Genomic DNA, 57,671 nt, shown 5'->3' on the forward strand with positions numbered 1-57,671 from the left:
ATCTTTTACCGATCCAGGCGCCGTGTTCATTTCTTCGCCCAGGGTTACTCAAGAAAGTGGTGGGAATCCAGGCCCTGAAAAACTGAAGCCGGAAGAGTCAATAATCGGCATAGACGTATGGTCGCCCACTCTCATTGCGGGCGGGATAATTACGCTGCACAGGAGTGATGGTACAGACGGACAGAATTTTACTATCGACGGCAATGTGCAACAGGCCCTCCCGGCGCCGGTTTTTATCAACGACCCGGAGGGGGGCAAGTACCACTATTACGTTTACTGGAGCATTATCAAATATGGAGCTCCGCCCCCGACCGCGACCGAGCTATTCCGCGTCGACGTTGTTGATGAATTCTCGTCGCACATCTATGGGCCTGGCCCGAACGAAACCGACTGGTACACGTTACAAATAGACAATAGAGCCTCGCTAAGTCAAAGCGCGCTGGATTTCTTGGACAGCTGGCCCGATGCGATCAGTCTGCCAGTCGGGTCGACGTTCAAGGTGCGGGCTCTCTACCGGGAATCAAGCGCCAACGCAATGACTCAGCTGGCGGCGCAGAGTTTCTATAACGGAGCCGTCCTGGAACTGGAAAATATTACTCAATATTGGTTTGACAACCCGGGAGCCGTGCCTGTGATTACAGGGCCAACGGTTACCGGCGCTGTCGCCCCGACGGTTTTTGACAATCACCCTTGGTTTAGCGAAGCGGAGGTCACTAGCCTGCTGCCGACTTATGACGGCAACGATTATTGGGTGGCCGAGTATGAGTTCAAGGTTACTAGCGTGGGAGCGTTTACAATTACCCCATATGTCCAGACAATGCGCGGCGGGTCATGGAAACTAGACAGTGGCTACACTTCATCAGGAGCAGTACCGGGAACAATAAGCGGTAAGAAATTCCTAGATGTTGACGGTGATGGCGTCAAGGATCCCGAGGACACGACAGGCCTAGCCGGCTGGAAGATTTATCTCGACATGGACAACAACGGCGCGTTTAACACGGGAGACATTGAGACAACAACAGTCGCCGACAATCCGGCGACAACAACTGTCAATGAAGCCGGCAACTATTATTTCAGTAACGTTATGCCAAATATTGACGGCACGGCAAGAACGTATAAAATCCGAGAGATTCTTGATGACCACCCGGGATGGGCGCAGACATATCCTGCATCACCAGGCACGCAAACTGTCTCAATGACCCCGGGGGCCAACATAACCACTGGCACAGACTTCGGCAACTATGAGCTGCCGAAGGTTGGCAGCATTAGCGGCCTTAAGTGGGACGACAAGAACGGAAACGGAACACGGGACAACTATGACACCAACGGCGACGGCACGCCGGACACATTAGAGCCGATACTTGGCAATTGGACTATATATATAGACACAAACAGCAGCGGGGCCTTTGAAGAAGCGTCTGATAAGCACGGACACACAGACCCAACCACAGGGCTGTATACAATCGATGGTCTTACAGCCGGCGACTATACCGTCAAAGAAGTCTTGCAGTCTGGGTGGACGCCGACAAGCCCGGCCACCGGCTCGCAGACAGCGGGTGTAATCGCCGGAGCGAATACCCCTGGCGTCAACTTCGGCAACTTCAAGAACGTAAGCATCTCGGGGATGAAGTTCAACGACTTGAACGGGGACGGGAGCAAGACCGGAGACCCGGGCTTAAATGGCTGGGAGATCCACATCAAGAAGGGCGGCGTGGACATCGCCGGATCACCGTTTACGACGAGCGGCGGCGGCCTCTACTCGGCCACCAACCTAGGGCCGGGGACCTACGTCATCTCCGAGACCAACCAAGCCGGTTGGACCCAGACCGCGCCGGCAGGCACGACCTACACGGTCAACGCCGCGAGCGGCACGAACGTGACCGACCGTGACTTCGGCAACCAGGGACGCGGTTCCATCTCCGGGTTCAAGTTCGTCGACATCGACGGCAACGGGGTCAAGGACGGCGCCGACTACAACTATCTCGGCGGCTGGGACATCACGGTCACTGGACCGGTCACGCAGACCCAGACGACGTCTTTAGTAGACGGGACCTACTCTTTCACGAACCTCCCGGCCGGCAACTATACGGTCAGCGAGGCCGCGAACAGCGCCTGGACCCAGACCGTACCGACAGCCCCCGCGACCCATTCGGTCACCTTGGGCGCCGGTACCGACGCGACGAACAAGTTCTTCGGTAACTTCCAGAACATCACCATCTCCGGGATGAAGTTCAACGACTTGAACGGAGACGGCAGCAAGACCGGAGACCCGGGCTTAAATGGCTGGGAGATCCACATCAAGAAGGGCGGCGTGGACATCGCCGGATCACCGTTTACGACGAGCGGCGGCGGCCTCTACTCGGCCACCAACCTAGGGCCGGGGACCTACGTCATCTCCGAGACCAACCAAGCCGGTTGGACCCAGACCGCGCCGGCAGGCACGACCTACACGGTCAACGCCGCGAGCGGCACGAACGTGACCGACCGTGACTTCGGCAACTTCGAGAACTTCACCAAGACCTTCGCGCTCACGGTCAACGAACCGATTTTGGGCGCCACATATTATGTCGACTACGTCTCGACGGCCGGCAACGGAACGCTCACGCTGGTGCGCGACGGATCCACCAACACCTACAAGGCCGACACGACCGCCTTCACCGGTCCGGTCACGATTTCCTCCTGGACCTGGAGGATCACGAACAGCTACGGCACGATCTGGAGCAAGACGATTCCGTTTGCCGAGACGCTGACCGCGCACAAGGACAACACCTACACCATGAGCTATGAGCTCGTGCTGACGCCTCCGACGGCCTTGAACCAGGTCGAAGAGGCGCACGACTTCACCGCGACGGTGACGGCCGACGACGGCCAGGTTCTGACGAACCTGCCCGTCTACTACTCGGTCACGTCTCCGGCGACGGCGACACCTACTCCGCCGCAGACGACCAACGGCAGCGGACAGATCACCTTCAGCGTGAACTCAACTACGCCTACGCTCGCCACCGTATCCTCCTGGGTGAACGAGACCGACGGAACCTCTGTCGCGTTCGACGAGGGCGAGGCTAACGACACCTCGACCAAGAGGTGGATCGACTACGAGCTCACAGTCAATCCGCCGATCGACAACAACATCGTCGGCGTCGACCACGTCTTTACGGTCACATTAACTAAAGATATGGGCGATGGGGCGGGTTACGTCCCGGCCGGCGGCGAGACGGTCACCTTGAACCTGATTGGCACGACCGGCTATATCCAGGATGTTGGCGGCGTCGTCTACGGCCCGCCAACGGTAATGGCGACAGGCGCCACCGACGCCGTCACCGGCACCTTGACGGTCACCATCCGGGCGGCTTCGGCCGGCATCTCGTTGCTGATCGCCTCGAGTCAGTACGCTGTCGATTCGGGCACCATGACCGCGACGGGCAATCCGGGCGTCAAGACCTGGGAGTACGGTTCGATTTCAGGATATATCCGTATGGACACCAACACTAACGGCGCGTTTGATGCCGGCGAGCCCGGATTGAACAGCTGGCGGGCGTTCCTGGACATCAACGGAAACGGTTACTTTGATCCCGGCATCGATCCGTTCGATATGACCGATGCCAACGGCTTCTACGAGATCGGCAATCTGGCCGCGGGCACCTACGAGGTCTACCAAGAGCTCCAAGGTGTCTGGGCCCAAACCTACCCGGTAGCCCCCGTTTACTATACGGCGGTGCTCACGGACGCGGACCGGAACTCCACCGGCAACGACTTCGGCAACACGATGGCGGACATGGCCATCGTCAAGACGGATACCGGTTACGATCCGCTCCAGAGCGGGCAGGAGATCGTCTATACCAACGTCATAACCAACAACGGGCCTTGCCTGGCCGAGGACGTCGTCTTTACCGACACGCCGCCTGCTGAGCTGACCGCGCCAATTGAATACCGGATCGGCGCGGGCGCCTGGACGGCCTGGACTGGCTCGGCGGACCTCGGCGACATGGCCGCGGGCGCGAGCGAGACCGTCTACTTCAGAGGCACGGTAATAGCGGCTCCTGGCACCATTACCAACACGGCCAGTGTTTCCTCGGAAACACCCGACCCGAACCTGACCAACAACACGGACAACGAGGACACGTTGGTCGTCAAGTACATACTGGTCGTCGGGCCGCCCGAAGCGGTTAACCGCGTCGGACAGGAGCATGAGTTCTACGTGCACTTGACGAAGGACGACGGAACCTCGGTTACCGATGTCGCCGGCGCGCAGGTCCAGGTCTCCCTGGACAGCACGACCGGGTATCTGACCGGATGGGGTTATGACGGCGCGACGCACGTCAAGACCGGAACCTACGCTCCGGGTACGACCATGTCGGACACTCTGACGACCGACGCGTTCGGTTATATCTACGTCTACGCGGTCAGCATGGACCCGGGCACAGCCGAGTTCTCCGCGAACTACGACTACAACCTGGCCGGCGCCAGCCTGACCGTAATTTCCGATCCGGATGCGGAGAAGGAATGGACGCCGGGTACGATTTCCGGACACATCCGTCAGGATACGAACACAGACGGTACGTATGACGCCGGCGAGCCGGGCTTGGAAAACTGGCGGGCCTTTATCGACCAGAATGACAACGGAACCTATGACGCGGGCGAACCCACGGACCTCGCCGACGCTTCCGGCTACTATGAGATCGGGAACTTAAGCGCCGGTACCTACGAGGTCTACGAGGTACTCGAGGGCGTTTGGGAACAGACGTACCCGACGGCTCCCGAATACTTCACGGCGACAGTCTCCGGCTCGACGCCGGACGTTACCGGACTCGACTTCGGCAACGCGCGGGCCGATCTGACCATCCAGAAGACCGACGTCTTCCACTTCGGCTCAGCGCCATATAACTACAATGAGGTCCAAGCCGGGCAGAAGGCGGTCTATGAGCTCACCGTCAGCAACCTGGGCGAGTGCACAGCCTTGAACGTCTCAGTCACCGATACTGCTCCGGCCGTCCTGACGAATCTCGAGTTCAATCTGGGAGATCCCTCAATCGAAGCGGGCTGGCAGCCATGGGCGACTCTTGCCCCGGTCCCAAGCCTTGCCGCGGGCGGACAGTACACGTTCTATGTCAGGGGCACTGTTGCTCCGACAGCCCCGCTAGGTGTCTTCACGAACCGGGTTGACGTCACCTCGGACACTCCGGACCCGAACTTGGGCAACAACTTCGACCTGGAGGACACGACGGTCGTGGAATACACAATCACCGTGGGCCCGGCCGAAGCCGTTAACCGCGTCGGCCAGGAGCACGAGTTCACCATCTACCTGACTAAGAAAAACGGAACGACTACGGCAGGTGTGGCGGGCGCTTCCGTTAACGTCGCCCTAGACGCCGCTAGCACGGCCGGGTACTTGACCGGTTGGGGTCAGGACGGAGCGGCGAAACTCGTGAGCTATCTACCGGGTACAACGACTTCCGCTACAGTGACGACCAATCCGAGCGGGTATGCATACGTCTACGCGACCAGCCCGACTCCCGGCATGGCCATTCTCTATGCTGACTACAACTACACGCTCGGCCACGCCGACCTGTCCATAACGACGGATCCTGACGCCTACAAGAACTGGATCAACTATCAACTGACAATCGAGCCGGCTTTGGCGACCAACCCGGTCAACGAGCCACACGACTTCCTGGTCAAGCTGATAGTCGACGATGGCGTCAATGACAACGCTGCCGACGGACTGTCGGGTACCTGGGATCCCGCGGCCGGTGAAATAGTCAACATCGCCTATACGTTGCACGGCAGCGTATTCGCCATCGACGACGCTGACGGGTATCGAATTGCCCCACCGCTGAACTCCGGCAAAACGGAGGCAGACGGTACCTTTATAGTCTGGGCGCAAAGCGGCGGAACAGCCGGCACAGGCAAGCTCACGGCAACCTACAACACGACCATCGGCGGCGCGCTGGCTACGTTCAATAGCAACGAGGCCATAAAGATATGGCAAGCGGGCACGATAAATGGCTTCAAATGGGCTGATATCGATGCTGACGGAACGTGGGATACTAGCGAACCTGGTCTATCCGGCTGGACGATTAAACTTGAGCCTATCGACTTATTTGATATCCCCGGACCTTCACAAATACAGGGTGTGGCATATACAGCCACAACAATCACCGGAACCGGTGGCGCGTATACATTCGCCAACGTCCCGCCGGGAACATACAAAGTATTCGAGGAGATTCATCACCCAAGTCAAGACGGTTGGGCGCAGACCTATCCAACGGATCCCAACTATCACGTGGTAACGGTACTGCCTGATCAGACGGTCGCGAACGTTAATTTCGGCAACCACGCGATTGGCGAGATAATCGGTACGGTTTGGTACGACATTAACGCCAACCAGATCATCGATCAAGGCGAACAACGTCTATCCGGGTGGACCGTCACCCTATACGCCTCGGACGGCCTCACCGTTCTGGCGACGCAGCTTTCGGGACCTGATGGTGGGTATCTGTTCGACAACCTGCTGCCCGGCACGTACTACGTGTCTGAAACGATCAACAGTCCGGAATGGAGCAATACGACACCTATCAAGCGCAAGGTGGTATTGACCTACATAAACGGCGATATTATTACGCAGATTGCCGACTTCGGCAACGACAAACCGTTCTTGCCGTTTACTCCGAAAGAGCCTTTGCCATATACCGGCGGTCTATATCACGCCAGAATAGCTAACGCAGCCAGCGCGCATGACGCGCAAAAACCGAGCAACCCGCCTCTGCACGGTAGCGCCGACGGGTTGCTCCTGGCTGCGTTAGCGGTATTGCTTATCGGTTTGGCCGTTCCGGTTACTCGGAGGTTTGCCCGGACTGCCGGTAATTGATAATGTGCATTGCTTCGTGATAAATCAGCGTGCTCAATGAGTACGTGTGCGTGGGGCTGATGACTATGTAGCCGCTCTTGTAGTAGGAGATGGCTTCGTAGCCCTGAGCGTCGCCGAACGCGACACTGGCGCCTTGAAGAATGGGGTACTGGGCGATCAGGTCGCTAAGGATTGCCCAAGCCTCACCCTCGTTGTTAGAGGCCGCCGCGGCATAAGTCGCGCCGCCGCCCGAGGAACTGTTCCCGCCGCCGCCTACGGCCGCTTGACGGTTGGCCGCCTCGGCCGCTGCCTGAACCTCGGCCGCCTTAGCCGCTTCCTCAGCTTGTTTCTTGGCCATATAGTTGGCGACCGCCGTTTCCATCGGGTTGTACCCGTCGATTTTGACCGTTTTGTTTAAGGATGACACAGGGGCTGTCGGGCCGGCGGGGGCTTTTGTTTCGTAGTCAGCCGCCGCGGCTGCGAACGTTATCGTCGCCAAGCCGACGATTATCGCTGTGAACAGTGCTGCTATTCTCGGGAAGGTTGCTTTCTTCATTTTTCTCACTCCTTCAGGTCAAAATAAAAGACCTGCTCTTTTAGGGTTCTCCCTTTAAAGAGCAGGTCCGAGAGTTTCTGGGTTTTTCTTTTCTGACCTGATTCTCACCTTCGGCGGTCCGGCTGCCCTCTCTGGGGAGAGGAGGGCCCGTGACTTTGCGCCGTCTGATTTCTCAGACTTTGCCTTTGTCGGGAGAGACAATAAGATTCTCAAGCTACCGTGTCTTACACTACCTATATCGGTCGCGTTGGCGGAGGGCTTTAGGAATATTTACACAGAGTTCTTACGTAGTTTCTTACAGAGCGGCAAGCTTTTTAAGCTCATCAATCGAAAACGCATCGCCGTGGGCTGGAAATAGTCGTTGAGCTCCTGATTTGATGATCTTTAACCAGCTCAAGCGCACGTCGGCCGTGTTCAGGGCCATGGAGCCGGAGGAGGGCTTTCGGCAGAAAAATGTCTTGCCTAAAACCAGGTCCCCGGTGATAGCCCGGCCGTCTTCTAGAAGAACGGATATATGGCCGGCGGTGTGGCCTGGCGTGTGGATGATTTGCGCCGGTAGGCCGAACTCGGAAAGAGACGCGCCGTCGGTCAAACTAAGGTTCGGCTGGACACCCCTGTTCCAAAAGAATGGCAAAGAGATATCGGAGAGAAACTCAAGGAACTTACCGGGTTTGGTCAAGCCGGGCGACACGGTTTTGCCGCCGCCGGCGACCCCCGGGGCGTCCAGAGGATGACAGCCCACCAGGCAGTTGGTCCGTTCGCGCAAGCCTTTCAAGCCGCCACAATGATCCAGATGCCCGTGCGTGAGGATTACGAGCTCGAGGTCGTCAGGTTTGCGACCGATGTGCCTGATGGTTTTCAGAATGTCCCGATGAAAGCCGAGGAAACCGGTGTCGACGAGGAAAAGCCGCTTGCTTTTTTCTATTAGGTAACTGCTGGCAAATAGTCCAGTGATGCGATAAATAGTCATAATCATGAAGCTTTAAGCTTGTGTTTATTATAGCAGAATCTGGATCGCGCGCATCGCGGCCGCGCTGACCAGGGGAATCACGAAGTTGTCATTTACGCCAAGGGGCAGCAATTCGGCCAGCGCGGCGGCCACGCCGCCGATGACGACAAGGTAGAACGGGACGGGAACGATTAGCGACCAGATATATCCAAACACCAGGGCGGTCGCCACATACGCCAATGTGCCGTCCAGGGTCTTTCCGAAGAGGTGCCAGCGCCCGTGCTCCAGCCCCGTAAACTTAGCTGACAGATCGCCGAAAACCAAAAAAACTATGGACAATGTGGCCAGCGCTTTGTCGAACAGGAGAATGACCAGGAAAGAAGAAGCCAGAAACAAGGTGGCGCTGGAGAAGGTCGCCCGCTCTTTTTCCCGGAAAAACTTATGAAGCCACCTGAAAACGAGCAAGTTCAAGCGGGACGAACTCAACCTGAGAATATCGACAAGAATAAACAAGCACGCCACAGAGCCGATCAGCAGGAGCAGGACTTGTCGGGGATAGACCAAGTAGAGCAGCGGGAACGAGATTGCGGCCGGCCGCAGCAAGACGCGAAGGTGTTTGAGCGACGCCGTTGTCTCCGGTTTCAATTTGACCGTCGGCTTGTCGCGGTAGTCAAGGTAAATGTTGACAACGGTAATGTGGACGACGAGGGCGGCGACGAACCAACTTAAAGGTGTCGAGGGGCAATTCAGGAAGACGAAGAAAGCCAGTAGCGGCAGAACGACCGGTCCGATGACGGAGCCGCGCCGAAAAACGATGGCGAGGGCAAGTGTCAGACCGGTCAAGAAAGCCAGATCGATCAGCGGCAGCCACCCGTTTCTCAGCAGCACGGTCAGGGCGGCCAGAAGCATCCCGACCGACGCCGCGGCGCCTTGCCCGCCCCTGAATCCCAGGTAAAATGGAAACAAGTGTCCGACGACAGCGAATAAGCCGGCGAGGTAGATATAAGGGGTCGGCGCGTGGAGAGCGTAGGCGACGCCCATGGAAGCCAGGCCCTTAAGCGCGTCATAGGAAGCGGTCGCGACCGCGGCGGGCAAACCGAGCTGATGATAAGTGTTCATGGTACCAGGGTTTCCGGAGCCGATTTTCCGAATGTCAACGCCTTTGGCCCGCCCGATAAAATACGCGGGCAAGAACGAACCCAATAAGTACCCGATTACTAACGAGGCTATCCCGGCTATCACCGGACCTCCCTTAGACGGTTATATTCGTTCGTGTCTGGCGTGACGGAGGATTTCCAGCATTTCCATATGGACCAGGCCGTTACTGGCTAAAACCTCGGGTTCGTAGATATCGAAGACGCCACCGGTAAGGTTGGATAGGCGGCCTCCGGCCTCTTCGACGATCAAGGAACCGGCCGCGGTGTCCCAGGGCGCCAGGCCTTCTTCCCAAAAGCCGTCGGCGCGCCCGCAGGCGACCTCGCACATATCCAGTGAGGCCGCGCCGGCCCGGCGGACACCCTGAGCGCGAACCGAGAAAGCCTTGAACTTGGCCATAATGCCCTCCGGTTTCTCGCGAATCCAGTATGGCACGCCGGTAGCTATTAACGCGTCGTTCACCTCGGCGGTTTTTGAGACGTGAATGGACAAGCCGTTCAATGTCGCGCCGTGTCCCTCTTCCGCGGCGAACAATTCCCCTGAATTCGGGTTGAAGACCACGCCAACCGTTATGCGGCCGTTCACGGCCAAAGCGATTGACACGCCGAATACCGGGTACCCGTGTGAGTAGTTGGTCGTGCCGTCCAAAGGGTCGATGATCCACAGGTACTCGTTTGGCTTGGGGTCAGGCTTGGGGTCAGGCCCCTTACCGAAGTCCTGGTTTTGGGGCCTGACCCCATGTCCGGTTTGGGGCCTGACCCCAGCAACATCTTCCTCGGCGAGGACGCCGTGTTCGGGGAACGCGGCTTTCAACCTCGCTATAATCAACTCTTGCGAGGCGATATCGGCCGCCGTCACCAGGTTGACGGCGCCCTTCTTGCGAACGTCCTTTGTTTCCGCCGTATAGGTCATGAGAAGCCCTCCGGCTTCCCTGGCGACCGCCGCGGCGCAATCGACTGGATTCATTGGATTGATCTTAGGATGACCTATTTAAGCTTCTTGAGATAATCTTCGATTATCTCAAGGGCTTTCTCCTCGTCGGCCTCCAACACGTTGATTTCTCCCCAAGTGCCGGCCGCAAACGGCCCGCCGCTAAAGGGGAAGTTATCGTCCTGGTAAGGATGCATCAGGACCTTTATCCCGCTTTCCTCCAAGACGCCCTGAATCATTTGAGCCTCCACGATGTCTTTGGCGGTAAAAACGCTGACGGTATCTTCCGTATCTCTAGCCAAGCTAATCCTTCGTGTTGAGATCGGGACCCATTGTGCCGCCGATGCCCCAGTTGACTTTGGGCTGCTCGTCCAGTATCACCCAAACATGCTTCTCAGAGATGCCGAGTTCCTCGGCGACGGCGGTGGTCACTCTTTTGACGATGGCTTCTTTGGTGGCCGGATCTCGGCCTTCCCACATATCGATTCTGATTAACGGCATATCGGTTTCCTTAGCCTTTCTTCTTGTTCTGGCTCTGCACGACGAGCACGATGACTATGGCCACAACAACGACGGTCAGCACGCTGGGACCACCGCAGCAGCATATGTTGCCGCGCGGGAGGAAAGCCGTCGGGAAATATGAACGGGCCAGCAAGGCCAGGGCGGGGGTTGCGGCAAACACGGGGCCTCCTTTTGCTAAAACGTAAACACGTAAAATACGGGGTCAGGGCTCGTATCTTAACATTTTACAGCAATCTTGTCTACTAATTAATACTGACATTTCTTCTGCCTTTTCATATAAAAAGTTCAACAGAAGCCCCCATATTTGGAAATGAGCCCTGACCCCAAGAGCGGCCGCCAATGAGCGAGACGGTTTTTTGGTCTCTTATTACGGCCCAGGCTTCAATGTTGTCTTGACACTCTCACCTGCTTTAAGTAAGATGAACGGACAACTTTTTTGGCTTAGAATCGGACTCTCAAATGTTTGAAAGGGGAAGGAATGGCTGATGTAAAGACAGACCTGGAAATCGCCCAAGCGGCGAAGATGCTGCCGATTACCGAGATCGCCTCGAAAATGGGCCTCGGGGACGACGACATCGAGATGTACGGCAAGTACAAGGCGAAGATAGCTCTGGGAGTAATGGACCGGTTGAAAGACCGGCCCAACGGCAAATATATTGACGTTACGGCGATTACGCCGACGCCGCTGGGCGAAGGCAAAACGGTTACGACGGTCGGATTAGGCCAGGCTCTTAACCGCATCGGCAAAAAGTGTATTACCGCCATCAGGCAGCCTTCATTGGGACCGGTTTTCGGCATCAAGGGCGGCGCGGCCGGCGGGGGGTACGCTCAGTGTGTTCCGATGGAAGACTTCAACCTTCACTTCACCGGTGACGTTCACGCCGTCGGGCTGGCGCATAATCTCTGCGCCGCGTTTATGGATAACAGCATCGTCAAGGGCAACAAACTCAATATCGATCCTCTGAGCATCCTCTGGCCGCGCGTGGTCGATGTTTCGGACCGTTCGCTTCGCCACATCGTCATCGGTCTCGGCGGCAAAGAGAACGGCCTGCCCCGCGAAGCCGCGTTCGATATAACAGTAGCCTCAGAGGTTATGGCTATTTTGGCCCTGGCCAGTGACTTGAAAGACCTGCGTGCCCGTCTGGGCCGGATCGTCGTCGCCTTCACTTACGACGGCCAGCCGGTGACCGCGGAGGACTTGCAAGTGGCCGGTTCCATGGCTGTTCTTTTACGCGACGCGATCAAACCGAACCTTATCCAGGATTTGGAAGGGAATCCGGTCATGGTCCACGCCGGGCCGTTCGCCAACATCGCCCAGGGCAACAACTCGATCATCGAGGACCGTATCGCCCTTAAGCTGGCCGACTACGTCGTTACCGAAAGCGGTTTCGGAGCGGACATGGGCGCGGAGAAGTTCATGAACATCAAGTGCCGGTATTCCGGCTTGACGCCGGACGCGGTCGTCATCGTGGCGACGGTCAGAGCGCTTAAAATGCACAGCGGCCGTTTCACCGTCGTCGCCGGCCGGCCGTTGGATCCGGAACTGGTCAAGGAAAACCTGGAGGCATTGGCCGAGGGCGGCGCCAACCTGGTCAAACATATTGAAAACATGAAATCTTTCGGCGTTCCGGTCGTGGTCGCGGTCAACCGGTTTACCTATGACTCAGACAAGGAGATCGCGCTGGTCCGCGACATGGCCTTAGCGGCCGGGGCGGACGACGCGGTGCCGAGCGAGGTCTGGGCCAACGGCGGCGCGGGCGGCGAGGAACTCGCCAAGGCTGTTGCTGCCGCGGCCGAGAAACCGTCCGATTTTAAATTTACCTACGCGACGGACGCTCCCATCAAGGATAAAATCGAGGCGGTCGCCATGAAGATCTACGGCGCCGACGGTGTCGATTATTCCCCGGTAGCTGAGAAGAAGATCAAGCTTTATACCGATCTCGGGTATACAAATGTGCCCGTATGTATGGCTAAAACGCATTTGTCGATTTCGCACGACCAGACGGTCAAAGGGCGGCCCAGCAATTTCCGTCTGCCCATCAGGGACGTCCGGGCAGCGATGGGCGCCGGGTTCCTTTATCCGCTTTGCGGCGAGATGAGGACCATGCCCGGCCTTCCATCGGTACCGGCCGGAACAAAGATTGATCTCGACGACGACGGGAAAGTGATCGGTCTCTTTTAACGCCTAAGCGGAGTACCGCGTGAAAAAACATAGGGTAACGTTCTATCCGGATAACCGCATCGCCGAGGTTGCCGCCGGCGAAACCGTTCTTGACGCAGCCATGGCGGCTGACGTGCATATAACGGCGACCTGCGGCGGGGACGGGACGTGCGGGAAATGCCGGATAATCGTCGACGCCGGCGATATAGTCACCAAGCAAACCCCGAAGATAAGCGAGGAAGACGCCGCCAAGGGTTATGTCCTCGCCTGTCTGACGAGCGTTGAATCCGATCTTAAAATCCTGGTGCCCCCGGAAACGCGGTTAGGCATTGTGCCTGAAGAAGCGGAAGAAGGGATTACCTACGGCCGCATGATGAGCGCCGAGGAAGAAGCCGAGAGTCTGGACGACGTCCGGCTTGATCCGCCGGTGGCCAAGGTGTTCGTAGAGATGAATCCGCCGTCGCTGGACGACAACTCGAGCGATCTATCCCGTCTAAGCCGGGCGCTCAACCGCGCCGGAGTCGAGGGGCGCACGATCGCCGAACCGCCCGCCCTGGCTGAATTGGCCGAGGTTATCCGTGCCGGCAAATGGAAGACCACGGCGACCGTCAGGCACGGTTTATGCGAAGCTTTGATTACCGCGGTCGAACCCGGCGATACAAGCGCTTCCAGTCTGGCGCTGGCGATCGATGTGGGTACGACAACGGTCGTGTCAAAACTACTCGATTTGAACACGAAAGAGGCGGTTGCGGAGAGTTCGGCTTACAACCGGCAGATTTCCGCCGGTGAGGACGTCATCTCCCGCATTGTGTTTTCACAGAAGAAGGGCGGCCTGGCCAGATTACAGGAGCTCGTTGCGGATACCATCAACGAAACGATAAAACGCCTTTTGGCCGCGACGGGGCGCAAAGCGTCGGACATAGCCGCCGTTTATACCGCTGGTAACACGATCATGGAACATCTTCTGCTTGGCTTGAATCCAAAATATCTCCGGGAAGAACCGTACATCCCGACGGCGACCGAGTTTTCATGGCTGCCGGCAAGTTCGCTCGGTATCGACCTGGGTCCTCACGCATATCTGCATCCGTTACCCTGCGTCGCCTCCTACCTGGGGGCGGACGTCGTAGCCGGCGTCGTCGCGGCGGGAATCCCGACATCCGACAAGCTATCCTTGTACATCGATGTCGGCACGAACGGAGAGATGGTCCTGGGCAACAGGGAGTTTCTGGCCTCATGCTCATGCTCGGCCGGCCCGGCTTTCGAAGGCGGCGGCGTCAGATTCGGGATGCGGGCGACAACCGGCGCCATCGAGGAGGTGCGCATCGATTCCTCCACCTACGAACCGATGATTAAAACCATTGGCGAGGGGCGTCCGCTTGGCATCTGCGGAAGCGGTTTGATAGACACTATGGCCGAGCTGTTCCTGGCGGGCGTGGTGGACGCCAAGGGAAAAATAAACGTCGACCTGAAGACCGACCGGACGCGCGTCGGGAAGCAAGGGCCGGAATATGTTTTGGCCAAAGCGGCCGGTGACGGCGCCGAACAAGATATCGTCATCACGGAAGGCGATCTGGACAACCTGATGAGGGCCAAAGCGGCCGTCTTCGCCGCCATCGAGATTCTGTTGGACAGCGTGTCCGTCTCGCTAAACGATATCGACGCATTTTTTATCGCCGGCTCGTTCGGCAAACACCTGGACGCCGCCAAAGCCGTCACCATCGGCCTCCTGCCGGACTTGCCCGAAGAGAAGTTTGTCTTTATCGGCAACGGCAGCCTCTGGGGCGCGCACATGTCGGCGGTTTCCCGGGCTAAGCAACAGGAGATCATGGAGACAGCAGCCAGGATGACTTATATCGACCTTTCAACCAACAATAAATTTATGGACGGATATGTCGCCGCCCTGTTTCTGCCGCATACCAACAAGGGGCTCTTCCCGTCGGTCGCGTCTAAGATGGGCGGGTAAAAATGGGAGTTCGCATCGCGGTTAGCGGTAAGGGCGGCACCGGCAAGACGACTCTGGCGGGGCTGATGATTGTCTCGCTGATAAGACAGGGCAAGAAGCCTGTGCTGGCAATCGACGCCGACGCCAACGCGACTTTGCACGAGGCTTTGGGTGTTACGCCGGCCGGCTCGATCGGCGAGCTTCGCGAAGATACGCGGCGAAACATAGCGGCCATCCCGACCGGCATTCCGAAAGAGACGTTTATCGAATATCGCGTACAAGAGGCGGTTACAGAAGGCGAAGGATTTGATTTGCTGGTCATGGGTCGTCCCGAGGGCAGCGGGTGTTACTGCTATGTCAATTCGGTCTTGAGAAAATACGTGGACGTACTCGCCGACAACTATCCATATGTCATAATGGATAATGAAGCTGGTTTAGAGCATTTGTCCCGTCGCACAAGCAAGGGCGCGGACACGCTTTTGGTTTGCTCCGACCCGACCATAAGAGGCATCTTAACCGCTTCCCGCGTGCGCGATCTGGCGCGTGAAGAGGACATGAACGTCGGCAAGATATACCTGGTCATCGGCCGTTTGCCGGCCGGCACCAAACCCGACAGTCTGAACCCTGTCCTTATTGAGGCTATGAAAGAACAGGATTTGGCGCTGATCGGTGTAGTACCGTACGACGAGCAAATCGCGGAACTGGACATCACCGGCGGTTCGTTCTTCGACCTGCCGGCGGATTCGCTCGCTTTAGAAGCGGCTGCAAACATTATCAAGGAGGTTTCATGACCACGGTAATCGACGGCAGAAAGATTTCGGCTGACATCCGGTCGGAAGTGGCGGAAGGTGTCGCCCAACTTAAAAAAGAAACAGGAGTCACCGCGGGGCTGGCGGTCATCATTGTCGGCGAGGACCCGGGCAGCCAGATATATGTCAGAAACAAAGAGAAGGCATGTGAAGAGACGGGCATCTACTCGGAGAAACACGAGCTCCCGGCCGATGTCTCCGAGGAAGAGCTAATCACGCTGGTCAACCGGCTTAACGACGACCCAAACATCCACGGCCTGCTGGTGCAGCTGCCGCTGCCGAAACACATAGACGAGGATCGCGTCATCGACACCATTTCCGTTAAGAAAGACGTAGACGGATTTACGCCGGTCAACGTGGGTAACATGCTTATCGGGAAGGATTGTTTCCTGCCCTGCACTCCGCACGGCATCATCATTCTTCTGCAGCGCGTCGGGATTGATATCTCGGGCAAGGACGCGGTCATCGTCGGCCGGAGCAATATAGTCGGCAAACCCGCCGCCATCCTGCTCATGCAGAACAACGCGACGGTCACGATTTGCCATAGCCGGACGAAAGACCTGGCCACGCATACCGGCCGGGCGGATATTCTGGTTGTTGGCATCGGTCAACCCAAGATGATAACGGCCGATATGGTCAAGGAAGGAGCCGCGGTAATCGACGCCGGCATAAACCGGGACGCCGAGGGCAAAGTCGTCGGCGATGTCGATTACGACGGAGTCTTTGGCAAGGTAGGCGCCATCACCCCGGTGCCGGGCGGCGTCGGCATGATGACCGTGGCCATGCTGATGTATAACACTCTCGAAGCCGCCCGCAAGGCGGCCGCGAGTAGTTAGTATTTGGCAGTTAGTTGTTGGAATACTAACCGCCAACAACTAATTACTAACCACTGAACGACGAGCACTTTTCTACGTGCGAGGAGGAACTGATGGAAGTGAAAGAAACCTATAACGGAAAAATAAGAGAGGCTGTCATCGGTCCGGACGGCGCCCAGGTAATTGTTGGCGGCGAAACGGGATTGCCGATGTATCTGTTTGAAGGAGAGGCGCCGCACGCCCCGGTTATCGCGCTCGAAGTTTACGACGCCAAGCCGGAAGACTGGCCGGAAGCGGCCATCAAGCCTTACGCCGACGTCATGGACGACCCTGTTAAGTGGGCGGTCAAATGCCAGGACGAATATAAAGCCGACATGATCTGTCTGCAGCTGGCGTCGACCAACCCGTCGGCCGAGAACAAGACCGGCGATGAGATCGCGCCTGTCGTCAAGGCGGTCGCCGACGCGATCAAGATTCCCCTGATCGTCTACGGCACGGCCAACGCTGACAAAGACGCCGAGGTCATGCCGAAAGCAGCCGAGGCCTGCCAGGGCAAGAAGGCCTTAATCGGCCCGATCGAGGAAGAAAATTATAAGACGGTCGCCGCCGCCGCCCTCGGGTTCGACCACCTGGGCGCGCCGCACTCGCCGATTGACGTAAACATGGCCAAGCAGCTGAACATATTATGCACCCAGTTCGGACTGGCGCCGGAGCGGATAATCATCGATCCGACGACCGGCGCGCTGGGCTACGGTCTGGAATATGTCTATTCCATCATGGAACGTTTGCGCATCGCGGCGCTGACGCAGAGCGACTCGATGACGCAGATGCCGATAATCAATCAAATCGGCCGGGAAGTCTGGAAGACGAAAGAAGTCAAAACCCCGGAGGCGGACGAGCCCGCCTGGGGCGACGCCGAAACGCGCGGCATCCTATGGGAAGCGCTGACGGCGGTCGCTCTGATTATGGCCGGCTCGAATATCCTGGTTATGCGTCATCCGCGGGCGGTCGAGCTGACACGGCAGTTCCTGGCAATTATGGCCGGAACCGTCAATTAGGGAGGGAAAAGAATGTCGAAAATTATCGCATCAGCCGCCATTCGGGGCGCGCACGCCCTGGTCGGACGGGCTGAGAAAGCGCTGGACGAGGCGATAAAGGCTAAAGGCGAAGCCGAGCCGTTCTCGCTGCCCGATACCGCTTATTATCTGCCGGTCATCTACGCGATGACAGGCCAGAAATGTAAGACTCTGGGCGATTTGCCACCCATAATCGAGAAGGCCAAAGCGCTCCTGCCCGACGAGCCGACAGCGCGCGTCTGGCTGCCGTATCTGGGCCCGGCGCTGGACGCCGGTATGGCGACGCTATTCGCCGAGGAAATCATCGAGGCGATGAAATACGTTATGGGCCCGAACCCGGTAGACGGCATCTGGTTGGGCGCCACCGACGATGTCATCGTCCGGACGCAGGGAATTAAACTGGTCGACGGCAGCATGCCTGGTTTCGCGGCGGTTGTCGGCGCGGCCCCGACGACGGAACAAGCCGTCCAGCTGGCTACCGACCTGCGCGAGCGCAATATCCTTTTGTTTATGGCCGGCGAAACGGACGGTAAGACTATGGCCGAGCAACTTGAGGAAGCCGGTGTTCAGATGGGGTGGGACGTATATCTGGTTCCGTTCGGCCGGGACATCACGGCGGCTATCTACGCCCTCGGCGTCGCTGCCCGCGCGGCCATGACTTTCGGCGGCATTACGCCGGGAGGAATGAAAGAAGCTCGCGATATCCTGATGTACAACAAGAACCGCGTTTTCGCCTTTGTCATCGCTTTGGGCGAGGTCGACGACGAGAAATACGCGACGGCGGCGGGTGCCATCAACTTCGGCTTCCCGGTCGTTGCCGACACCGACATCCCGCAGATCTTACCGACCGGAATCGCTACTTACGAACACGTCGTTTCCAACGTGCCGCTGGACAAGATCGTCGACACGGCGATAGAAGTCCGGGGATTAAAAATCAAGATTACCAAGATCCCGATCCCCGTTTCGTTCGGCCCGGCTTTCGAGGGTGAGCGAATTCGTAAAGAGCAGATGTTCGCCCAGTTCGGCGGGCAGAAGTCGCCGGCTTTCGAGTATCTGCGCATGCGAGAAATGGACGACGTCGAGAACGGCAAGATCGAAGTAATCGGGCCGGAGATCGACAAGATGGAGGAAGGCGGAGCTTATCCCCTCGGCATTTTGATCGAGGTCGCCGGACGGAAGATGCAGCCCGACTTTGAGCCGGTGTTGGAGAGGCAGCTGCACCACCTCATCAACGGAGCCGAAGGAATCTGGCATATGGGCCAGCGCGATATGAATTGGATCCGCATCAGCAAGGGCGCCAAGGACAAGGGCTTCAAGATAGAGCATTTTGGCGAGATTCTAAAAGCGAAACTTATGGACGACTTCCCGGCCATCGTGGATAAAATTCAGATCAAGATATTCACCGACGAAGCGGCCATGAAGGACGTACTGGAAGAGGCGAGGACCGCCTTTGTCGCCCGCGACGAGCGCGTAGCCGGCTTGACCGATGAAAGCGTCGACCTCTTCTACTCCTGCACGTTATGCCAGAGCTTTGCCCCGAATCACGTCTGCGTTATATCGCCCGAGCGCCTGGGATTATGCGGCGCCTACAACTGGCTGGACGCCAAAGCGGCGTTTGAAATCAGTCCGACCGGTGCCAACCAGCCCATTACCAAGGGCGAGACGCTGGACGCGGAGAAAGGCCAATGGGCCGGCGTTAATGAAGTCGTTTACCAGAAGACAAACAAGAGCGTCGAGCGCATCAACGCTTACTCCATCATGGAAGATCCCGAAACCAGCTGCGGCTGTTTTGAGTGCATCGTGGCCATCCTGCCTCTGGCTAACGGCGTTATGATCGTTAACCGGGAGTTCAGCGGGGAGACGCCGATCGGCATGAAGTTCTCCACACTGGCCGGCAGCGTCGGCGGCGGGGCCCAGACACCGGGCTTTCTAGGAGTAGGACGCCAGTATATTACCAGCGACAAGTTTATCAAGGCGGACGGCGGTTTTCAGCGAATCGTCTGGATGCCCAAGGAATTGAAGGACGCGCTCGCTTCGCAACTGGCGAAAAGGTCGGAGAGTATGGGAGTGCCCGACTTCGCCGAGAAAATCTGTGACGAGACGATCGCCGTGACTGAGGAAGAAGTCATGAACCACATGGCGCAGGTCAGCCATCCGGCGCTCGAGATGAACCCCATTATTGGATAAGGCGAAGCAATTAGCAAAAGAGCCATGAGCTTAGAGCAGATAGAGGATAGTATAGAAAGCAATAAATATTCTTCGACTGAGCTCCGACAGATCGGTCGGAGCGAATGGAGAAGCAACAATAACAGATTGACTCTTGGCTCAAAGCTGACAAGGAGGATTAATGGCGCTTACCGGAATAGATATTTTCAAACAACTTCCTAAGACGAACTGCGGCGACTGCGGCGTGCCGACTTGTTTGGCTTTCGCGATGAAGATCGCGGCCGGACAAGCGGAACTGGCCGGATGTCCTCATCTTTCAGAGGAAGCCGCGGAATCGTTGAGCGAAGCCAGCGCGCCGCCGATCCGCGCCGTCACTATCGGCTCGGGCGACGCCGCCGTTAAAATAGGCGGGGAACTCGTTCTCTACCGCCACGACAAAACATTCTATAATCCGTGCGTTTTCGCGGCCGTCGTAGATGACTCCATGGATGCTGCCGCGGCGGATGCGCTTATCAAGCAAACCAAGGAGAGCCACTTCAACCGGATCGAGCAGGACTTAAAACCTGGTTTGATCGCGGTTAAGTCGGTTTCGGGGAAACCCGACGCCTTCGCGGCTCTGGTCGCCAAGGCCTCATCGGCCGGCGCGGCAATGGTTTTAATGAGCGAGGACCCGGCTGTTATAGAAGCCGGCTTGAAGGCCGCCGGTGACTCGGTTCCTCTCGTCTATGTCGCGACAGAGGATAACGTAGACAAGATGGCGGAGCTGGCGCTGGCCGCCAAGGCTCCGCTGGCCGTTAAATCCGGCAATGGGCTGGATGGCATAATCGAGCTCACCAAGAAGGTTATGGCCAAGGGTATCAAAGACATCGTCATCGATCCCGGCACCAGAAATCCGAAAGACACCCTGGAGAAGCTGGTTTATATCCGCCGGGCGGCGCTTCTTAAGAAGGTTCGCGAACTCGGTTACCCGACTATCGTCTTTCCTAACGAGGAAACGGCCGACAAGATGATGGAAGCCTTAATCGCCGGGCTCTATGTTCTGAAATACGGCAGCGTAATCGTAATGTCGGACTTGGACGCGGCCCGGGCTCTGCCTCTGTACGTTTTAAGGCAGAACATCTATACCGACCCGCAGCGGCCGATGCAGGTTAAACAAGGCATCTACCCGATTGGCAATCCGACCGACGCTTCTCCGGTCATGATAACCTCCAACTTCTCCCTGACCTATTTCATCGTGTCGGGTGAGGTGGAAGGCAGCCGGATTCCTTCCTGGTTGTGTGTTATGGACACGGAGGGCCTATCGGTTATGACCGCCTGGGCGGCCGGCAAGTTTGTGCCGGAGAAGATTACCCCGTTCATCAAGTCAAGCGGTATTGAGGAAAAGGTCAAACACCGCCGGCTGGTCATCCCCGGTTATCTGGCTTCTATGAGCGGGGAACTGGAAGATGAACTGTCGGATTGGAAGATCGAGGTCGGTCCTCGCGAGGCGGCGGACATTCCGCCGTTCCTGAAGACCTGGAGCTAAACGACTGTTTATGGGAGGTTGCTTCGCTCACTGGTGTTCGCTCGCAATGACAGAATCACTCGACGCGAGACGCAAACATGAATCGTGTCATACCGTCATTGCGAGGAGGAGCGTCAGCGACGACGAAGCAACCCACCAGGAGGCTTAATGCCAGATTCAAATATGGTAGCTCCCTGCTGTGGTGCATGCCCGGCCTTTACAGACGTCCCCGGTTACGTAGGTTTAATAGCGTTAGGGCGGTTTGCCGAGGCGTATGATGTCGCCCGGCTAACCAATCCCTTCGCTGCCTCTTGCGGTTATATCTGTTTCCATCCATGTGAACAGGATTGCCGCCGCGGCAGCGTGGACGCGCCCGTTTCCATTATGGAACTTAAACGCGCCGCGTATACTTACGGCGAAGCCAAGAGCCAAGAGCCAAGAGCCAAGAGCGGCCAGGCAAGCGGCAAGAAGATCGCGGTCATCGGCGCCGGGCCGGCCGGTTTAACGGCTGCGCAGGATCTGGTGTCGCAAGGTCATAACGTGACCGTTTTCGAGCGGGAGCCAAAAGCGGGCGGCATGCTTCGTCTGACCATTCCCCGTTACCGGTTGCCCGATGAGGCTCTGGATCGGGACATCGATCTGATTAAGGGCGCCGGGGTAAAAATCGAGTACGGCCAAGAGCTGGGGAAGAATCTTCAGCTGGTCGACCTCACTAACGCTTATGACTCGGTAATAGTCGCGACGGGTTTACCGATATCGCGTTCGCTGCCTGTTTTCCCGGCCGCCGGCGACGACATCCTGCTTGCCATCCCGTTTCTAAAAGCGGTTAAAGCTGGCAACCCTCCGGGGTTGAAAGACCGCGTAATTGTTGTCGGAGGCGGCAATGTGGCCGTAGACGTGGCTCGTTCGGCCGCCCGGCTGGGCAGCCGGGTCGAACTGGTTTGTTTGGAAGCGCGGGACGAGATGCCGGCGCACGACTGGGAGATCGACGAGGCCGTTGAGGAAGGCGTCGTCATGAACTGTTGTCTAGGACCCGCGGAAGTGGTGGCTGGCGGCGGAACGGTCGGCGGGCTTAAATGCCAGGCGGTTGCCAGCGTGTTCGACGTCGAGGGACGGTTCAACCCGACATTCGTCGAGAACGAGTTTAAGGAAATCGCGGGTGAGACGATTATTATCGCCATCGGCCAATCCAGAGACACTATCGTGCACCAGGGCACGATAGTGGAGGTTTCTGAGCTGGAGAAAGAAGGTGTTTTTACAGCCGGGGAGTTTGCCGAAGGACCGGGCAGCGCAATCAAAGCCGTGCAAAGCGGCCATATCGCCGCGGCCAAAGCGCTGGCCTATCTTTCGGGAGACACAGAGGCGGTCTACGAGCCGGAGAGCCTGTCCGACCTGACCGAGCGGATGACGCCGCTGGTCCCCAAGCGCGACAGGGTGAAGGCGGAGGCCAGGAAAGCAGCCGAGCGGAAGAAAGACTTCGGCCTGTTTGAGCCGGGCTTGAGCGAGACAAGCGCCGTCAGGGAAGCCTTAAGGTGCATGGCTTGTCTATCCGGGGCGGTTGTCGAGAAAGACAAATGCATCGCTTGCTTAACTTGCGTGAGGGTCTGTCCCTTCGAGATTCCGAAAATCGGGGCGGAGAACATCGCCGTCATTGATACGGTGGAATGCCAGGCCTGTGGCCAATGCGTGACCGAATGTCCGGCGTCGGCCATCACCTTAAGCCGCGGTCAGGTGGAGCGGCTGTTGGCAGAAGCCGCGGCCGCAGCGAACAAGACCGTTGAATTCTTCTGCTTAAACAGACTGCAAGACGGCGAAGCCATATCGGCGCCCGGGCGGATTCCGGTAACCTGCGCCGCGCAGGTAAGCGAACTTGCCATATATAAAGCCCTGGAAAACGGGGCAGAGAAAGTCGTCATCGCGATATGTCCCGAAGGCGGATGCTTCTTCGGTTTATCGACCGCGGCCGGCGACGTCCGCGAGCGATTGAAAGCCCGGGTGGATTCGGTGAAAGCCACCCTATCCGGTTTGGGATTTGACCCGGACTCTGTAGAGATAAAAGAAGACTAAATAAAACGACTTTAGTGATTTAGAGTACTAAAGTCTGGCAGTTCAGATAAGATATATTTGAAGGAGAGGTATTTATGATCGTCGGCCAGCGCAAACCGATCGATGAGATCGCGGAAATGGTAAAGGACATTAAGAAACTGTTGATCGGCGGCTGCGGCACCTGTGTCACGATTTCTTTCGCCGGCGGCAGCAAGGAGGTCGCGGAACTGGCCGCGGCACTCAAGCTTAAAGCCAAAAAAGACGGCCGGGATATGGAAATCAGAGAGTTAACGCCTCTTCGCCAGTGCGAGGGCGAGTACACGGAGCCGATGAAGGAAGATGTCGACTGGGCGGACGCGGTGCTGTCTCTCTCTTGCGGGGTCGGTGTGCAAACGCTGGCCGACACATTCCCGAACGCCAGGGTCTTGCCGGGCGTAAATACGATGATGCTGGGCAGCCATTCGCCGGACCGTGTTTTTCTGGAATATTGCGGCGCCTGCGGGGATTGCATTCTGGACGAGACCGGCGGTATCTGTCCCATCGTCAGGTGCTCCAAATCCATGCTGAACGGACCCTGCGGCGGTTCGGCCGGCGGCAAATGTGAGGTTTCCAAGGACATTGACTGTGGTTGGGACTTGATCTTTAAGAAGCTAACGGCTTTGGAGCGCGGGGAAGACTGGGATGCCATCAAGCCCGCCCGCGACTGGCGGCCGAGCTGGCACGGTGGTCCACGCCAGGTAAAGGCATAAGGTGAGGTGGATATGGCGCTAAGCAATCTACAGAAGGTTCTGGAATCGGGAACATTCGCGGCGACGGCCGAGCTGGGTCCGCCCCGCAATGCCGACGCTTCGGTCGTTAAGGAAAAAGCGGACATCCTGAAAGGTTACGCCGACGCGGTCAATATCACCGACAATCAAACCGCGATCGTCCGGATGTCCAGCATCTCGGCGGCGGTTATGCTAATAGAAAAAGGTCTGGAACCGGTCGTCCAAATGACGTGCCGCGACCGCAACCGCTTGGCTATTCAAAGCGACATCCTGGGTGCGGCGGCGCTGGGAGTCAAGAACGTCCTCTGCCTGACCGGCGACCATCAGATATTTGGCGACCACCCGCAGGCCAAGGGCGTCTGGGACATGGATTCGATTTCGCTTATTAAGATCCTAAAGGACATGCGGGACGATAAGAAACTGGCCAACGGCGACGAGATGGAGGTGCCCCCGATGATTTTCATCGGCGCGGCCGAGAATCCATTTGCCGATCCGTTTGAAACAAGGGCCAGACGGTTAAAAAAGAAGATTGACGCCGGGGCGCAGTTCATCCAGACGCAAATCGTTTACAATGTTGAGAAATTCGCCATGTGGATGGACGAGGTCAGGTCGCTCGGCCTGGACAAACGGGCATATATCATGGCCGGCATCTCGCCTTTGAAATCAGCTGGGATGGCCAAATACATGAAGAGCAACGTACCGGGGATGGACGTCCCCGACGAATATATCGAGCGTATGACGGCGGCCAAGGAAGCCGGCCGGGATCCGAAAGCGGAGGGTATCCAGATCGCCGTCGAGCTTATCGAGAAGATGAAGGGGATTCCCGGCATCGCCGGGGTCCACGTAATGGCTATCGAGTGGGAAGAGGCTGTTCCCGGCATAATGGAAGGCGCCGGCCTGTTGCCCAGACCCAATTAGCTAAGAGCGTATAGCTGAGAGCAAAGAGCAAAGACAAAGAACCGACTCTAGGCCCTAAGCTATGAGCTCTATGCTACCAAGGAGGATTTATGATAGTTATCGGTGAAAAAGTTAACGTCATCAATACGAAAATCGGCCAGGCGATGAAGGACCGGGATCCCGGACCGATTCTGGAGATGGCCAGGAAGCAGGTCGACGCCGGCGCCAATATGCTGGACATCAATATCGGCCAAGCCAAGGACGGCCCGGAGCGGATGGCGTGGTTAGTCCAAACCATCCAAGCGGAAATCGACATTCCCTGCTGTCTGGATTCCATGAATCCAGCGGCTATCGAAGAGGGTTTAAAGGTCCACAAGGGACAAGCCCTGATTAATTCGGTCAACGGTCTGCCCGAAACAATAGAAGCCTATTTCCCGCTGGCCGCCCAGTATGATTCCAAGATTATCGGTTTAACGATGATGAATGGAATACCTCGCGACGCCAACGAACGCGCGGCCATCGCTGTCGATATTATGACGGGCGCGATGACGCACGGCGTCCCGGTGGAGAATATCTACTTTGACCCGCTGATTCTGCCGGTTAAGGTGGCGCAGGAGCAGGCCGTCCAGGTTTTCGAGGCCATCAAATTGTTTAGGCAGCTGAACGATCCGCCGCTTAAAACGGTTGTTGGCTTGTCGAATATTTCCAACGGGATTTTTGGTGAAGTTAAGTCGCTTATCGATTGCACGATGCTGTGTACGCTGTTGACTCTAGGCCTCGATGCCGCAATCATGGATCCAAATGATAAAATGTTGATAGACACTTTAAAGACGGTCGAGGTCTTCCAAGGCAATATCCTATACGCCCCATCGTATCTCGACTAAACCGGAGGCGCCAATGGCGAAGCTCGCGGCTATACTCGAGAAATACGAGGGAAAATCCGGGGCTCTTATACAGATTCTGCAGGAATTGCAGGCTGATAAAGGCTACCTGCCGGCTGATGATTTAAAGAAAGTCAGCCGGGGGACCGGTATACCTCTCTCGGAAATCTATAGTGTAGCGACTTTTTATTCACAATTTGCCTTAGCCAGGCAGGGACGGCATGCCATCCGTATCTGCAAGGGAACCGCTTGTCATGTCAAGGGCGCCCAGCAGGTTCTGGCGGCGATTCGTGAAGAACTGGGGGTCAAGGAGGACGGGCCCACAGAAGACTACCGGTTTACGGTGGAAACAGTTGCCTGCCTGGGCTCGTGCTTTCTGGCGCCCGTTATAACCATTGACGAGGAGTATTTCGGCAAGTTGACGCCGGAAAAAGCGGTCGAAATCATTAAGGGATTCAAGGGATGAAACGTCTCGAGAAGAAAATCGATTTAGAGATTCTGCGCCGGCAATTACAAGAGCAACATAAGCCGGACCAAATCCGCGTCCGTGTCTGTATGACGGGCTGCCGGGCGCGCGGTGCCGACCGCGTAGCGGAGGCTTTCCGTAAACTGATGAATAAACCAGGGATTAGGGACCGCGCGGTTCTGGTTGAAACCGGCTGCCACGGATTCTGCGCCCAGGCGCCCGTGGTCGTCATCGATCCGGTAGGGATTTTTTATATCGAAGTCAGGCCTGAAGACGTCCCGGAGATTATTAAAAAGACCGTCGCCAAAGGCGAGATTATAGACCGTCTTGTTTATAAAGATCCGCAAACCGGTGAGGCAATCCCGCTGGCCAAAGATGTTCCGTTTTACCGGGAACAGGAACGAGTCGTCTTAAGGAACCTGGGCAAAATCGACCCCAGGCGTATCGAAGATTATATCGAGAAAGGCGGCTATTTAGGGATGGCCAGGGCCCTGACCAGCTTGTCGCCGAACGGCGTTATCAACGAGCTGGAAGCGTCCGGCCTTCGGGGGCGCGGCGGAGCCGGATTCCCGACCTTCTTGAAGTGGCGGCTGACGCGTAAGGAGAAATCTAAGCAGAAATATGTGATCTGCAACGGCGACGAAGGGGATCCGGGCGCTTTCATGGACAGAGGTGTCATGGAAGGCAATCCGCATTGCGTCATCGAGGGTATGGTCATCGGCGGGTACGCGATCGGCGCGTCCCAGGGTTTTATTTACGTCAGGGCCGAGTATCCGATCGCCGTCGAGCACTTATCGATTGCCATAGACAGCGCACGCTCAATGGGACTCTTGGGCAAGAATATTTTGGGAAGCGGTTTTGATTTTGATCTTTTTATCCGGGAAGGCGCCGGCGCGTTCGTTTGCGGAGAAGAAACGGCCTTAATTGCCAGCATTGAAGGAAAAAGAGGAACACCCAGGTCGCGACCGCCTTATCCATCGGTAGCTGGCTTATGGGGCAAGCCGACTTCGATTAACAACGCCGAGACCTTTGCCAATGTACCGATTATTATCGGTCAGGGACCGCATGTTTACGCCGGCCACGGACATGGCACCAGCCGTGGCACAAAGGTGTTCAGCCTGGCCGGAAAGCTTAACAACACGGGTTTGGTCGAAGTGCCAATGGGCATTACTCTCCGGGAGTTGATTTTCGGCCTCGGCGGGGGCATGGCGTCCGGCAAAGCGTTTAAGGCGGTTCAGATGGGCGGGCCGTCCGGCGCGTGTATACCGGAGAAGTATCTTGACCGCCCCGTAACTTACGACTCGCTGGCCGAGATCGGGGCCATTATGGGCAGCGGTGGCGTCATTGTGCTTGACGAAGACGCCTGTATGGTCGATATCGCCCGATATTTCCTGGAGTTCAGCGCCGCCGAATCCTGCGGCAAATGTACGCCGTGCCGCGTCGGGACAACGCGGATGCTGGAGATTCTCGAGGGCATCGCCGCGGGGCGCGGCCACATGGACGATATTGAGAAGCTGGAAGCGATGGCCAAGACGATCAAGGACGCCTCCCTGTGCGGCCTCGGGCAAAACGCGCCGAACCCCGTCCTCTCGACTATTAAATATTTCCGTCAGGAATATATTGAGCATATTGAAACCAAACGATGTCCGGTCGGAGTCTGCAAACGCAAGCCGGCTGTAAAGGCGGTGCAGCGTGCCTAAACGGATAAGGAAAATCACGATCGCCATAGACGGCGTTGAATTCAAGGCCAACAAGGGATCGACTATTCTTGAAGCGGCCGGCAAGGCCGGGGTTGAAATCCCGCATTTGTGCGCCCACCCCCACCTTAAACCGACCGGTGCCTGCCGGTTATGTTTAATCGAGCTGGAGGGCGAAGGCAGCCGTCCGCTTATTGCCGCCTGTACCAGGCCCGTTGAACAGGGTATGAAAATAATCACAGGTTCAGAGCGGGTAATGAACGCGCGCCGGACTGTCTTGAGATTGCTTGTTTCTGACCACCCGCTCGATTGTCTGACATGCGAGCAATCAGGGTCATGCGCGCTTCAGAACTATGCCTACGAATACGGTATTACCGGTTCTGAATACGGCGGCCGGCGACAGAGACACGAGGTTGATGACGATAATCCCTTCATCACCCGGGATTTTGAGAAGTGCATAAAATGTTACCGCTGCGCTCAAGCGTGCCAAGAAATTCAGTACTGCTATGTAATTGATTACATGAAACGCGGTTTCGACACCATGGTTACCTCGACTAACAATCAGCCGCTGCCGCAGACGGAATGCGTATATTGCGGGCGCTGCGTGTCAGTATGCCCGGTCGGCGCGCTGACGGAAAAGGCGAGTGTAGGGCGGGGCCGCAGTAAAGATCTAAAAAGGACCATGACAACCTGCCCTTATTGCGGGGTCGGTTGCGAGCTTGCCCTTGAGGTCAAGGACGGAAAAATCGTCCGTGTCGTGTCCGATGAGCGCACGCTGGTCAATAAGGGCTCTCTATGCGTCAAAGGCCGGTTCGGATTGGGCTTTGTCAATCATCCGGACCGTTTAACATACCCCCTGATCAGGAAGGGCGGTAAGCTTATTCCGGCAACATGGGACGAAGCTGTCGACACGATCGTAAAGAGGCTAAGAAAAACCAAGAATGAACATAAAGCCGACTCGATTGCCTTTCTCTCGTCTTCAAAGTGCAGCAACGAAGAAAATTACCTTATGCAAAAGTTCGCCCGCGCGGGAGTTGGTACAAACAACATAGATAACTGCGCCCGGTTGTGACACGCTCCTACGGTGGCCGGTCTGGCCGCGGCGTTCGGAAGCGGAGCGATGACGAATTCCATGGAGGATATCGGTGAGGCCGAGGTAATCCTGGTCATCGGGTCCAACACGACTGAAGCCCATCCCGTTCTCGCCCTTAACATCATTTCCGCGGTGAAGAAGAGTGGCGCTAGGCTTTTGGTCCTGGAACCCAGGCGGACTCCTTTGGTTAAGCACGCCGAAGTCTGGCTGTCGCAAAAGCCGGGAACCGATGTTGCCCTGATCAACGGAATTATGAACGTGATTATGAGTGAGGGTCTGGCCGACGAGGCTTATATAGCCGAAAGAACGGAAGGCATTGCCGCCGTCAGGCAGGCGGTTAAGAAATACACGCCGGAATACGTCGAGGAGATCACCGGCGTACCGGCCGGCGACATCAGGCGGGCGGCGCTGATCTATGGGGGCGCTGACCGGGCGGCCATCATCTACGCGATGGGTATAACCCAACATACGACCGGTGTCGACAACGTTATGTCCCTAGCCAATCTGGCTATGATGACGGGCAACGTAGGCAAGGAAGGTAGCGGGGTAAATCCGCTCCGCGGCCAGAACAATGTCCAAGGCGCCTGCGACGTCGGCGCCTTGCCGGGTTCGTACCCCGGCTATCAAGCAGTCTCCGACCCCGCCAAACGGAAGTCCTTCGAGGGCTTCTGGGGACGTAAACTGCCCTCCAAACCAGGCCTGACAGCTGTTGAGATGTTTGACGCGGCGCTAAAAGGCGACGTTAAAATGATGTACATCATGGGCGAGAATCCGGTTTTAAGCGAGCCGGACCAGAAACACACCCTGGCGGCTATTAAGAAACTTGACTTCCTGGTGGTTCAGGATATTTTTCTGACAGAAACCGCCACGCTGGCCGATGTGGTGTTACCGGCGGCGACCTTCGCCGAGAAAGCCGGCACCTTCACCAACACCGAACGGCGGGTCCAGCCCATCCGCAAAGCGATAAACCCGCCGGGGCAAGCCCTATCCGACTGGAAGATACTCTGCCGGGTGGCTACGAAATACGGATACTCGATGAAATACAAATCCGCTTCGGAAGTGTTCGACGAGATAGCGAAAGTGACCCCGCAGTATGGGGGCATCAACTATCATCGAGTCGAGTCGTGCGGTATTCACTGGCCTTGCCCGACGCCCGAACATCCCGGCACCCCTATCCTGCACATGACTGAGTTCACCCGGGGCAAAGGCAAGTTCCACGCCACAGAATACAAGCCGCCGGCTGAGGCAACCAACAAAAAATATCCGCTTATCCTGACGACCGGCCGGTATCTGGCCCAGTTCCACACCGGCACCATGACTCGTAAGGTCGCGGGCTTAGAGAAAATCTCGCCGGAAGCCATCCTGGAAATCAGCCCGGAAGACGCCAAGAAATACGGCGTGAAAAACAAGGCTAAGGTAGAGGTGGCCACACGACGGGGCAAGATTACCGTCCGCGCCGGCATAACGAAAGAGATACCGCCCGGGATAATCTATCTGCCGTTCCATTATGCCGAAGCGGCGGCCAACGTCCTAACCAACCCGGCCCTTGACCCGGTCGCGAAGATCCCAGAATTCAAAGTCGCAGCCGCTTCCGTCAAACCCGTAAGATAAAAGTGACTCACGGTCTCCTCTGGCCAAAATAGTGCTTGCGGGTCCTGCCGCCGTTAGCTCGCCTCTAGCCTTGTTCTTGATCCACCATGCACGAGAATAGACGGTAAAGTGAGCATCGAGTCAGTTCCTGCGGCGGATTTGCGGGGCGCCCCAGGATGACTCATTCCTGTATGCTCTCCGCTCGAACGCGAATTGTCTGCACGCTCGATCAATATTACTCCCTCTCACCCGCGGGGAGAGGATTGAGGTGAGGGGGCCACAGGGCGCCGCTTGCGTTACGCTCGAGTTGTATCAAGTTTTAGGAGATAATTGTTATGTCAAAAAGGAGCAGAAATGATTATCAGACCTTATCGGGAAAAAGACTATGAAGAGACGAAACGGCTTTGCGTTGAATTCATGGCTCTGATTAAGGACCTGCTTCCGGAAGAGCTATACCGCTTTGAAGCTTTGGCCGACAACGGGCTTGATTATTGGTTGTCCGATGCGGTTAAACCGGCCAAAGGTTTTTTCGTCGCCGAGGCCGACCCGGGCCGACTGGCCGGGTTTGTCCAAGGCTACTTCGAAGACGATAAATCGGCTAAGCTCAGCAGATGGGGTATCATTGACGCTCTTTTCGTCGCCGCATCGTTCCGAGGCCATGGCGTCGGCCGCGACCTGTACAAAGCACTCGAAGAATGGTTTGCCGCGCAAGGCTGTGTCGCCGCGCGAGTTGAGACTTGGCTGACCAACACCCCCGCTATTGAAGCCTACCAAGCGATGGGCTTCAAACCTTTCTACACCGGCTTCGTCAAGGAAATCTAACCAATACTTCAGTGCTCTAGTGCACTAGAGTGTTAGCCTCTGACCTCAGCTTATTCGCTAGTATATGGGCCTGGCGCGTCGGCTCCGGCAATCGGTATCTTGGTGAGCAGGCCAGAGTCAACTCAACGGCCGAATCTAAATCGATCAAATGACCGACCGAAACAAAAACCGGTTTTACTTTGTCCTTCGTCCTGACAACCTGGCCTATCTCATGCCCTTCCTTGTCGACCAGCGCCGTAACCGAACCCCGGCGCCGCCCCGGCTCCTCATATGCTCCCGTCAACAAGGTTTTCGCGCAGCCGATCGTCGGAATATTCAGCCACAGTCCTAAGTGCGAGGCGATACCAATACCCCGGGGATGCGCCAAGCCATGACCGTCCACCAAAACCGCGGAAGGCACGCGCCGCAGCGTTTTGAAACACTCCAGCAGCGGTGGGATTTCCCGGAATGCCAGCAATCCAGGCACATATGGAAAAGCGACCTCAGCGACGTGTGTCGCTTCCTCAACGAGTTCAAGACCAGGCCAGGACAGAACGACAACCGCCGCGAAAACCGTCGAACCGTGCTTCTCCATTGAAATATCCGCCCCCGCGACCAGCCTAACTTCATCAAGCGGGAGCGGCGGCCACGCCTTAACAGACGCCGCCAACTCCCGCTGCAGTATAATCGCTTCTTTCGGCTTTACGTCCCATTGATGAAGGCTACATACTTTCATAAACCGATATTAGCACTTCAAAGCCACTACAGCGCTACGTAGCGCTGTAGTGGTCGCCAACTGGAAAGACAGCGCAAGAAAATCACTATGATATAATAATCGCCTGGACGTTGACCTTGTCGTATTAGGCAAAGGCGGCTTCAAATGCGAGATCGTCCGATTGCCATTATCGGAGCCGGAATCGTTGGAACGGCAGTCGGCGCGACTCTACAATCCCGCGGCTACAGAGTCGCGGCGGTTGCGGCCAAAACGCAGGCCAGTCTGGAGAGGGCCGCGTCTTATCTTGAGGCACGCGCGACTAACGACATCGCCGAAGCCGCACGCCTAGGCGATCTGATCTTTATAACCACCTCGGATGATTCAATTAAGGAAGTCTGCGACGACATCGGTGCCTGCGGCGCCTTTAACGCCGACGATATCGTTTTCCATATGAGCGGAGCGCTGCCGCTAAGTGTCCTGGCCGCAGCCCAACGTTACGGAGCGAGAATCGGTAGCGTTCATCCCATGCAGACCTTCGCTACTATAGAAAGCGCGATTGAACGGCTGCCGGGCAGCGTCTTCGGCGTAACGGCCGAGGGTGAAGCGTTGACGGAAGCGGACAAAATGATTAACGCTTTGGGCGGCGAGAAGGTTATGGTAAAGGACGAGGACAAAGCCGTCTATCACGCGGCTGCCTGCGTCGTGTCGAACTACCTGGTCAGCCTGGTTCATCTTGGTCAAGGCCTATATGGCGAGATCGGGATAGAGGCGGACATGGCGCGCAAAGCGTTCGCGCCTTTGCTGGAAGGCACGGTCGCCAACATCGAATGCTACGGGCCGGCGGCGGCGCTTACCGGGCCGATAGCCAGGGGCGACATTGGGACGGTCGCCAGACATATTGAGGCTTTGCGGCGGACGGCGGAATGGGCGTTGCCGGCCTACCGGGAAATGGGCGTCTATACGGTTCGCGTCGCCGTGGAAAAAGGAACGGTTGACGAGAACACGGCCATGGAGTTGAACAGATTGCTGGAAACCCCCGACGCCGCCGTCGAATAGGCTAGAATTATGAGTGATTGTTGTGAGGTGAAATCTGTGGCCAACAAAGTCACCGTAAATTATCTTAAGGAAGCCAAGAACACGGGCGAGAAGCTGACCATGCTGACCGCCTACGACTTTCCGACGGCCGCGGCTTTAGACGCCGCGGGTATCGACATGATTCTGGTCGGGGACTCGTTGGGCATGGTCGTGCTCGGTTACGACAGCACTATCCCCGTTACCATGGACGATATGATCCACCACACAAAACCTGTCGTCAGGGCGGCTGAGAGGGCTATGGTCATCGGCGACATGCCGTTTATGAGTTATCAGATCTCCCGCAAAGAAGCGATGCGGAACGCCGGGCGTTTCCTTCAGGAAGCCGGCGCTGACGCGGTCAAGCTGGAAGGCGGCGAGGAGATCGCCAAGACCGTGGCCGGAATTGTCGGAATGGGAGTCCCGGTTATCGGCCACCTCGGCCTCACGCCCCAAATGGTTAACGTTTTCGGCGGATACGGCCTGCAGGCCAAGGGTGTCGAAGCGGCCAAGAAGCTTGTCGCCGACGCGGTTGCGCTCGAAAAAGCCGGTGCTTCGGCCGTTGTCCTGGAAAAAATACCGGCCCCTGTCGCCAAGGCGGTTACCGAAGCCGTCGGCATCCCGACCATCGGCATCGGCGCCGGACCGGATTGTGACGGACAAGTTCTTGTCACCCATGACGTCCTCGGCTTATTCGAGAAATTCACGCCCAAGTTCAGCAAGCGGTACGCTGAATTCGGCGCGGCGATGAGACAGGCGTTTGAAGCTTATGTCAATGATGTAAAGACAGGCGCTTTCCCGGCTGAGGAGCACAGTTTTCCCGCTGACACGGCCGTTGTGGAGGCTTTGGCCAAACCCGCCAAGACAAAAAAAGCCAAGGAGAGCTAATTGGTCCGTCTGGCGATCGTCTGCGTTTTTACCGCTGTCATTCACAGTATTGACGCTCTCTATTACAGCAGCCGCATTTCAGCTGTCCGGGTCAGGAAACTCGGCATCGCGCTGACGCTTTTTAACGTCCTTCTTTTGCTTTCCCGTTTCGCCAATACCATCCAAGCTCCTTTAACGGGCAGTCTGGTTGATCGCGCCGTTCTGGCTATGCAAACAGCGCCCAAAACCGAAGTCCTGACCGGATTGGCGCACGAGTTCCGCTGGATTATTCTGGCCGCCACTGTCGGCAGCTGCATCGGCGCTCTACTCGTGCCGACCTTCGTCGAGATTTTCACCAAAGTCCTAGGTAAATTCGAGAAGGAACCGTCGGTTATGCGGCTTTTCCTGCGGGTATTCAGAATCCGAACCTATCGTGTTGTCGCCGATTCATTGCGCTCGCCGATGATAAAAAGGCCCGAAGCGCACGAGAAGTCAACGATTCCCAAAGGTTTCTTGATCGCCAATGTCATCGTCGTGGCTATTTACACGATCGGGGTGCTGGCGACGATATATTCCGGCGCGCTTATCCCCGACCAGCGGAGTACCGCCAACGCTTTGAGCGGTTTGGTAAACGTCGCCGCGACTTTCTTGTTAATCGTTATGGTCGATCCGATGATCGCCCTGATTACCGACCAGGCAATTTCCAAAGAGAGAAGCGAACACGACGTCCAAGTAATGGTTTGGTATCTGGTCGCCGGGAAGATCATCGGCACGCTGCTAGCTCAGATCATCTTCCTGCCGGCGGCCGGTTTGATCGCCTCTGTCGCCTTTATAATCGCTCAGCCCAGCCAGATTCTAAACTTCAAGCTATATACCCGATACTTCCCCGCCTGGTTCTAAAGGGGTTACAATGATTAACGAGTCCAAGGACAAGGAGCCCGGATGAAGACCATCTACATCATTGACACGAGCGCTTTGTTAAGCGACCCGGATATCGTTTTCAGCGCCCCGAACGCCGAGGTAATCATCCCGCAGACGGTTTTGTCGGAACTCGACCGGCTGAAAGTGTCGCGGGCTGACCGGACGATGATCTTTCGAGGCCGTGAGGTCAGCCGGATGCTATTCGGCCTGGCCAAACGGGGCAAGTTAACGGAAGGCGTCGTCACCAAGGAAAACACGGTGATTAAGGTCATGTCGACGGACCACCTGGGCAACATACCCCAGGGATTGAACTTGAAGAACTCCGACGACGTGATTCTCGCCCTGGCCCATCAGATTACCGAAAACAATCCACTTAGCAAAGTCGTTCTGATTACCAGCGATCTCAATATGATGCTAAAGGCGCAGACGCTGGACGTCGCGGCCGAGCGAATCGAGGAAAAGCCGTTTAAGAAAAGCTTCTGGCGGCGCGTCAAGGAAGAGCGCGATCTGAAAATACTGATTGGCGTCATCGTCCTGCTGATTTTGGCCGGCGTCGGTTCGGTCGGTTATTACTACGTGACCGTATTGCGCGCCACGCCGCAATCCGAGAAGGAGAAGCAGTTCAAAGCGGCCGAAGAGAGTTATTTGGGGATTCTTAAAAACAAACCCGACGATGTGCCGACGATGATCACGCTGGCCAATCTGTATATGGCTAACGAAAAGTATGCCAACGCCGCGGCTTATTATCATAAGGCTCTGCTCATTAACCCGAACGACGTCAAGGTCCGCACCGACATGGCAATCGCCTATATATACCTTGGCAACTATGACATCGCTTTAACAGAACTCTCCAAAGTAATGCAGGACGATTCCGCCTATGCGCCGGCCTATTACTACAGCGGCGTGACGTTTGCCAAGAAAGGCGCTAAACCGGAAGCAATCGAGCAGTACAAAGCCTACCTAGAGTTCGAGCCGAACGGTAGTTTCTCAAAAGAAGCCCGGCAGGGCATAGATCGTTTGTCACAATAGGCAAGTTTCTACCCTGGAGTAAACTCATGTCTGATTTGAAATTCGACGTTGCGATAATAGGCGGAGGCCCCGCCGGTATGGCGGCCGGTCTGTACGCCTCGCGCGGCGGCTTAAAAGCGGTTTTGCTTGAAAAAGGCCTCAAGGGTGGACCCTACTCCATTACCGACGAAATCGAGAACTATCCAGGCTTCCCCGAAGGCATCGCGACGGAGAAACTCATGGATAATTTCCAGCAGCAGGCGGAGAGGTTCGGACTTACGTTCAAGTCTTTCTGTCCGGTTAGTGAAGTGAAATCCGCCGGCAGCGGTAAAATCTTGACGACAGACGACGGAGAGAAGATCGAAGCCAAAGCGGTCATCATCGCGACCGGCGCCGCGCCCAGCAAACTCGGGGTGCCGGGTGAAAAGGAATTTGCGGGACGGGGCGTGTCCTACTGCGCGACCTGCGACGGCCCTCTTTTCAAAGATAAAAAAGTTCTGATTGTCGGGGGCGGTAACGCCGCCGTCGAGGAAGCGATCTTCTTGACCAAGTTCTGCTCGGAGGTCACCATTGTCCATCGCCGCGACCAGCTAAGGGCCGACAAGGTTCTTCAGGAACGCGCCCAAGCCAATCCAAAGATCAAGTTTCTCTGGCACAGCACGCTTCAGGAAATTCACGGTGACGTGCTGGTCAGCTGGGTTATGGTGCGGGACGTTGTGACCGACGTCGACCAGGTCGTCAACACGGACGGAGTTTTTATCTTCGTCGGCACGTCCCCGGTAACCGAATTCCTGCCGGCCGCCGTCAAACGAGACGAGCGCGGGTTCGTGGTTACTGACGACAGCTTGATGACCTCTGAAGACGGCGTCTTCGCCGCCGGAGACTGCCGGGCGAACGGTTTGAAGCAAATCATCTGGGCCGCGGCGGAAGGCGCCAAGGCGGCCATTATGACGGAAAGATATTTAGAACAAGCCGAAAGGAAGGGAAAAGGCAATGGCTAAGATCGTGCACGTGACCGAGGACACCTGGAAGACAGAAGTAATCGACGAGAGCAGCCCTGTTTTGGTCGACTTTTGGGCCGAGTGGTGCGGTCCTTGCCGGATGGTCGCTCCGATTCTGGAAGAAATCGCGGCCGAGTACGGCGACAAGATAAAGATCGCCAAGATGAATGTCGACGAGAATCAAAAGACGCCGCAAAGTTACGGGATAATGAGCATCCCGACTTTGATGGTCTTCGTAAACGGTGAAGAGAAGAAAAAAATCGTCGGCGCGCTGCCGAAGAAAAAGCTCGTCAGCGAACTAGCCGAGTGGTTGGGTGAGGAATAGCCGATGAAAATCGGCGTTTCCGGCAAAGGCGGCGTCGGGAAGACGACGATTTCGTCGCTCCTGGCTACTGTTCTCGCCCGCCAAGGCCAAACGGTACTGGCTGTGGATGCCGACCCGGCCCAGAATTTGGGCATGAGTTTAGGTTTCCCGACGGATGTCTACGAATCCATTACGCCCGTCGCCGAACTCAAGGACCTTATCAGCGACCGGACAGGCACCAACCCCAAGGTTCCCACCGGTTTCTTTACCGTAAACCCAAAGGTTGACGACATCCCGGAGAGGTACTGGCGGGAGCACAACGGCGTCAGGCTTCTGTTAATCGGCACGATCAAAGCAGCCGGGGCCGGCTGCGCCTGCCCCGAAAACACACTTTTGAAAAACCTGATGCATCACCTGATCGTCGAGCGCGGCGAGACGGTCATCCTAGACATGGAAGCCGGCCTGGAACACCTGGGCCGCGGCACGACCGGCGCTATGGACGCCCTGCTGGTCGTGGTCGAGCCAAGCCAAAAAAGCCTGCGGCTGGCCGGGCAGATCGATCGCCTGGCCGCCGAGCTGGGCATCAAGAAAGTTTTGTTCGTCGGCAACAAAATTCGCGACAAATCCGACCAAGCAGCCGTTGCGCAAGCGGTTCCGGCCGATCGAATGATCGGCCTGATCGGTTACGATGAAGGAATCAGACAAAGCGACCTCACCGGGGCGGCGGCCTACGACAGCGCCTCCCCCGCCACCATCCAAACCATCCAAACCATCGCCGCCAAACTGAACGAAAATTAAAACTGCTTTGCTCCAGCACTCCAAAGCACTGGAGTGGTTATCCACATGGTTACTAATCCCCGCCTCAGCTGAAAAAACGTATACCAAGAGCCATTTTCAAAAAGTGCTGCCACTCCAGCAATCCAAAGCGCTGGAGTGGTTTTCCACAGGACGCGGTTGCCTAAATCCAGTCAGCGTGCTACGATTTTAGTTACTGGTAGCACGCTTTAAGCTTGTCTCAAAAAAAAGGGGGGCGGTAATGGCTAAAACGGTCCGGTTCGGCGTGGCGATGGACGATGACTTGTTGTGGAAGTTTGATCGGGTCGTCGACCGGAAAGGCTACGAAAACAGGTCAGAAGCGATACGGGACTTGATCCGAAATCTTCTGGTAGAAGAGGAATGGGCGGCCGGAGACGAAGAGACGGTCGGGACCATCACCCTCGTTTACGACCACCACGTCCATGACCTGCAAGATACCTTAACCGACCTACAACATAATCTGCACGAAGATATTATTTCCTCCGTCCACGTCCATCTGGACGCACATAACTGCCTTGAAGTCTTAATCGTTAAAGGAAAAAGCGGCGACATCAAGGCCGCCGCAGACCGTTTGATCGGCACAAAGGGCGTCAAGCACGGCCGCTTAACGATGACAACCACTGGCAAGGAGCTGGTCTGACGTGCACCTGCCCGACGGCGTTCTCGACACCAAAATATGGGCGACGCTGGACGCGGTTTCGGCCGGTACGGTCGCCTATGCCATCCGGCAGACCACTAAGCACTCGGAAGAAAAGATGATACCCATGATGGGCGTGATGGCCGCTTTCATATTTGCCGCCCAATTGATGAATGTCCCGACTCCCGGCGGCCCGCCGGTGCACCTGGTCGGAGCCGTATTGGCGGCGGTCCTTTTAGGTCCATGGCCGGCCACGGTGGTCATGGCGGCCGTCCTGGCCGTCCAATCGTTTCTTATGCAGGACGGCGGCTTGTTGGCGCTGGGTGCCAATATCTTTAACATAGGCGTAATCGGGACGCTCGGCGGCTATCTCATTTTCCTGGCCGTCCGCAAAATATTCAAGGGCGACCGCGGCATTATCGCCGGAACGTTCGCCGCCGCCTGGTTGTCAACGATTGTTTCGACCGGCGCGGTCGCGCTCCAGATGATCGTCTCAGGCGCGTCGCCGGCTGAACTGGTTCTGCCGGTGCTGGGCGGCCTGAATCTTATAGTCGGAGCGATTGAAGGCTTGATCACGGCAACAATCATCGGATTTGTGCTGAAGGTGCGAAGGGATATGGTGTACGGTGCGGTACACGCGTCTTGAGCAATACGCCAATTTAGACAGCCCTATTCACCATATCGACGCGCGGGTTAAGCTGGTCTGTTTTATCCTTTTCATATTAGCCGTCGTTCTGACTCCTCCGACGCGCGCAGCGGCCTTTTTTCTCTACACCACCCTGGTCATCTCGTTAGTTTTTCTTTCCGACGTGCCGCTCGGTTTTGTTCTCAAGAGGTCGTTGGTAATCCTGCCTTTCGCCGTCATGATCGGGATATTTAATATTTTCTACAAACCGCCGGTCGTTTTCTTCAATGTCCTAATAAAATCATGGTTGTCGGCCCTGGCCCTGATCACACTATCCTCAACGACCGAGTTTCCCACCCTCTTAAAGGCGCTTGAATCATTGCGGACGCCCAAGTTGCTGACGACAATCATATCGTTCATGTACCGGTACATATTCACCCTTGTCGATCAGGTGCAAAAGATGGAAAGGGCGCGGCTCACGCGCAGTTACGGCCGGCGGGGCGTCTATCAGATAAAGGCCATGGGTAATATGCTGGGCTCCCTGTTCGTAAACACCTACGAACGGGGTGAGCGGATCTATAACGCCATGCTGGCGCGCGGCTATCATGGCCACGCCCACACTCCCCACGGGTTTAAGCCAGGCTTGCAAGACGTAGTCTTCACTGTTTTCTTCCTAACGTCGCTATCAATAATTGTCTTGGCGGTGGCCAGATGACCGGACAAACCCAACCTTCATCCTTGGAGCTCAACAACGTCGGCTTTTCCTATCCCGACGGCCGCGTCGCGTTATCCGGCATAAATTTAACAGTCGCGCCCGGGGAGAGACTGGTCATCGTCGGTCCCAATGGGGCCGGTAAATCGACGCTTCTGATGACGCTGAACGGGCTAAACGAGCCGACCGGTTCCTTAACCGTGGCGGGCCTGTCCCTGATAAAAGAAAACCTTCCGGAAATCCGACGTCTGGTAGGCCTTGTTTTTCAGGATCCCGACGACCAGCTGTTTATGCCGACCGTTTTCGAGGACGTCGCTTTCGGACCCATCAACATGGGTCTTGACGAGCATGAGGTTATTCACGCCGTTGAATACGCTTTGGCTATGGTGAGCATGGGAGAATTCACGGACAGGCTGTCCCACCATCTAAGTTTCGGCGAGAAAAAACTTATCAGTATGGCTACGGTACTGGCCATGGACCCTAAGATACTAGTCATGGATGAGCCTTCGGCTAATCTCGATCCGCGGGCCAAGCGTCATCTCGTCGGGATCCTAAAGGAGCTTCCCCAGACTTTGATAATCTCGACGCACGATATGAATGTTGCCTATGAGCTGGCCGATAGCGTAGCTGTCATATATAAGTCCAAGCTTGTCGCCATCGGTCCGGCGGACCGGATTTTAACCGACGAACCGAGCCTGTTAGAATATGGATTGGAACTGCCATCTAAAGTAAGCCGCGAGCCGCGAGCCGCGAGCCGCGAGTAGGACGTTTAGCTTGTACTTTAGTTTTTCGAGAAGTCTGCCTCATGTCTCGTGGCTCATGCCTCATGGCTAACAAGGGGTTTTATGATTTGGGTTAAGAGGGGCAGCGTCGGCCGGGAGGTCGTTGATGTCCAGGCCAGGCTGCTGCGACTCGGGTATGAACTGGGCGTTACGGGCGTCGACGGTATATTCGGGCCGGAAACGGAGCGGGCCGTTATCCTGTTTCAGAGGAAACGCGGCCGCGAGACCGACGGCATCGTCGGCCCGGAAACCTGGCGCGAGATGGTTGACGCGAGCTACCGCCTGGGCGATCGCCAATTATATCTGAAAGAACCGCCGCTCAGAGGCGACGACGTCCGCGAACTTCAAGCGACCCTCAACAACCTCGGATTCAACGCCGGCCGCGTCAGCGGCGTTTTTGCCAATCAGACCGACAAGGCGGTCCGTGAATTCCAAAAAAACGTCGGTTTGGATCCTGACGGCATCGTCGGAGAAACCTCTATCCAAGCCCTCGACAACTATAGGATGCGAGTCAGTTCCGGCGGTATTACAGGCGTCTGGGACCGGGAGATGATGCAGCCGCACGACCCGCTGCGGGAACGCCGGGTAGCCATAGACAGCGGCGACGACGCGGTCAGCCGCGCTATAGCCGCGGTCTTTGCGGAAGCACTGAAAATCGAAGCGGCTGTTCCGTTTGTTTTGTATGATATGAATCCGGAGGCGGACGTGAAAGACCGTGCCATTATGGCGAATGAACTGGAAGCCGATTTGCTGGTGGACTTTGAATCAAACGCTTCGGAACAAGCAGGCCGGCACGGCGCGACATGTGAGTATTTTGACAACCGCGAATTTTTCTCGGCACGTTCCAAACAACTGGCCGGCATGATCCAAGATGAGCTCACAGCGGCCTTGAAGGTTTTCGACAACGGAATCGAGGGCAAGAACCTTACCATCCTGCAGGCCACGCGGATGCCCGCCGTAGTCGTCAAACCTGGGTTCACATCCGACGTCCGAGACCGGGAGATTCTTGAGTCGCAAGAGGCCCCGGGGATGGTTGCCGCGGCCGTGGTCGCCGCCCTAAAGCGCTACTGGCAGGAATAACAAGAAATGAAACCTCGAAAACTCGCGGCCGTTACGGCCGTAATGATAATCATCGCACTGTGGCAGCCGGTGAGCCCCGCGACCGGCTTAGCCGCCAGCAGTTCCGAAGCCCAAAACGTTCAAAATGAGATAAACAATCTTAATGTCCAGCTGGCTGAGGCGGTCGACCGGTATGACAAACAAGCGGCCAGGCTTGACGAGCTGATCGGGGCGATTGAACAAAATCAGAACGAGATGGACGCGGCCGCGAGGGAACTGGGTCGAGCGATAACTATTCTTAACAACCGTGCCGTCGGTATTTATAAACGCGGCAGCGTATCCTCCCTTGAAGTCATCTTCAATAGCAAAAACTTCAATGATTTCGTCACCCAGCTCGATCTATTGACGCGCGTCGGCGACCGCGACGCGGTCATCGTTAAAGAAGTGGCCAAACAGAAGCTACAGATTGAAACGAACGCGAGGGAGCTGGACAAACAAAGGAAAGATCAAGAATCGCTTACCAACGACCTGGCCGACCAGCGCGACGTGATCGACAGCCAGTTAACCAACAAGGAAAACGTGCTGGCCAGCATCCTTGAGGATATTGCGGCCATGGACGCGGCGGAGGCGGAAAGACAGTCCAGACGTTCTCGCGCCAGAGGCGCCCGCCGCAGCGGCGCCAGCCTGACCAATCCCTTGCCGGGCGGGGGATGGGGTTACCTGTCTCCGGGAGAGGAAAGCGACCATTACAAATACGGCGGCTCGGGACACGGCGTCTGGCTATACGAGTATTCTAACGAAGGCATGTCCGACGCGATCGACATCGGCGGTCCGGGAGACATCGTCTACGCCGCCCATTCGGGAACCGTCATCTGGACGAGCTCCGGGAGCGGCGGCGTTACCGTTATCTCCGGCGAAGGCTTCATAACTTGCTACGCTCACTCCACCCCGTTCTTCGGCACAGGGGATTTTGTCTACGCCGGCCAGGCGATTGCCGAAGTCAGCATGCACCTCCATTTCGAGCTTTTAGACGGCGGGGAATTTGTCCCGGCCGGAGATTTCCAAACTTATTTCTAAAACCCGCCCCCCCCCTCTATCGACAGCCAACGCATCCATCTTGAACAGCCAAAAGTCTTAGCTTGCCCGGCGCCTCAAGTTGCGGGAGGCCCCTAATTATGGTATCTTTGACAAGGTAATGCCTATGGAGGTTGATATTATCCGAGGAAAAAGAATACGCGTTAGAAAATTGATGGCCATCCTGGCCATTTCTGTTCTTACGGCCATGTTCACGCCGACCGGGACACCGGTCGGTTTGGCCGACTCCAGAACAGACGCTCAAAATGTTCAAAATGACATAAACAATCTTAACGTCCAGCTGGCCGAGGCGGTCGCCCGGTATGACGATGAATCCGCCAAGCTGGATGAGCTTAACGCCACTATCGACCGGAACCAAGCTGACTTGCAGGCAACAGTTAATGATCTTATTAAGGCTGCCACTATTCTTGACAAGCGGGCGATCGGCATCTATAAACGCGGCGACGTGTCCTCCCTTGAAGTGATCTTTAACAGTAAAAGCTTAGGCGACTTTTTACAACAGCTGGACTTGCTGACGCGAATCGGCGACCGAGACGCGGCCGTTGTGGAACAGGTCGAGGCCCAGAAGAAAGAAGTGGAAACCAAGGCCAGGGCATTGGACGCCCAGCAAAAAGAACAGGAACGACTGACCGAGGACCTGGCCAACCAGCGTGACGCGATCGACTCTCAACTGGTGGATAAGACAAACGTTTTGGCTAGCGTGCTGCAAGACATTGCCGATATGGACGCGGCTGAAGCGGAACGCGCCGCCAAGGCACGCAGCAAACCGTCCAATAAGGGAACGACGCTTTATGATGTTATCCCCGGCTTGGGCGGCTATTGGGGCGATTACGCGCCGGGCGAATGGAGCGATCACGGTCCGGCCGGTCACGGCGTTTGGCTAGGCGGCGACGCCTATGACCTCATGTGCGGTGACGGCGTGACAGTATACGCGGCGCATAGCGGTGTCGTCACTTCTGTCAGTTATGACAGTCGCGGCGGATATCAAGTGATATCCGGCGGAGGATTCGAAACGTGTTACGCTCACGCTTCCCCTTCCACCTATGTTGGCCAGACGGTAAGCGGTGGGGAGAGTATCGGAATCACTGGTTCAGGATTCGGCCATCTCCACTTCGAACTTCTCGACGGCGGCGAAGCTGTGCCGGCCGGCGATTACCCAAGCTACTTCTAAAACGCGGAGGCAAGAAAATCAAACACGGACTTCTATTTAAAAGAATTATTATGATTGCAGCTGCGGGCGCGGTGTTGTTCGCGCAAACCGCCATACCTGTTTCAGCTACCCCGGCCGACGACAAAGCCAACGCGGAGGCGGAGATAAGTTCCATCAACTCGCAGTTAACCGACGTCATCGGTCGATATGACGCGGCCTACTCGGACCTTACCAAAACCGAGGAGGCTATCGCCCAAAAAACAGCCGAACTGGAAACAACCCAGAGGAACCTGAGTGTCGCCCGGTCGACGTATGACGAACGCGTCAAGGGCATCTATAAATACAGCGAGGTCAATATCCTGGAAGTTCTTTTCGGCAGCAAAACCATTAACGATTTTACGGAACGGTTCGACCTCTTAAACAAGGTCGGCAATTCAGACGCCGAACTGGTCAAGGACATAACCGTAAGCGAACAGAATATTGCCAAGACCAGAGCCGAACTGGAAGCGGCCCGCATCAAGCAGGCCGGCCTATTAAGCCACGTCGAGGCGGATAGATCGGCGATTGAAAGCCGCGTCGCCGAAAAAAGGTCTTACCTTGATAATCTGGCTCAGCAAATCGCCCTGGAGGAAGCCGGCCGCCAAGCGGCCGACGATGAGCCGTCGCTCTGGCACGGCACGCTGCCGCCTCCTTCATCGGGTGTTGTCTCTATCGCCTATGCGTTGATCGGCGTGCCTTACGTATACGGCGGCGCTTCTCCCGATGAGGGTTTTGACTGCTCCGGATTCGTCAGCTATTGCTACGGCTTGATCGGCGTTTATCTCAACCGGACTTGCGACTACTCCCCTAACTTAAGCTGGGAGCAGCTGGAGCCGGGCGACCTTGTCTATTCACACGGCATGGGTCATGTCGGCATTTATGTCGGCGGCGGCATGCAGATCCATGCCCCGTATCCGGGTACATACGTGCAGGAAGGGCCCATCTACGGATTCTGCGGCGGTTATCGTCCTTAAGACTTTGTAAGATTGAATACTTATAGCCGGTAGTGCTAAAATACAGTAGCTGACACGCGCATTTGTAACAACATTTTGTCTGACGGGGAAGGGGCAGTCCTGGACAGTAGAAGCGTACTAGGCGAAGAGCTTAATAACTTTATTGAAGAATATGTCGACTCGTTCGTTAAATGGGACTTGGTCACATTCTTCAGCTTTAATCCCGACGCGGTTGGCACGTCCGACGATTTGGCGAGCCGGTTGGGGCGGAAGACGGATGAGATTAGGGATGCCCTGGAGAATCTGACCGAGAAAAAGCTTCTAAAATTCGACGCCAAAGATAAAGTCTATTCTTTTTCCCCATCAGAAGACCTACGCGACAAAGTGAAATCCTTCTGCGACGCTTTAGAGGACCGCGATAAACGGCTGGAAATCTTGGCCAAGCTCCTCCGCATGAAGGCCACCAATTAAGACCTTTTAAATTGAGTGAATTCAGGGGCAAGCTCAGAGGCCTATTCTCAAAACCAACCGGAACACATGACGCCGGCGAATCAAGCGAGTCAGAAGGCGTCCTCTTGCCTATGGAATTCGACAACGAAGGCAAGACACGAATCCTCATCATCAGCCGCCGTTTTGAAGGCGGCGTAAAGACTTACCTCCTTTCCCTAATTGAGCGCCTCGGCAAAGACGGCTATCGCGTTTACGCGGCCGGCCCTCGCGACTCCATTATCGACGACCTTAAAGGGAGCAAGATAGTCACCTTCCCGCTTGATTTCGGCGATCGCTTCGCGCCCTTTGAGGACTGGTCGGCGGCCAGGAAGCTGGCCAAGATAATCAGGAACGAGGAGATCAAGCTGGTCCATGCCCACGGGTATAAGGCCGCCTTTATTGCCGCGCTGGCCGCGAGGCGTGCCGGGACGCAGATCACTTTGGTTACCCTGCACGATTTCATCATCAACGAAGGCACCGGCAGGATGAAGCACCTCTACTTCGATTTAGCCGAACACTTCATGCCCAGAATGGTGGACACGATCATTACCGTCTCCAACGCTCTCCGGAAACGCGTTGTTGAAAAAGGAAAGATAGAAGGGTCTAAAGTCGTCGTGGTCAACGCGGGCGTCAAACCGATATCTTCAGGCATGACGGCCTCGCGCCGCGTCCTGAACATAAAAGACGTCCTGGCCTTAAACACAGCCGCCCCGCTGATTGTCACGGTCGGGCATCTAACGCCCCAGAAGGGCGTCAAGTACCTATTGGCGGCCTCCACCCATATCCTGCGGGAAGCGCCGAACGCGCAGATTCTCATAATCGGAGAAGGGCCGCAAAAGCACGAACTAGAGATAATGGCCGAGAAGCTGGGCGTATACAAGAAAGTCGGCTTTACCGGCTGGCGCGACGACGCGCGCGATATCATGGCCGCGGCCGACGTCATTGTTTTGCCGTCTCTCATTGAAGGTATGCCTTATAGCATGCTGGAAGCCATGGTTTCAGGCACCCCGGTCGTTTCTACCTCGACCGGCGGTATTCCTGAACTCTTGGTGGACAGGGAGACGGGTTTCCTGGTGCCGCCCAAGAAACCCCGGGCCTTATCCGACGCCATTGTCTATCTGCTGCAGAACAAGGACATAGCGGTTCAGATGGGCGTGGCGGGCCGCCGGCGGGTGGAGGAGCAATTCGACCTAAAGAAGACGCTCAACGGCACGCTGGACATCTATAACGGCCTTTTTAAAGAGTTGGCTGAGATAGAGAGGGCGGAACTCGCCGCGGCGGAAGCAAAACTCGCCCCCAAAAACGCCGACTAGGCAAAGCTACAACGCGAACCCCAAAATAGACTCGCATGCTGCCTGCCTGCCGCAGGCAGGCTCGCGGCCTACCATCGTTAGTGCTTTGGGGTCAGGCCCTTTCTTCTTATGCGATAGGGCCTGACCCCGTGTTTCAAGTCGCAACGCCTTCGCGAACAATGCTCTCCCCTCGAATGTGAATTGTCTGCATGCTCGACCTTATTAAAGCTATTCCTCTCCCCTGTGGGGAGAGGTTAGGTGGTGAGGAGGCCGGGTCAGAGGCCAATGCACCCGTGGACTAGTCCACGGGACCAAAAACAAAAGCCCCCAGGACTGGCGTCCCACCCCACCCAATCGCTTAGCGCAAGCGGCTTCGCTCGATCATGATTTGGCGAATGCTTAACCGACTCAAAGCTGTCTTCTCTGCGCAAGTCTAACGCTACGTCACACCTTTTCTCTAAAGAGCGGTAGTGCTGCAGCCGGTTTACCAGGGTATTTAATTCGTTTATGTGAGATTATGTCACTCTCGTTCTCTAGAGAATGAGAGTGTTGCAGTACAGAGGCACTCCAGCACTCCAAAGCGCTGGAGTGGTTTTCCACAGGCGACTTTTTGGGCGCTACAAACAATAAGTTTAAGATATGCGAGGTCGCGAGCGTGAAGAAACTTTGTCTATAGACTTGACAGAAAGAGGCTCAACTTTTATGATAGTAAAGTAACATATTCTCTAAGGAGGTAAATTATTATGGCAAAAGCAATCGGAATCGACCTGGGAACTACCAATTCATGCGTCGCGGTCCTTGAAGGCGGCGAGCCGACGGTTATTCCCAACGCGGAGGGCGGACGCACGACGCCGTCCGTCGTTGCCTTCACCAAGACCGGCGAGATGCTGGTCGGACAGGCGGCAAAAAACCAAGCGGTCGTGAACTCTGACCGTACCATCAGCTCAATCAAAAGAGAGATGGGCGAGAAGAAAAAGCACAAGATCGGCGACAAAGACTATTCACCGGAGCAAATCTCGGCTTTCATTTTGCAGAAAATGAGGACGGGCGCCGAAGCCTACCTGGGCGAGAAGGTTACCGACGCGGTTATTACCGTGCCGGCTTATTTCAACGACGCCCAGCGGACGGCGACCAAGAATGCCGGGGAAATCGCCGGCTTGAAAGTCTTAAGGATCATCAACGAGCCGACCGCGGCCGCGCTGGCCTATGGTCTGGACAAGGGCGAAGAAGAGAAAGTCCTCGTCTTCGATCTGGGCGGGGGCACGTTCGACGTGTCAATTCTGGAAATAAGCGAAGGTTTAATAGAGACTAAGGCAACCGACGGAGACACGAAACTTGGTGGCGACGACTGGGACACCAAGATCATCGACTGGATGGTTGACAAGTTCAGGGCGGAACACGGCATCGATTTAGCCAAGGACAAGATGGCCATGCAACGTCTTAAAGAGGCGGCCGAGAAGGCGAAGATCGAGCTTTCCAACGTAACACAGGCCAATATTAACCAGCCGTTCATTTCATCCGGCCCCGACGGCCCTCTGCATCTGGACATGACGCTGACGCGCGCTGATTTTGAGCGTATGACGGCAGATCTCTTGAAGCGTTGCGAAGAACCGTTTAACCAGGCCTTAAAAGACGCCAAAGTAAAAATTGACGACCTGAAAGAGATTATCCTGGTCGGCGGCTCGACGCGGATGCCGGCCGTGCAGGAACTAATCAAGAAACTGACTGGTGGCAAGGAACCGCATCGCGGCGTGAACCCGGATGAGGTCGTAGCTTTAGGCGCTGCTCTTCAGGCAGGTATCATCAATCAAGAGGTCAAAGATGTCATATTGCTCGACGTCACCCCGCTTTCTCTGGGCATTGAGACCAAAGGCGGCATCGCCACCAAACTGATCGAGCGCAACACGACTATCCCGACCAAGAAAAGCGAGGTCTTTTCGACAGCCGAGGACGGTCAGTCCAGCGTGGAGATCAATGTCTTGCAAGGCGAACGCGCTATGGCCAACGACAACCGCAGCTTGGGTAAGTTTCAGCTGGTCGGTATCCCGCCGGCGCCGCGCGGCTTGCCGCAGATCGAGGTCACCTTTGATATCGACGCGAACGGCATCGTGCATGTGTCCGCTAAAGACCGGGGCACCGGCAACGAGCAGAAGATGGTCGTGACCGGGGCCAGCGGTTTGTCCGCCGACGAGAAAGATAAGATGCGGCAGGACGCCGACTCGCACGTTGAGGAAGACAAGAAAAAGCGCGAGGTTGCCGAAGCGCGGAATACCGCTGATAACCTTGTATATTCGACCGAAAAATCACTTCGTGAGCTGGGAGACAAGGTTGACGCCAGTGAAAAAGAAAAAATCGAGGCGGCCGTCAAAGAGGTAAACGAGGCCATGAACGGCGAGGACGTCGACCGCATCAAGACGGCGACTGAGGCGCTTCAGCAGGCATCTTATAAACTGGCCGAGCAGGTTTATGCCCAGGCCAGCCAGGAACAGGCGGCTCAAGGCGGCGCCGAACAGCCGGCGGGCGAACAAACACCTCCGGAGGGCGACGTTGTTGACGCCGAGGTAGTCGAGGATAACACAGACGAGAAAAAATAAATGTCGGGAGATCGCGGCTTGAAAGTTCGACTAGGAGGTGTTTAGGTATGGCGATTATCAGATGGGATCCTCTACGCGACATCTGGAGCATGAAGGACGACATGGATAGAATGCTTCAGACGCCGCTCTGGTTCAACCGAGCGGTCACGGAGAGGGACTGGGCGCCTGCCTGCGACATCCACGAGACAAGCAATGAAATCGTTGTCGATTGCGAGCTGGCTGGAATAGATCCGGATGACGTCGATGTCAGCATCCAGGGCGATACGATGACGATCAGAGGAGAACGGCTGATGTCGGAAGACGTCAAGGAGAAGGATTATCATCGCATAGAGAGGAGCTACGGCACTTTCGTGCGGGTTCTCCAACTTCCGGCGGACGTCGTCTACGATAAAGCGACGGCAAGCTTCGATAACGGCTTGCTGCGCGTGACAGTACCGAAGATGGCAATAGTGAAGCCAAAAGCAAAGAAGTTGCATATCGCGCAGAAATCTAAGAAACAGCAGAAGGTATTAACGCAATAGAAAAAGGGAGCCGCGATCTCCCGCGTTAAGAAAGTTAATTTAACTGAGGTGTGCATGTCTGACAAAGCGAAAGAGCGCATAGAGCATAAGCCGCAGGACAGAGTATCGAAAAAGAAGCCGTCCGAGGCGGAAAAGAAAGCCAAGGAGTATCTGGCTGATCTGCAGAGGCTCAAGGCCGAATTCGAAAACTATAAGCGACGGACGGAAAGGGAAAGGATTGAGAGAGCCAACCGCGCTTCCTTGGATCTGATAAGGAAACTCATTCCGGTCATGGACGATCTGGACCGCGCGGTCATGGCGGCTTCCCAGGACGAGGCGGCCGCCAAGTTTACGGAAGGCCTGGAGCTTGTTCGCCTGCATTTTACCAAGGCGCTGGCCGACGAAGGCGTCACCGAGATAGAAGCCTACGGCGAGCCGTTCGATCCGAATCTGCACGAAGCAATCATGCAGGAACCGTCGGACGAGCACGAGGACGAGCACGTGATAGAGGTTCTTAGAAAAGGTTACACGCTCGGAGAAATGGTTATCCGTCCCGCCATGGTGAAGATCGCGAAAAACGATGGCTAGGGATTTTTACGAGGTCCTGGGCGTGGCCAAAGACGCGAACCAGGAAGACATAAAAAAAGCATACCGCAAGCTCGCCCGGAAATATCATCCCGACGCGAACGCGGGCGACAAAGCGGCGGAGGAAACGTTCAAAGAGGTTTCTCAGGCGTACGAAGTGCTGGGGGACGACAAAAAGCGGGCTGACTATGACCGCGGCGTCAGGTACTTTGGCAACGGAGGCCCAAGCGCCGGTCAAGGCTATGAACAGTGGCAAAATTACGGCGGCGGCGAGGGCGGTTTCGATATTTTCGGCGACATCTTTGACATGTTCACGGGCGGCGGCGGCCGAACGCGCGCCAGGGGACCGGAGCGGGGCCGCGATACATATTACAACCTTAGAATGACGTTCGACGACGCGGTTAAGGGAACAGCGGTAAAAATCGGTGTTACCCACGAGGTGGATTGTAAGGCTTGCGGAGGCTCCGGAGCCAAAGCCGGCACCAGCCCGGAGGCGTGCACTTTGTGCGGCGGCCGCGGCGTCGTATCGCAGACGCAGGGATTCTTCAGCATCCAGCAGCCGTGTCGCAATTGCGCCGGTACAGGCCGGATTATCAAGGAACCTTGCCCTGATTGCCGGGGAACCGGACGGATAGGCGTTACAGAGCACCTGACGGTCAAGATTCCCGCGGGTGTTGAGACGGGTTCGACCATCCGCGTAAAGAGCAAGGGCGAAGCGGGATTCCGCGGCGGGCCGTCGGGCGATCTATATGTGGTCACCCAAGTCGCGCCGCACAAGTATTTCCAGCGGGACGGGGCCAATATCTGGCTTAACCTGCCGGTGACCTACCCGGAGCTAACCTTAGGCGCGAAGATAAAAGTGCCCGCTTTGACCGGCAGCGTGACGCTTAAAGTACCGCCCGGATCTCAGTCGGATCAGGTCTTAAGGATCGGCGGCAAAGGTGCCCCGAGATTGAAAGGTCTGGGACGGGGCGACATGTTCGTGCGATTGAAGGTGGTCGTACCGTCCAAGCTGAGCGCGGAGGAAAAGGAACTTTTAACCAGGTTGGAAAAAGCGGTTAAGGAAGACGTAAGACGAGGACTGAGCTGATTATGAACGGAAACAACGGATTTGAAGGAGTCTACGTTATAAGCGTAGCGGCGCGAATGGTTGGAATGCATCCCCAGACATTAAGGATGTATGAAAGAGTCGGTTTACTGTCGCCGAAGCGAACAGGGGGAAAAAGCCGGCGCTATTCGGACGAAGACATCAAGAGGCTTCTGGAGATTCAAGAACTAACGCAGGACCTTGGCGTTAATCTTGCCGGAGCCCGGTTGATCATCGAAATGCGCGAGCGGCTGGCTCATCTGGAAGACCTGGTCGTCGAGATCGAGGAGAAACGCGACCGATTGGAAAAGGAAATGGAACAGGAAATTGAAAGGATTAAGAGAAGCTACTCAAGAGAGATCGTCAGGCACAGGCCGGGAGGCCTCTCTAAATATTAAACAAGAAACAGTAAATAATATACCTGATTAAGGTAGGGGTGATATATATGTTTAACAAATTTACGGAAAAAGCGCAGGAAGCCATTGCCATCGCCCAGGACGTGTTGAGAAGGTCCGGGTCGAATATGCTCGATACCGAACATCTACTAGTCGGTCTGTTGGCCGAAACGGACGGCGTGGTTTCGCAGATCCTGGAGTTCTCCAAGATAGACATCGGCGAAGCTCGCACGCGGGCAAACCAAGCGGTAACGCTCGGCACGTCAGCAGCCGCGACGCCGATCGAGAACGGCGGTATCGGATCCATGTTCATCAGCCCGAAGGCCAAGAAGGCCATGGACCTGGCGTTCGAGGAGACACAGACGCTGGGCGACGACGTTATCGGGACCGAGCATCTGCTGTTGGGAATACTCAAGGAGGGCGGTACGGGCGGTCTGGTTTTGAAAGACCTGGGCCTGACGCCGGACAAAGTATATCAAGCTCTGAACATCATCCGCGGCGCCCAGGGCGCGGCGGGCGACGCCGGACGCGTGATGCTCAAGAAATACGCGCGTGACATTACGACGCTGGCCGAAGAGGACAAGATCGACCCCGTCATCGGCCGAAAGGACGAAATCAAGCGCGTCATTCAGATCCTATCGCGCCGGACAAAGAATAACCCGGTCTTAATCGGTGAACCTGGCGTCGGCAAGACGTCTATCGTCGAGGGCTTGGCCCTCAATATCGTTAACGGGGAAATTCCCGACATCCTGCGGGGCAAGCGCGTCATGTCGCTGGATTTGGCAGGTATGGTAGCCGGTTCGAAATACCGGGGCGAGTTCGAGGAGCGCCTGAAGGGCGCGGTCGAGGAAGTCCGCAAAGCCGAAGGCGAGATAATCCTGTTCATTGACGAGCTGCACACCGTTGTCGGCGCCGGGGCGGCTGAAGGCGCTATCGACGCCAGCAACATATTGAAGCCGGCTTTGGCCCGCGGCGAGCTAAAGACCGTCGGCGCGACCACTTTGGACGAGTATAAGAAATACATCGAGAAGGACCCGGCTTTGGAACGGCGGTTCCAGCCTGTGTTCGTTGACGAACCGACCGTCGCGGAGACAATAGATATCCTTAGGGGCTTAAGAGAACGTTATGAGGAACACCACGGCGTCAGGATCAGCGACGAAGCCATCATCACGGCGGCGAATCTCTCGCACCGGTACGTCAGCGACAGGTTTTTGCCGGATAAGGCCATCGATCTTATAGACGAGGCCGCCAGCAAGATGAAGATCGAGTCGATTATGTATCCGGCTGATTTGCGCGAACTAGACAAAAAGTTGCGCGAATTGACCGCGGCCGGTGAAGCGGCTGTAAAGGACCGTAACTACGAACAGGCGTCCAAGGTCCGAAATGAGACGGACGCGGTGCAAAAAGAATTCCATGATAAAAGGGAGGCCTGGCTTAAAGAAAAAGGTCTGGAAAGCATCACCATCGGCGAGGACGAGATTGCCCAGGTAGTCAGCTCATGGACGGGCATCCCAGTGACCAAGATGATGGAAGAAGAGATGACCAAGCTTCTTAAGATGGAGGAGGTCCTGCACGAGCGCATTATCGGTCAGGACAACGCGGTTCTGGCCGTTAGTGAAGCCGTCAGGCGCGCCCGGGCCGGACTGAAAGACCCGAACCGGCCGATAGGCTCGTTCATCTTCTTGGGCCCGACGGGAGTCGGCAAAACCGAGCTCACCAAAGCGCTGGCCGAGTTCCTGTTCGGCGACGAGGCGGCCATGGTACGCCTGGACATGAGTGAATATCAAGAGCGTCACACCGTATCGCGGATGATCGGCGCGCCGCCCGGCTATATCGGTTACGAGGAAGGCGGCCAGCTGACCGAAGCCGTCCGTCGCCGGCCGTATTCGGTCATCCTCTTAGACGAGATCGAAAAAGCGCATCCGGACGTTTTCAACGCCCTGTTGCAGATTCTGGAAGACGGGCGGCTGACCGACGCGCAAGGCCGGACGGTCGACTTTAAAAACACCCTAGTCATTATGACCAGTAATGTCGGCGCCCGGGAAATCAAGAAAGCGGGCGGTCCGATGGGCTTCAAATCCACCGGGGACGAAAGGACGGCCGCTTTTGAAAATATGCGGGATAAGCTGCTGACCGAACTTAAAAGTGTCTTCAGCCCGGAGTTCTTAAACCGGGTAGATGATATTATCGTTTTTGACAGTCTTAGCCTGGACGCCTTGAAACAAATTGTCCGGTTACTGTTCAACCGGGTACGCGAGGAAGTCGAGCTCTTAGGATACAGGTTGGACGTCAGCGACGCGGTGACGGAGAAGGTCGCGTCGATGGCCGAGGAATCGGAATACGGGGCGCGGCCGCTCCGCCGGGTCATCCAGCATGATATCGAAAGCCCGCTATCCAAGCAGATTTTAAGCAAAGCTTTCAATCCGGGTGATACCATAGTGACCGATGTTGTAGACGGCGAGATCGTTTTTTCGCGGAAACCGGGGAAAAAGGCGGCAGCCGTAAAATAGCAGCTTACGAAAACAAAAAAAGCGAGGGTCGCCTTGGTTAAGATTCTAAGAAAAAGGCAGCTGGCGGAGACCGTCTACGAGTTTGTTTTGGAAGCGCCGGACATCGCCCGGAAAGCCCGGGCCGGACAGTTTGTTATCATCAGGACGGACGAAAAAGGCGAGCGAATTCCGCTGACGATTGCGGACTTCGATCGAGACGCGGGAACCTTAGAGATTGTTTTCCAGGTTGTCGGCAAGACGACCGATATGCTGGCCTGCTGCTATGGCGAAGGCGACAGCCTGCTTGACCTGGCCGGACCCCTCGGCAAACCCAGCCACATCCCAACCGGGGAAAACATCATAGTTGTCGGCGGGGGCGTCGGCATCGCGCCCGTCTATCCGATTGCCAAAGCTTTTCACCAGGCCGGAAATCAGGTCACCGGTATTGTCGGCGCCCGTACGGAGGGTCTGCTTATCCTGGAGGAAAAACTGGCGGCGGTCTGCGACGATTTCCACATCATGACCGACGACGGAACAGCTGGTCGCTGCGGACTGGTCACCATGCCGCTAACGGAGATCCTGCAAGCCAGGAAGGATATTGATTTAGTCGTCGCCATCGGGCCGGGCATCATGATGAAGTGCTGCGCCGACGCGACGCGGCCGTTCGGAGTCAAGACGGTCGTCAGCTTAAACTCCATTATGGTTGATGGGACCGGCATGTGCGGCGCCTGCCGCATCGAGGTCGGCGGGGAAACCAAGTTTGCCTGCGCCGACGGTCCGGAGTTCGACGGCCATCTGGTTAATTTTGACCAACTCGGAATGCGTTTACGCGCCTACGTCGATAAGGAGAAAATCGCGCTTGACGGTTACCTGAAAGAAAAAGGAGAGGGCTGCGCATGTCGGAGATAAAGAAACCCGCGCCCACCCCGAAAGCGCCGCGGACGGCGATGCCGGAACAAGACGCGAAGAAACGCGCCGGGAATTTTGAGGAAGTCACGCTCGGCTATACCGAGGAGCTCGCGCTGAAGGAAGCCGCCCGCTGTTTGGGCTGCAAGAAACCGCTGTGTCGGCCAGGTTGCCCGGTGGAAGTGCAGATTCCCGAATTCATCGGTTTGATTAAAGAAGGCAAATACGCCGAAGCGGCGCGGAAGATTAAAGAGAATAACGCACTGCCGGCGGTTTGCGGACGCGTTTGTCCGCAGGAAAAGCAATGCGAAAGCACTTGTATCTTAGGCAAGCGGTTCGAGCCGGTCGCCATCGGACGGCTGGAACGTTTCGTCGCCGATTACGAACGGGAACACACGGGCAAAGAGCCTAGGGCGAAGAGCCTAGGGCGAAGAGCAAAGAGCCAAGAGCAAAAAACAAAGAACGGCAAAATCGCGGTAATCGGGTCGGGTCCGGGCGGTTTGACCTGCGCGAGCGACCTTGCGCGGATGGGTTATGAGGTAACGATGTTCGAGGCCTTGCACGAGCCGGGCGGCGTGCTTGTTTACGGAATCCCTGAGTTCCGTCTTCCAAAGGCGATCGTAAAGAACGAAGTCGAATATATAAAAACCCTGGGCGTCGAGGTCAGAACCGATGCCGTCATCGGCAACCTGTTTACGATTGAAGACCTGATGAAAGACCAGGGTTACTACGCCGTGTTCATCGCTAGCGGTGCCGGTTTCCCGATGTTCATGAAAATCCCGGGAGAGAACCTGAACGGCGTCTACTCGGCCAATGAGTTTCTGACCCGGGCCAACCTGATGAAAGCCTACCTATTCCCGGAGTACGACACCCCGATTAATATCGGCCGGAATGTCGCCGTTGTCGGCGGAGGCAATGTGGCCATGGACAGCGCGCGCGTCGCCATGCGGCTAGGGGCCGAGAACGTTTATTTGGTCTACCGCCGGAGCATGGAAGAGCTGCCGGCCAGAGCCGAAGAGGTTCACCACGCGCAGGAAGAGGGCATCGATTTTCACCTTCTGAACAATCCCGTCGCCATCATCGGCGGCGAAGACGGCGCCGTTAAAGCCATCAAGTGCATCCGGATGGAGCTGGGCGAACCCGACGCCAGCGGCCGCAGGCGTCCCGTCGAGAAACCGGGCAGCGAGTTCGAGCTGGAGGTAGACACCGTCATTATGGCCATCGGCACGAGAGCCAATCCTCTGATCGGCAACTCCACGCCCGGTTTGGAACTAACCGACCGGGGCTATATCGTGGCGAACGAGGAGACCGGAGAAACCACGCTGCCGGGCGTTTTCGCCGGCGGCGATATAGTCACCGGCAGCGCGACGGTCATCGCGGCCATGGGGGCCGGCAAGAAAGCCGCGACCGCCATCGACAAGTATCTTCAAGCAAAATAGACTCACATACAGCCTGCCTGCCGCAGGCAGGCTCGCCGCCTACCATCGTTAGCGCTTTGGGGTCAGGCCCTTTCTTCTTTTGCGACGGGCCTGACCCCGTGTTTCAAGTCGCTACGGCGAGCAAACAATGCTCTCCGCTCGATTCGTGGAATGCCTGCCTGCCTGCCTGCTCGACCTAAATATTCTTCGACTGAGCGAAGCGAATGGAGAAGTTTCCCTCTCCCCTCCGGGCCTGCCTGCCGGTAGGCAGGGAGAGGTTAGGTGAGGGGGCCAAGGACACATTCCCGGGAATGTGTCCTAGTCGGTTTTTGTTTCCGTATTTGCGCAAGTTTGGAATTTGTGTAGATGCAAGATAAACTAAAAGACAATGTTGTTGTCCGCGAGGAGGCTGTAATGTCGAACCTGCGCAAGTTAACGGTGTGGTCGTTAGTTTTTCTAATGGTGCTTATTCTGGTGGGCTGTACCTCTGA

At 56.4% G+C, this 57,671-nt stretch carries 50 protein-coding genes and 1 riboswitch (2 of these 51 running past the window's edge); of the genes, 42 read left to right on the forward strand and 8 right to left on the reverse strand.

The window, feature by feature from the left end; genetic code table 11:
• Positions 1 to 6,868, forward strand: the 3' portion of a protein-coding gene (locus WC891_03525; protein MFA5867019.1) for an SdrD B-like domain-containing protein. 581 nt of this gene lie to the left of the window's left edge; the window shows 6,868 of its 7,449 coding nt (coding positions 582-7,449); its start codon lies beyond the left edge, outside the window; it ends in the stop codon at positions 6,866 to 6,868.
• Here WC891_03525 and WC891_03530 read toward each other — a convergent pair.
• The 7 genes from WC891_03530 to WC891_03560 all read right to left on the reverse strand — a co-directional run bounded on the left by WC891_03530 (position 6,834) and on the right by WC891_03560 (position 11,119).
• Positions 6,834 to 7,403: a hypothetical protein gene (locus WC891_03530; protein ID MFA5867020.1), complete on the reverse strand. Its 570-nt coding sequence runs from the start codon at positions 7,401 to 7,403 to the stop codon at positions 6,834 to 6,836. The two genes, WC891_03525 and WC891_03530, sit on opposite strands and share 35 nt — an antisense overlap.
• A gap of 109 nt (positions 7,404 to 7,512) precedes the next feature.
• Positions 7,513 to 7,597, reverse strand: a riboswitch (cyclic di-GMP riboswitch).
• A gap of 101 nt (positions 7,598 to 7,698) precedes the next feature.
• Entirely contained in the window at positions 7,699 to 8,373 is a 675-nt protein-coding gene (locus WC891_03535) for an MBL fold metallo-hydrolase (protein ID MFA5867021.1), read from the reverse strand.
• A 27-nt stretch (positions 8,374 to 8,400) separates the two neighbouring features.
• On the reverse strand, positions 8,401 to 9,594 hold the full coding sequence (locus WC891_03540; GenBank protein ID MFA5867022.1) for a glycerol-3-phosphate acyltransferase: 1,194 nt from the start codon (positions 9,592 to 9,594) through the stop codon (positions 8,401 to 8,403).
• An 18-nt stretch (positions 9,595 to 9,612) separates the two neighbouring features.
• Positions 9,613 to 10,473, reverse strand: a complete 861-nt coding sequence (locus WC891_03545) for an inositol monophosphatase family protein (GenBank protein ID MFA5867023.1) — start codon at positions 10,471 to 10,473, stop codon at positions 9,613 to 9,615.
• Positions 10,474 to 10,493: 20 nt separating this feature from the next.
• The gene (locus WC891_03550; protein MFA5867024.1) at positions 10,494 to 10,739 is read right to left on the reverse strand and encodes a DUF2007 domain-containing protein; all 246 of its coding nucleotides are present in this window, start codon (positions 10,737 to 10,739) and stop codon (positions 10,494 to 10,496) included.
• Between the two features lies 1 nt (position 10,740).
• The gene (locus WC891_03555; protein ID MFA5867025.1) at positions 10,741 to 10,938 is read right to left on the reverse strand and encodes a tautomerase family protein; all 198 of its coding nucleotides are present in this window, start codon (positions 10,936 to 10,938) and stop codon (positions 10,741 to 10,743) included.
• A 10-nt stretch (positions 10,939 to 10,948) separates the two neighbouring features.
• A complete protein-coding gene (locus WC891_03560) occupies positions 10,949 to 11,119 on the reverse strand; it encodes a hypothetical protein (GenBank protein ID MFA5867026.1) in 171 nt (56 codons plus the stop codon).
• A 318-nt stretch (positions 11,120 to 11,437) separates the two neighbouring features.
• Here WC891_03560 and WC891_03565 point away from each other — a divergent pair, with 318 nt between their 5' ends.
• The 15 genes from WC891_03565 to WC891_03635 all read left to right on the forward strand — a co-directional run bounded on the left by WC891_03565 (position 11,438) and on the right by WC891_03635 (position 31,691).
• Positions 11,438 to 13,141, forward strand: coding sequence for a formate--tetrahydrofolate ligase (locus tag WC891_03565; protein ID MFA5867027.1), 1,704 nt, complete (start codon positions 11,438 to 11,440; stop codon positions 13,139 to 13,141).
• Between the two features lie 19 nt (positions 13,142 to 13,160).
• On the forward strand, positions 13,161 to 15,083 hold the full coding sequence (locus WC891_03570) for an ASKHA domain-containing protein (GenBank protein ID MFA5867028.1): 1,923 nt from the start codon (positions 13,161 to 13,163) through the stop codon (positions 15,081 to 15,083).
• Positions 15,084 to 15,085: 2 nt separating this feature from the next.
• Positions 15,086 to 15,853 (forward strand): AAA family ATPase, encoded by a 768-nt coding sequence (locus WC891_03575; protein ID MFA5867029.1) that lies wholly within the window; start codon positions 15,086 to 15,088, stop codon positions 15,851 to 15,853.
• A complete protein-coding gene (folD, locus tag WC891_03580) occupies positions 15,850 to 16,707 on the forward strand; it encodes a bifunctional methylenetetrahydrofolate dehydrogenase/methenyltetrahydrofolate cyclohydrolase FolD (GenBank protein ID MFA5867030.1) in 858 nt (285 codons plus the stop codon). The genes WC891_03575 and folD overlap by 4 nt, the downstream gene beginning before the upstream one ends.
• A 92-nt stretch (positions 16,708 to 16,799) precedes the next feature.
• The gene (locus WC891_03585; GenBank protein ID MFA5867031.1) at positions 16,800 to 17,744 is read left to right on the forward strand and encodes an acetyl-CoA decarbonylase/synthase complex subunit delta; all 945 of its coding nucleotides are present in this window, start codon (positions 16,800 to 16,802) and stop codon (positions 17,742 to 17,744) included.
• Positions 17,745 to 17,756: 12 nt separating this feature from the next.
• A complete protein-coding gene (acsB, locus tag WC891_03590; protein ID MFA5867032.1) occupies positions 17,757 to 19,949 on the forward strand; it encodes an acetyl-CoA decarbonylase/synthase complex subunit alpha/beta in 2,193 nt (730 codons plus the stop codon).
• A 160-nt stretch (positions 19,950 to 20,109) separates the two neighbouring features.
• Complete coding sequence (gene acsC, locus WC891_03595) at positions 20,110 to 21,453, forward strand: acetyl-CoA decarbonylase/synthase complex subunit gamma (GenBank protein MFA5867033.1); 1,344 nt, start codon at positions 20,110 to 20,112, stop codon at positions 21,451 to 21,453.
• Positions 21,454 to 21,600: 147 nt separating this feature from the next.
• Positions 21,601 to 23,499, forward strand: coding sequence for an FAD-dependent oxidoreductase (locus WC891_03600; GenBank protein MFA5867034.1), 1,899 nt, complete (start codon positions 21,601 to 21,603; stop codon positions 23,497 to 23,499).
• Positions 23,500 to 23,573: 74 nt separating this feature from the next.
• Positions 23,574 to 24,227: a methylenetetrahydrofolate reductase C-terminal domain-containing protein gene (locus tag WC891_03605; protein MFA5867035.1), complete on the forward strand. Its 654-nt coding sequence runs from the start codon at positions 23,574 to 23,576 to the stop codon at positions 24,225 to 24,227.
• 12 nt (positions 24,228 to 24,239) lie between these two features.
• Positions 24,240 to 25,163 carry a methylenetetrahydrofolate reductase gene (locus WC891_03610; protein MFA5867036.1) on the forward strand — a complete coding sequence of 308 codons (924 nt, stop codon included), beginning with the start codon at positions 24,240 to 24,242 and terminating at the stop codon, positions 25,161 to 25,163.
• Between the two features lie 89 nt (positions 25,164 to 25,252).
• Positions 25,253 to 26,026 carry a dihydropteroate synthase gene (locus WC891_03615; GenBank protein ID MFA5867037.1) on the forward strand — a complete coding sequence of 258 codons (774 nt, stop codon included), beginning with the start codon at positions 25,253 to 25,255 and terminating at the stop codon, positions 26,024 to 26,026.
• Between the two features lie 13 nt (positions 26,027 to 26,039).
• Positions 26,040 to 26,489 (forward strand): NAD(P)H-dependent oxidoreductase subunit E, encoded by a 450-nt coding sequence (locus WC891_03620; GenBank protein ID MFA5867038.1) that lies wholly within the window; start codon positions 26,040 to 26,042, stop codon positions 26,487 to 26,489.
• On the forward strand, positions 26,486 to 28,189 hold the full coding sequence (locus tag WC891_03625; GenBank protein ID MFA5867039.1) for a NuoF family protein: 1,704 nt from the start codon (positions 26,486 to 26,488) through the stop codon (positions 28,187 to 28,189). The genes WC891_03620 and WC891_03625 overlap by 4 nt, the downstream gene beginning before the upstream one ends.
• A 4-nt stretch (positions 28,190 to 28,193) precedes the next feature.
• Positions 28,194 to 30,890 (forward strand): formate dehydrogenase subunit alpha, encoded by a 2,697-nt coding sequence (fdhF, locus tag WC891_03630; GenBank protein MFA5867040.1) that lies wholly within the window; start codon positions 28,194 to 28,196, stop codon positions 30,888 to 30,890.
• Between the two features lie 333 nt (positions 30,891 to 31,223).
• Complete coding sequence (locus WC891_03635; GenBank protein ID MFA5867041.1) at positions 31,224 to 31,691, forward strand: GNAT family N-acetyltransferase; 468 nt, start codon at positions 31,224 to 31,226, stop codon at positions 31,689 to 31,691.
• A 16-nt stretch (positions 31,692 to 31,707) separates the two neighbouring features.
• Here WC891_03635 and nfi read toward each other — a convergent pair whose 3' ends face one another.
• Positions 31,708 to 32,406 carry a deoxyribonuclease V gene (gene nfi, locus WC891_03640; GenBank protein ID MFA5867042.1) on the reverse strand — a complete coding sequence of 233 codons (699 nt, stop codon included), beginning with the start codon at positions 32,404 to 32,406 and terminating at the stop codon, positions 31,708 to 31,710.
• Between the two features lie 144 nt (positions 32,407 to 32,550).
• Here nfi and WC891_03645 point away from each other — a divergent pair, with 144 nt between their 5' ends.
• The 26 genes from WC891_03645 to WC891_03770 all read left to right on the forward strand — a co-directional run.
• Entirely contained in the window at positions 32,551 to 33,441 is an 891-nt protein-coding gene (locus WC891_03645; protein MFA5867043.1) for a Rossmann-like and DUF2520 domain-containing protein, read from the forward strand.
• A 36-nt stretch (positions 33,442 to 33,477) separates the two neighbouring features.
• Positions 33,478 to 34,344: a 3-methyl-2-oxobutanoate hydroxymethyltransferase gene (gene panB, locus WC891_03650; protein MFA5867044.1), complete on the forward strand. Its 867-nt coding sequence runs from the start codon at positions 33,478 to 33,480 to the stop codon at positions 34,342 to 34,344.
• On the forward strand, positions 34,345 to 35,223 hold the full coding sequence (locus WC891_03655; GenBank protein ID MFA5867045.1) for a DUF2837 family protein: 879 nt from the start codon (positions 34,345 to 34,347) through the stop codon (positions 35,221 to 35,223).
• A 42-nt stretch (positions 35,224 to 35,265) separates the two neighbouring features.
• Positions 35,266 to 36,273, forward strand: a complete 1,008-nt coding sequence (locus tag WC891_03660; GenBank protein MFA5867046.1) for a PIN domain-containing protein — start codon at positions 35,266 to 35,268, stop codon at positions 36,271 to 36,273.
• 26 nt (positions 36,274 to 36,299) lie between these two features.
• Complete coding sequence (gene trxB, locus WC891_03665; protein ID MFA5867047.1) at positions 36,300 to 37,253, forward strand: thioredoxin-disulfide reductase; 954 nt, start codon at positions 36,300 to 36,302, stop codon at positions 37,251 to 37,253.
• On the forward strand, positions 37,246 to 37,578 hold the full coding sequence (gene trxA, locus WC891_03670; GenBank protein ID MFA5867048.1) for a thioredoxin: 333 nt from the start codon (positions 37,246 to 37,248) through the stop codon (positions 37,576 to 37,578). Before trxB ends, trxA begins: the two co-directional genes overlap by 8 nt.
• 3 nt (positions 37,579 to 37,581) lie before the next feature.
• A complete protein-coding gene (locus WC891_03675; protein MFA5867049.1) occupies positions 37,582 to 38,355 on the forward strand; it encodes an AAA family ATPase in 774 nt (257 codons plus the stop codon).
• 238 nt (positions 38,356 to 38,593) lie between these two features.
• The gene (nikR, locus tag WC891_03680) at positions 38,594 to 39,013 is read left to right on the forward strand and encodes a nickel-responsive transcriptional regulator NikR (protein ID MFA5867050.1); all 420 of its coding nucleotides are present in this window, start codon (positions 38,594 to 38,596) and stop codon (positions 39,011 to 39,013) included.
• 1 nt (position 39,014) lies between these two features.
• Positions 39,015 to 39,656 (forward strand): energy-coupling factor ABC transporter permease, encoded by a 642-nt coding sequence (locus tag WC891_03685; protein MFA5867051.1) that lies wholly within the window; start codon positions 39,015 to 39,017, stop codon positions 39,654 to 39,656.
• Positions 39,637 to 40,350 carry a cobalt ECF transporter T component CbiQ gene (cbiQ, locus tag WC891_03690; GenBank protein MFA5867052.1) on the forward strand — a complete coding sequence of 238 codons (714 nt, stop codon included), beginning with the start codon at positions 39,637 to 39,639 and terminating at the stop codon, positions 40,348 to 40,350. Before WC891_03685 ends, cbiQ begins: the two co-directional genes overlap by 20 nt.
• On the forward strand, positions 40,347 to 41,111 hold the full coding sequence (locus WC891_03695) for an ABC transporter ATP-binding protein (GenBank protein MFA5867053.1): 765 nt from the start codon (positions 40,347 to 40,349) through the stop codon (positions 41,109 to 41,111). The genes cbiQ and WC891_03695 overlap by 4 nt, the downstream gene beginning before the upstream one ends.
• A gap of 81 nt (positions 41,112 to 41,192) precedes the next feature.
• Positions 41,193 to 42,209, forward strand: a complete 1,017-nt coding sequence (locus WC891_03700) for a peptidoglycan-binding protein (protein ID MFA5867054.1) — start codon at positions 41,193 to 41,195, stop codon at positions 42,207 to 42,209.
• 6 nt (positions 42,210 to 42,215) lie between these two features.
• Positions 42,216 to 43,265, forward strand: a complete 1,050-nt coding sequence (locus WC891_03705; protein ID MFA5867055.1) for a peptidoglycan DD-metalloendopeptidase family protein — start codon at positions 42,216 to 42,218, stop codon at positions 43,263 to 43,265.
• 118 nt (positions 43,266 to 43,383) lie between these two features.
• The gene (locus WC891_03710; protein ID MFA5867056.1) at positions 43,384 to 44,454 is read left to right on the forward strand and encodes a peptidoglycan DD-metalloendopeptidase family protein; all 1,071 of its coding nucleotides are present in this window, start codon (positions 43,384 to 43,386) and stop codon (positions 44,452 to 44,454) included.
• 50 nt (positions 44,455 to 44,504) lie between these two features.
• Positions 44,505 to 45,446, forward strand: coding sequence for an NlpC/P60 family protein (locus tag WC891_03715; protein ID MFA5867057.1), 942 nt, complete (start codon positions 44,505 to 44,507; stop codon positions 45,444 to 45,446).
• A gap of 75 nt (positions 45,447 to 45,521) precedes the next feature.
• Positions 45,522 to 45,896: a hypothetical protein gene (locus tag WC891_03720; GenBank protein MFA5867058.1), complete on the forward strand. Its 375-nt coding sequence runs from the start codon at positions 45,522 to 45,524 to the stop codon at positions 45,894 to 45,896.
• A gap of 11 nt (positions 45,897 to 45,907) precedes the next feature.
• The gene (locus WC891_03725) at positions 45,908 to 47,227 is read left to right on the forward strand and encodes a glycosyltransferase family 4 protein (GenBank protein ID MFA5867059.1); all 1,320 of its coding nucleotides are present in this window, start codon (positions 45,908 to 45,910) and stop codon (positions 47,225 to 47,227) included.
• A 722-nt stretch (positions 47,228 to 47,949) separates the two neighbouring features.
• The gene (gene dnaK / locus WC891_03730; GenBank protein ID MFA5867060.1) at positions 47,950 to 49,800 is read left to right on the forward strand and encodes a molecular chaperone DnaK; all 1,851 of its coding nucleotides are present in this window, start codon (positions 47,950 to 47,952) and stop codon (positions 49,798 to 49,800) included.
• A gap of 47 nt (positions 49,801 to 49,847) precedes the next feature.
• The gene (locus tag WC891_03735; protein ID MFA5867061.1) at positions 49,848 to 50,321 is read left to right on the forward strand and encodes an Hsp20/alpha crystallin family protein; all 474 of its coding nucleotides are present in this window, start codon (positions 49,848 to 49,850) and stop codon (positions 50,319 to 50,321) included.
• Positions 50,322 to 50,336: 15 nt separating this feature from the next.
• A complete protein-coding gene (gene grpE / locus WC891_03740; GenBank protein MFA5867062.1) occupies positions 50,337 to 50,888 on the forward strand; it encodes a nucleotide exchange factor GrpE in 552 nt (183 codons plus the stop codon).
• Positions 50,881 to 51,975 (forward strand): molecular chaperone DnaJ, encoded by a 1,095-nt coding sequence (dnaJ, locus tag WC891_03745; GenBank protein ID MFA5867063.1) that lies wholly within the window; start codon positions 50,881 to 50,883, stop codon positions 51,973 to 51,975. Before grpE ends, dnaJ begins: the two co-directional genes overlap by 8 nt.
• Before the next feature lie 2 nt (positions 51,976 to 51,977).
• On the forward strand, positions 51,978 to 52,370 hold the full coding sequence (locus tag WC891_03750) for a helix-turn-helix transcriptional regulator (GenBank protein MFA5867064.1): 393 nt from the start codon (positions 51,978 to 51,980) through the stop codon (positions 52,368 to 52,370).
• Positions 52,371 to 52,417: 47 nt separating this feature from the next.
• Positions 52,418 to 54,877 (forward strand): AAA family ATPase, encoded by a 2,460-nt coding sequence (locus WC891_03755; GenBank protein ID MFA5867065.1) that lies wholly within the window; start codon positions 52,418 to 52,420, stop codon positions 54,875 to 54,877.
• A 33-nt stretch (positions 54,878 to 54,910) separates the two neighbouring features.
• Entirely contained in the window at positions 54,911 to 55,765 is an 855-nt protein-coding gene (locus tag WC891_03760) for a sulfide/dihydroorotate dehydrogenase-like FAD/NAD-binding protein (GenBank protein ID MFA5867066.1), read from the forward strand.
• On the forward strand, positions 55,753 to 57,201 hold the full coding sequence (gene gltA, locus WC891_03765) for an NADPH-dependent glutamate synthase (protein MFA5867067.1): 1,449 nt from the start codon (positions 55,753 to 55,755) through the stop codon (positions 57,199 to 57,201). The genes WC891_03760 and gltA overlap by 13 nt, the downstream gene beginning before the upstream one ends.
• Before the next feature lie 393 nt (positions 57,202 to 57,594).
• Positions 57,595 to 57,671, forward strand: partial view of a DUF4349 domain-containing protein gene (locus tag WC891_03770; GenBank protein ID MFA5867068.1) — the start only. Its footprint extends 811 nt past the window's final position; only the first 77 of its 888 coding nucleotides appear in the window; it begins with the start codon at positions 57,595 to 57,597; the stop codon falls past the right edge of the window.

The sequence above is a fragment of the Actinomycetota bacterium genome, assembly GCA_041658625.1.
In the GTDB taxonomy this organism is placed as follows: domain Bacteria; phylum Actinomycetota; class JAHEXW01; order JAHEXW01; family JAHEXW01; genus JBAZZW01.

Bases quoted from the DNA above. Each gene is read 5' to 3' on its own strand.
- WC891_03620 (MFA5867038.1), top strand. From the start codon at position 26,040: ATGGCGAAGCTCGCGGCTATACTCGAGAAATACGAGGGAAAATCCGGG.
- WC891_03615 (MFA5867037.1), top strand. From the start codon at position 25,253: ATGATAGTTATCGGTGAAAAAGTTAACGTCATCAATACGAAAATCGGC.
- WC891_03575 (MFA5867029.1), top strand. From the start codon at position 15,086: ATGGGAGTTCGCATCGCGGTTAGCGGTAAGGGCGGCACCGGCAAGACG.
- trxB (MFA5867047.1), top strand. From the start codon at position 36,300: ATGTCTGATTTGAAATTCGACGTTGCGATAATAGGCGGAGGCCCCGCC.
- WC891_03710 (MFA5867056.1), top strand. From the start codon at position 43,384: ATGCCTATGGAGGTTGATATTATCCGAGGAAAAAGAATACGCGTTAGA.
- WC891_03700 (MFA5867054.1), top strand. From the start codon at position 41,193: ATGATTTGGGTTAAGAGGGGCAGCGTCGGCCGGGAGGTCGTTGATGTC.
- WC891_03735 (MFA5867061.1), top strand. From the start codon at position 49,848: ATGGCGATTATCAGATGGGATCCTCTACGCGACATCTGGAGCATGAAG.
- WC891_03705 (MFA5867055.1), top strand. From the start codon at position 42,216: ATGAAACCTCGAAAACTCGCGGCCGTTACGGCCGTAATGATAATCATC.
- WC891_03605 (MFA5867035.1), top strand. From the start codon at position 23,574: ATGATCGTCGGCCAGCGCAAACCGATCGATGAGATCGCGGAAATGGTA.
- WC891_03625 (MFA5867039.1), top strand. From the start codon at position 26,486: ATGAAACGTCTCGAGAAGAAAATCGATTTAGAGATTCTGCGCCGGCAA.
- WC891_03535 (MFA5867021.1), bottom strand. From the start codon at position 8,373: ATGACTATTTATCGCATCACTGGACTATTTGCCAGCAGTTACCTAATA.
- trxA (MFA5867048.1), top strand. From the start codon at position 37,246: ATGGCTAAGATCGTGCACGTGACCGAGGACACCTGGAAGACAGAAGTA.
- WC891_03600 (MFA5867034.1), top strand. From the start codon at position 21,601: ATGCCAGATTCAAATATGGTAGCTCCCTGCTGTGGTGCATGCCCGGCC.
- WC891_03715 (MFA5867057.1), top strand. From the start codon at position 44,505: ATGATTGCAGCTGCGGGCGCGGTGTTGTTCGCGCAAACCGCCATACCT.
- WC891_03755 (MFA5867065.1), top strand. From the start codon at position 52,418: ATGTTTAACAAATTTACGGAAAAAGCGCAGGAAGCCATTGCCATCGCC.
- nikR (MFA5867050.1), top strand. From the start codon at position 38,594: ATGGCTAAAACGGTCCGGTTCGGCGTGGCGATGGACGATGACTTGTTG.
- dnaK (MFA5867060.1), top strand. From the start codon at position 47,950: ATGGCAAAAGCAATCGGAATCGACCTGGGAACTACCAATTCATGCGTC.
- WC891_03585 (MFA5867031.1), top strand. From the start codon at position 16,800: ATGGAAGTGAAAGAAACCTATAACGGAAAAATAAGAGAGGCTGTCATC.
- gltA (MFA5867067.1), top strand. From the start codon at position 55,753: ATGTCGGAGATAAAGAAACCCGCGCCCACCCCGAAAGCGCCGCGGACG.
- WC891_03530 (MFA5867020.1), bottom strand. From the start codon at position 7,403: ATGAAGAAAGCAACCTTCCCGAGAATAGCAGCACTGTTCACAGCGATA.
- WC891_03555 (MFA5867025.1), bottom strand. From the start codon at position 10,938: ATGCCGTTAATCAGAATCGATATGTGGGAAGGCCGAGATCCGGCCACC.
- WC891_03750 (MFA5867064.1), top strand. From the start codon at position 51,978: ATGAACGGAAACAACGGATTTGAAGGAGTCTACGTTATAAGCGTAGCG.
- WC891_03565 (MFA5867027.1), top strand. From the start codon at position 11,438: ATGGCTGATGTAAAGACAGACCTGGAAATCGCCCAAGCGGCGAAGATG.
- WC891_03635 (MFA5867041.1), top strand. From the start codon at position 31,224: ATGATTATCAGACCTTATCGGGAAAAAGACTATGAAGAGACGAAACGG.
- WC891_03675 (MFA5867049.1), top strand. From the start codon at position 37,582: ATGAAAATCGGCGTTTCCGGCAAAGGCGGCGTCGGGAAGACGACGATT.
- acsB (MFA5867032.1), top strand. From the start codon at position 17,757: ATGTCGAAAATTATCGCATCAGCCGCCATTCGGGGCGCGCACGCCCTG.
- WC891_03645 (MFA5867043.1), top strand. From the start codon at position 32,551: ATGCGAGATCGTCCGATTGCCATTATCGGAGCCGGAATCGTTGGAACG.
- WC891_03545 (MFA5867023.1), bottom strand. From the start codon at position 10,473: ATGAATCCAGTCGATTGCGCCGCGGCGGTCGCCAGGGAAGCCGGAGGG.
- folD (MFA5867030.1), top strand. From the start codon at position 15,850: ATGACCACGGTAATCGACGGCAGAAAGATTTCGGCTGACATCCGGTCG.
- WC891_03695 (MFA5867053.1), top strand. From the start codon at position 40,347: ATGACCGGACAAACCCAACCTTCATCCTTGGAGCTCAACAACGTCGGC.
- nfi (MFA5867042.1), bottom strand. From the start codon at position 32,406: ATGAAAGTATGTAGCCTTCATCAATGGGACGTAAAGCCGAAAGAAGCG.
- acsC (MFA5867033.1), top strand. From the start codon at position 20,110: ATGGCGCTTACCGGAATAGATATTTTCAAACAACTTCCTAAGACGAAC.
- WC891_03660 (MFA5867046.1), top strand. From the start codon at position 35,266: ATGAAGACCATCTACATCATTGACACGAGCGCTTTGTTAAGCGACCCG.
- WC891_03610 (MFA5867036.1), top strand. From the start codon at position 24,240: ATGGCGCTAAGCAATCTACAGAAGGTTCTGGAATCGGGAACATTCGCG.
- dnaJ (MFA5867063.1), top strand. From the start codon at position 50,881: ATGGCTAGGGATTTTTACGAGGTCCTGGGCGTGGCCAAAGACGCGAAC.